The organism is Streptomyces sp. UG1 (assembly GCF_049974585.1).
Classification (GTDB): domain Bacteria; phylum Actinomycetota; class Actinomycetes; order Streptomycetales; family Streptomycetaceae; genus Streptomyces.
The window spans coordinates 1-55,512 of the sequence record NZ_JBNGGG010000046.1 but is presented as its reverse complement, the minus strand read 5'-3'; the positions used below and the strand labels follow the sequence as shown (position 1 = coordinate 55,512).

General features: G+C 71.2%; 56 protein-coding genes and 2 riboswitches (1 of these 58 only partly in view). Of the genes, 21 read left to right on the top strand and 35 right to left on the bottom strand.

The window, feature by feature from the left end:
• Positions 1-926: the 3' portion of a phytoene desaturase family protein gene (locus tag ACP4J3_RS40125; RefSeq protein WP_426541334.1), read on the top strand. The gene continues 586 nt to the left of window position 1, outside the view; 926 of the gene's 1,512 nt are visible here — the last part of the coding sequence; its start codon lies off the left edge, out of view; it ends in the stop codon at positions 924-926.
• Positions 927-946: 20 nt separating this feature from the next.
• On the opposite strand, the gene ACP4J3_RS40120 is transcribed toward ACP4J3_RS40125, so the two are convergent.
• The 6 genes from ACP4J3_RS40120 to ACP4J3_RS40095 form a co-directional block, all read right to left on the bottom strand.
• Complete coding sequence (locus tag ACP4J3_RS40120; RefSeq protein ID WP_426541332.1) at positions 947-1,909, bottom strand: hypothetical protein; 963 nt, start codon at positions 1,907-1,909, stop codon at positions 947-949.
• Between the two features lie 57 nt (positions 1,910-1,966).
• Positions 1,967-2,890 carry a methylenetetrahydrofolate reductase [NAD(P)H] gene (gene metF / locus ACP4J3_RS40115; RefSeq protein WP_426541330.1) on the bottom strand — a complete coding sequence of 308 codons (924 nt, stop codon included), beginning with the start codon at positions 2,888-2,890 and terminating at the stop codon, positions 1,967-1,969.
• Between the two features lie 139 nt (positions 2,891-3,029).
• Complete coding sequence (gene thiE / locus ACP4J3_RS40110; protein WP_426541328.1) at positions 3,030-3,692, bottom strand: thiamine phosphate synthase; 663 nt, start codon at positions 3,690-3,692, stop codon at positions 3,030-3,032.
• 261 nt (positions 3,693-3,953) lie between these two features.
• Positions 3,954-4,319, bottom strand: coding sequence for an Rv2175c family DNA-binding protein (locus ACP4J3_RS40105; RefSeq protein WP_194047175.1), 366 nt, complete (start codon positions 4,317-4,319; stop codon positions 3,954-3,956).
• Between the two features lie 68 nt (positions 4,320-4,387).
• Positions 4,388-5,602 (bottom strand): NAD(P)/FAD-dependent oxidoreductase, encoded by a 1,215-nt coding sequence (locus ACP4J3_RS40100; protein ID WP_426541326.1) that lies wholly within the window; start codon positions 5,600-5,602, stop codon positions 4,388-4,390.
• A gap of 32 nt (positions 5,603-5,634) precedes the next feature.
• Complete coding sequence (locus ACP4J3_RS40095) at positions 5,635-5,985, bottom strand: hypothetical protein (RefSeq protein ID WP_426541324.1); 351 nt, start codon at positions 5,983-5,985, stop codon at positions 5,635-5,637.
• Positions 5,986-6,037: 52 nt separating this feature from the next.
• Positions 6,038-6,149, top strand: a riboswitch (TPP riboswitch).
• On the opposite strand from ACP4J3_RS40095, the gene thiO reads away from it, so the two are divergent.
• The 5 genes from thiO to ACP4J3_RS40070 all read left to right on the top strand — a co-directional run bounded on the left by thiO (position 6,147) and on the right by ACP4J3_RS40070 (position 11,315).
• A complete protein-coding gene (thiO, locus tag ACP4J3_RS40090; RefSeq protein ID WP_426541322.1) occupies positions 6,147-7,313 on the top strand; it encodes a glycine oxidase ThiO in 1,167 nt (388 codons plus the stop codon). Its footprint overlaps the riboswitch before it by 3 nt.
• The gene (thiS, locus tag ACP4J3_RS40085; protein ID WP_194047167.1) at positions 7,310-7,510 is read left to right on the top strand and encodes a sulfur carrier protein ThiS; all 201 of its coding nucleotides are present in this window, start codon (positions 7,310-7,312) and stop codon (positions 7,508-7,510) included. The genes thiO and thiS overlap by 4 nt, the downstream gene beginning before the upstream one ends.
• Before the next feature lie 3 nt (positions 7,511-7,513).
• Positions 7,514-8,308, top strand: coding sequence for a thiazole synthase (locus ACP4J3_RS40080; protein WP_426541320.1), 795 nt, complete (start codon positions 7,514-7,516; stop codon positions 8,306-8,308).
• Between the two features lie 118 nt (positions 8,309-8,426).
• Entirely contained in the window at positions 8,427-10,364 is a 1,938-nt protein-coding gene (pknB, locus tag ACP4J3_RS40075; protein ID WP_426541318.1) for a Stk1 family PASTA domain-containing Ser/Thr kinase, read from the top strand.
• 57 nt (positions 10,365-10,421) lie between these two features.
• Positions 10,422-11,315 carry a deoxyribonuclease IV gene (locus ACP4J3_RS40070; RefSeq protein ID WP_426541316.1) on the top strand — a complete coding sequence of 298 codons (894 nt, stop codon included), beginning with the start codon at positions 10,422-10,424 and terminating at the stop codon, positions 11,313-11,315.
• A gap of 5 nt (positions 11,316-11,320) precedes the next feature.
• Here the strand turns inward: ACP4J3_RS40070 and ACP4J3_RS40065 are convergent, their stop codons facing one another.
• Positions 11,321-11,953: a sulfite oxidase-like oxidoreductase gene (locus ACP4J3_RS40065; RefSeq protein WP_426541314.1), complete on the bottom strand. Its 633-nt coding sequence runs from the start codon at positions 11,951-11,953 to the stop codon at positions 11,321-11,323.
• Positions 11,954-12,128: 175 nt separating this feature from the next.
• On the opposite strand from ACP4J3_RS40065, the gene bfr reads away from it, so the two are divergent.
• Positions 12,129-12,605 (top strand): bacterioferritin, encoded by a 477-nt coding sequence (gene bfr / locus ACP4J3_RS40060; RefSeq protein WP_426541312.1) that lies wholly within the window; start codon positions 12,129-12,131, stop codon positions 12,603-12,605.
• Here bfr and ACP4J3_RS40055 read toward each other — a convergent pair.
• The gene (locus ACP4J3_RS40055) at positions 12,602-12,835 is read right to left on the bottom strand and encodes a (2Fe-2S)-binding protein (protein ID WP_194049675.1); all 234 of its coding nucleotides are present in this window, start codon (positions 12,833-12,835) and stop codon (positions 12,602-12,604) included. The two genes, bfr and ACP4J3_RS40055, sit on opposite strands and share 4 nt — an antisense overlap.
• 154 nt (positions 12,836-12,989) lie before the next feature.
• Entirely contained in the window at positions 12,990-14,342 is a 1,353-nt protein-coding gene (locus ACP4J3_RS40050; protein ID WP_426541310.1) for a class II 3-deoxy-7-phosphoheptulonate synthase, read from the bottom strand.
• A 104-nt stretch (positions 14,343-14,446) separates the two neighbouring features.
• On the opposite strand from ACP4J3_RS40050, the gene ACP4J3_RS40045 reads away from it, so the two are divergent.
• Positions 14,447-14,503 carry a trp operon leader peptide gene (locus tag ACP4J3_RS40045; RefSeq protein ID WP_078602827.1) on the top strand — a complete coding sequence of 19 codons (57 nt, stop codon included), beginning with the start codon at positions 14,447-14,449 and terminating at the stop codon, positions 14,501-14,503.
• A gap of 106 nt (positions 14,504-14,609) precedes the next feature.
• A complete protein-coding gene (locus tag ACP4J3_RS40040) occupies positions 14,610-16,502 on the top strand; it encodes an anthranilate synthase family protein (protein WP_426541308.1) in 1,893 nt (630 codons plus the stop codon).
• A gap of 56 nt (positions 16,503-16,558) precedes the next feature.
• Here the strand turns inward: ACP4J3_RS40040 and ACP4J3_RS40035 are convergent, their stop codons facing one another.
• The 4 genes from ACP4J3_RS40035 to ACP4J3_RS40020 all read right to left on the bottom strand — a co-directional run bounded on the left by ACP4J3_RS40035 (position 16,559) and on the right by ACP4J3_RS40020 (position 20,394).
• Positions 16,559-17,587: a 6-phosphofructokinase gene (locus tag ACP4J3_RS40035; protein WP_426541306.1), complete on the bottom strand. Its 1,029-nt coding sequence runs from the start codon at positions 17,585-17,587 to the stop codon at positions 16,559-16,561.
• 138 nt (positions 17,588-17,725) lie between these two features.
• Positions 17,726-18,418 (bottom strand): response regulator, encoded by a 693-nt coding sequence (locus ACP4J3_RS40030; protein WP_426541304.1) that lies wholly within the window; start codon positions 18,416-18,418, stop codon positions 17,726-17,728.
• Positions 18,415-19,644 carry a MacS family sensor histidine kinase gene (gene macS, locus ACP4J3_RS40025; RefSeq protein ID WP_426541302.1) on the bottom strand — a complete coding sequence of 410 codons (1,230 nt, stop codon included), beginning with the start codon at positions 19,642-19,644 and terminating at the stop codon, positions 18,415-18,417. Before macS ends, ACP4J3_RS40030 begins: the two co-directional genes overlap by 4 nt.
• A gap of 21 nt (positions 19,645-19,665) precedes the next feature.
• A complete protein-coding gene (locus ACP4J3_RS40020) occupies positions 19,666-20,394 on the bottom strand; it encodes a lysophospholipid acyltransferase family protein (RefSeq protein ID WP_426541425.1) in 729 nt (242 codons plus the stop codon).
• A gap of 148 nt (positions 20,395-20,542) precedes the next feature.
• Here ACP4J3_RS40020 and ACP4J3_RS40015 point away from each other — a divergent pair, with 148 nt between their 5' ends.
• Both ACP4J3_RS40015 and ACP4J3_RS40010 read left to right on the top strand, forming a co-directional pair.
• Complete coding sequence (locus tag ACP4J3_RS40015; RefSeq protein ID WP_426541300.1) at positions 20,543-21,322, top strand: alpha/beta hydrolase; 780 nt, start codon at positions 20,543-20,545, stop codon at positions 21,320-21,322.
• A complete protein-coding gene (locus ACP4J3_RS40010; RefSeq protein ID WP_426541298.1) occupies positions 21,315-21,956 on the top strand; it encodes a hypothetical protein in 642 nt (213 codons plus the stop codon). The genes ACP4J3_RS40015 and ACP4J3_RS40010 overlap by 8 nt, the downstream gene beginning before the upstream one ends.
• Here the strand turns inward: ACP4J3_RS40010 and ACP4J3_RS40005 are convergent.
• The 6 genes from ACP4J3_RS40005 to ACP4J3_RS39980 form a co-directional block, all read right to left on the bottom strand.
• Positions 21,953-22,699, bottom strand: coding sequence for an endonuclease/exonuclease/phosphatase family protein (locus tag ACP4J3_RS40005; RefSeq protein ID WP_426541296.1), 747 nt, complete (start codon positions 22,697-22,699; stop codon positions 21,953-21,955). The two genes, ACP4J3_RS40010 and ACP4J3_RS40005, sit on opposite strands and share 4 nt — an antisense overlap.
• Before the next feature lie 127 nt (positions 22,700-22,826).
• Complete coding sequence (locus ACP4J3_RS40000) at positions 22,827-23,780, bottom strand: ROK family glucokinase (RefSeq protein WP_426541295.1); 954 nt, start codon at positions 23,778-23,780, stop codon at positions 22,827-22,829.
• A 114-nt stretch (positions 23,781-23,894) separates the two neighbouring features.
• Complete coding sequence (locus ACP4J3_RS39995) at positions 23,895-24,401, bottom strand: DUF5304 domain-containing protein (RefSeq protein ID WP_426541293.1); 507 nt, start codon at positions 24,399-24,401, stop codon at positions 23,895-23,897.
• A gap of 57 nt (positions 24,402-24,458) precedes the next feature.
• Positions 24,459-25,652, bottom strand: coding sequence for an ArsA family ATPase (locus ACP4J3_RS39990; protein WP_426541291.1), 1,194 nt, complete (start codon positions 25,650-25,652; stop codon positions 24,459-24,461).
• Positions 25,653-25,809: 157 nt separating this feature from the next.
• A complete protein-coding gene (locus ACP4J3_RS39985; RefSeq protein WP_426541289.1) occupies positions 25,810-26,250 on the bottom strand; it encodes an SRPBCC family protein in 441 nt (146 codons plus the stop codon).
• A gap of 154 nt (positions 26,251-26,404) precedes the next feature.
• The gene (locus ACP4J3_RS39980) at positions 26,405-27,202 is read right to left on the bottom strand and encodes a metallophosphoesterase family protein (RefSeq protein WP_426541287.1); all 798 of its coding nucleotides are present in this window, start codon (positions 27,200-27,202) and stop codon (positions 26,405-26,407) included.
• 296 nt (positions 27,203-27,498) lie between these two features.
• Here ACP4J3_RS39980 and ACP4J3_RS39975 point away from each other — a divergent pair, with 296 nt between their 5' ends.
• The gene (locus ACP4J3_RS39975; RefSeq protein WP_426541285.1) at positions 27,499-29,295 is read left to right on the top strand and encodes an AMP-dependent synthetase/ligase; all 1,797 of its coding nucleotides are present in this window, start codon (positions 27,499-27,501) and stop codon (positions 29,293-29,295) included.
• Positions 29,296-29,308: 13 nt separating this feature from the next.
• On the opposite strand, the gene ACP4J3_RS39970 is transcribed toward ACP4J3_RS39975, so the two are convergent.
• Entirely contained in the window at positions 29,309-30,895 is a 1,587-nt protein-coding gene (locus ACP4J3_RS39970; protein ID WP_426541283.1) for a GMC oxidoreductase, read from the bottom strand.
• 102 nt (positions 30,896-30,997) lie between these two features.
• Positions 30,998-32,140 (bottom strand): glycosyltransferase family 4 protein, encoded by a 1,143-nt coding sequence (locus tag ACP4J3_RS39965; RefSeq protein ID WP_426541281.1) that lies wholly within the window; start codon positions 32,138-32,140, stop codon positions 30,998-31,000.
• Between the two features lie 123 nt (positions 32,141-32,263).
• On the opposite strand from ACP4J3_RS39965, the gene ACP4J3_RS39960 reads away from it, so the two are divergent.
• Positions 32,264-33,499: a glycosyltransferase 87 family protein gene (locus ACP4J3_RS39960; protein WP_426541279.1), complete on the top strand. Its 1,236-nt coding sequence runs from the start codon at positions 32,264-32,266 to the stop codon at positions 33,497-33,499.
• Between the two features lie 28 nt (positions 33,500-33,527).
• Here the strand turns inward: ACP4J3_RS39960 and ACP4J3_RS39955 are convergent, their stop codons facing one another.
• The 5 genes from ACP4J3_RS39955 to ACP4J3_RS39935 form a co-directional block, all read right to left on the bottom strand.
• On the bottom strand, positions 33,528-34,721 hold the full coding sequence (locus tag ACP4J3_RS39955) for a hypothetical protein (RefSeq protein ID WP_426541277.1): 1,194 nt from the start codon (positions 34,719-34,721) through the stop codon (positions 33,528-33,530).
• Positions 34,722-34,904: 183 nt separating this feature from the next.
• On the bottom strand, positions 34,905-35,918 hold the full coding sequence (locus ACP4J3_RS39950; RefSeq protein ID WP_426541275.1) for an NlpC/P60 family protein: 1,014 nt from the start codon (positions 35,916-35,918) through the stop codon (positions 34,905-34,907).
• Positions 35,919-36,167: 249 nt separating this feature from the next.
• Positions 36,168-37,202 (bottom strand): NlpC/P60 family protein, encoded by a 1,035-nt coding sequence (locus ACP4J3_RS39945; protein ID WP_426541423.1) that lies wholly within the window; start codon positions 37,200-37,202, stop codon positions 36,168-36,170.
• A 211-nt stretch (positions 37,203-37,413) separates the two neighbouring features.
• Complete coding sequence (locus ACP4J3_RS39940) at positions 37,414-38,757, bottom strand: NYN domain-containing protein (protein WP_426541273.1); 1,344 nt, start codon at positions 38,755-38,757, stop codon at positions 37,414-37,416.
• A 36-nt stretch (positions 38,758-38,793) separates the two neighbouring features.
• Positions 38,794-39,033, bottom strand: coding sequence for a hypothetical protein (locus ACP4J3_RS39935; RefSeq protein ID WP_426541271.1), 240 nt, complete (start codon positions 39,031-39,033; stop codon positions 38,794-38,796).
• A gap of 166 nt (positions 39,034-39,199) precedes the next feature.
• Here ACP4J3_RS39935 and ACP4J3_RS39930 point away from each other — a divergent pair, with 166 nt between their 5' ends.
• The 7 genes from ACP4J3_RS39930 (at position 39,200) to ACP4J3_RS39900 (ending at position 45,544) form a co-directional block, all read left to right on the top strand.
• Entirely contained in the window at positions 39,200-39,961 is a 762-nt protein-coding gene (locus tag ACP4J3_RS39930) for a rhomboid family intramembrane serine protease (RefSeq protein WP_426541269.1), read from the top strand.
• Positions 39,958-40,239, top strand: coding sequence for an Lrp/AsnC family transcriptional regulator (locus tag ACP4J3_RS39925; RefSeq protein WP_272123209.1), 282 nt, complete (start codon positions 39,958-39,960; stop codon positions 40,237-40,239). The genes ACP4J3_RS39930 and ACP4J3_RS39925 overlap by 4 nt, the downstream gene beginning before the upstream one ends.
• Positions 40,240-40,317: 78 nt before the next feature.
• The gene (locus tag ACP4J3_RS39920; protein WP_426541266.1) at positions 40,318-40,608 is read left to right on the top strand and encodes a small secreted hydrophilic protein; all 291 of its coding nucleotides are present in this window, start codon (positions 40,318-40,320) and stop codon (positions 40,606-40,608) included.
• A gap of 113 nt (positions 40,609-40,721) precedes the next feature.
• Positions 40,722-42,089 carry an ATP-binding protein gene (locus tag ACP4J3_RS39915; protein WP_426541421.1) on the top strand — a complete coding sequence of 456 codons (1,368 nt, stop codon included), beginning with the start codon at positions 40,722-40,724 and terminating at the stop codon, positions 42,087-42,089.
• Positions 42,086-42,748: a response regulator transcription factor gene (locus ACP4J3_RS39910; RefSeq protein WP_426541264.1), complete on the top strand. Its 663-nt coding sequence runs from the start codon at positions 42,086-42,088 to the stop codon at positions 42,746-42,748. The genes ACP4J3_RS39915 and ACP4J3_RS39910 overlap by 4 nt, the downstream gene beginning before the upstream one ends.
• Positions 42,749-42,805: 57 nt before the next feature.
• Entirely contained in the window at positions 42,806-44,215 is a 1,410-nt protein-coding gene (locus tag ACP4J3_RS39905; protein ID WP_426541262.1) for an SLC13 family permease, read from the top strand.
• A 135-nt stretch (positions 44,216-44,350) separates the two neighbouring features.
• Positions 44,351-45,544: a glycerate kinase gene (locus ACP4J3_RS39900; protein WP_426541260.1), complete on the top strand. Its 1,194-nt coding sequence runs from the start codon at positions 44,351-44,353 to the stop codon at positions 45,542-45,544.
• Here ACP4J3_RS39900 and ACP4J3_RS39895 read toward each other — a convergent pair.
• The 6 genes from ACP4J3_RS39895 to ACP4J3_RS39870 all read right to left on the bottom strand — a co-directional run bounded on the left by ACP4J3_RS39895 (position 45,499) and on the right by ACP4J3_RS39870 (position 52,654).
• Positions 45,499-46,866: an aminotransferase class V-fold PLP-dependent enzyme gene (locus tag ACP4J3_RS39895; RefSeq protein ID WP_426541258.1), complete on the bottom strand. Its 1,368-nt coding sequence runs from the start codon at positions 46,864-46,866 to the stop codon at positions 45,499-45,501. The two genes, ACP4J3_RS39900 and ACP4J3_RS39895, sit on opposite strands and share 46 nt — an antisense overlap.
• A 106-nt stretch (positions 46,867-46,972) precedes the next feature.
• Positions 46,973-47,089, bottom strand: a riboswitch (SAM riboswitch).
• Positions 47,090-47,162: 73 nt separating this feature from the next.
• Complete coding sequence (gene trpD / locus ACP4J3_RS39890; protein ID WP_426541256.1) at positions 47,163-48,227, bottom strand: anthranilate phosphoribosyltransferase; 1,065 nt, start codon at positions 48,225-48,227, stop codon at positions 47,163-47,165.
• A gap of 240 nt (positions 48,228-48,467) precedes the next feature.
• Positions 48,468-50,105 carry a cytochrome b gene (locus ACP4J3_RS39885; RefSeq protein ID WP_426541254.1) on the bottom strand — a complete coding sequence of 546 codons (1,638 nt, stop codon included), beginning with the start codon at positions 50,103-50,105 and terminating at the stop codon, positions 48,468-48,470.
• Positions 50,102-51,154: a Rieske 2Fe-2S domain-containing protein gene (locus ACP4J3_RS39880; protein ID WP_426541252.1), complete on the bottom strand. Its 1,053-nt coding sequence runs from the start codon at positions 51,152-51,154 to the stop codon at positions 50,102-50,104. Before ACP4J3_RS39880 ends, ACP4J3_RS39885 begins: the two co-directional genes overlap by 4 nt.
• The gene (locus ACP4J3_RS39875) at positions 51,151-51,963 is read right to left on the bottom strand and encodes a c-type cytochrome (RefSeq protein WP_426541250.1); all 813 of its coding nucleotides are present in this window, start codon (positions 51,961-51,963) and stop codon (positions 51,151-51,153) included. Before ACP4J3_RS39875 ends, ACP4J3_RS39880 begins: the two co-directional genes overlap by 4 nt.
• 79 nt (positions 51,964-52,042) lie before the next feature.
• The gene (locus ACP4J3_RS39870) at positions 52,043-52,654 is read right to left on the bottom strand and encodes a cytochrome c oxidase subunit 3 (RefSeq protein WP_426541248.1); all 612 of its coding nucleotides are present in this window, start codon (positions 52,652-52,654) and stop codon (positions 52,043-52,045) included.
• 153 nt (positions 52,655-52,807) lie between these two features.
• Here ACP4J3_RS39870 and ACP4J3_RS39865 point away from each other — a divergent pair, with 153 nt between their 5' ends.
• The gene (locus ACP4J3_RS39865) at positions 52,808-53,209 is read left to right on the top strand and encodes a response regulator transcription factor (protein WP_194047088.1); all 402 of its coding nucleotides are present in this window, start codon (positions 52,808-52,810) and stop codon (positions 53,207-53,209) included.
• Between the two features lie 78 nt (positions 53,210-53,287).
• On the opposite strand, the gene ACP4J3_RS39860 is transcribed toward ACP4J3_RS39865, so the two are convergent.
• From ACP4J3_RS39860 to ACP4J3_RS39850, 3 genes are all read right to left on the bottom strand, one after another.
• Complete coding sequence (locus ACP4J3_RS39860; RefSeq protein ID WP_426541246.1) at positions 53,288-54,538, bottom strand: Ig-like domain-containing protein; 1,251 nt, start codon at positions 54,536-54,538, stop codon at positions 53,288-53,290.
• A gap of 130 nt (positions 54,539-54,668) precedes the next feature.
• Entirely contained in the window at positions 54,669-55,067 is a 399-nt protein-coding gene (locus ACP4J3_RS39855; protein WP_426541244.1) for a cytochrome c oxidase subunit 4, read from the bottom strand.
• Positions 55,064-55,512 (bottom strand): cbb3-type cytochrome c oxidase subunit I (locus ACP4J3_RS39850; RefSeq protein ID WP_426541242.1); only part of this gene is annotated, 449 nt, incomplete at its 5' end. The genes ACP4J3_RS39850 and ACP4J3_RS39855, both read right to left, overlap by 4 nt.

Here is a 55,512-nt window from a genome sequence, read left to right as displayed (position 1 = left end):
GCCACGCGCTCGCGTACGGCCTGGACCCCGGCGCGGCTCCGGCGAGCGCGGCGGTGCTGCCGTACCTGGAGCACGCCTTCGGGACCTGGTATGTGCGCGGCGGCATACGGGAGTTGGCGCGGGCGGTGTACGAACGGTGTCTGGCCCGCAAGGTCGAGTTCCACTTCGGTGCGGAGGTCGCCGGGATCGTGGAGAAGGACGGCCGGGCGGCGGGGCTGGAGCTGGCCGACGGGACCGTGGCGGAGGCCGAGATGGTCGTCGGCACCGGGCCGTGGCGCCTGCGCGACCTGGTGGGCGACCGTGAGCTGTACGCGCCGGAGGCGGTCGAGCCGAGCCCCGAGGGCCTGTCCTCGGGCCGGCTCGTGGTCTGCCTGGCGCTGCGCGGCCCGCGGGAGGCGGGCGCCGCTCACCGCACGGTGGTGCACGCCCCGGACCGGCAGGCCGAGCTGGACGCGTTCGGGCTCGGCGAGCCGCCCGCGCACCCGACGGTCCGGATCGATCGCCCGGACGACGCGGCGCTGCGCCCCGACGACGCCCATGAGTCGGCGGTGCTCACCGCCACGGTGCCGTCGCAGACGCGATACGACTGGAGCGCGGCGGGTGCCGCCGACGCGTTCGCGGACCGGATGGTCGCCGCCGCCGAGCGCGCCCTGCCCGGCCTGCGCGAGCGCATCCTGTGGCGCGAGGTCCGTACGCCGGTGCACACCCGGCAGGAGACCGGGGCCGAGGGCGGCGGTGTGCCCGCACCCGCGCTCGCCGCGGCGGAGGGCGCCTTCCTGCGCCCGTCCAACAGCACGTGCATACCGGGCCTGTTCACGGCCGGCGGCTGGTCCCACCCGGGCGGCGGCCTCTCGCACGCGGGCATGTCGGGTGCGCTGGTGGCGGGGCTGATCGTGGAAGGCCCGGAGTTCCGGGGCTCGCAGTGATCCGGGCCTAGGCGGTCCCGTCAGAAACGGTACTGCTCGTCGTACCCGGGCCCCTGCTGCTGGCCGTTGCCCTGGTACGGGTACTGCTGCTCCGGCGGGAGTTCGCCGCCGTAGGTCTCGTCGGTGCGCTGCTGCGGGACCCAGACGCCGCCGGGCGGGGTCTCGCCGTAGGTGCCGGTGGCGTACTGGTCCTGGGCGTAGCCCTGTTGGCCGTACTGCTGCTGGCCGTAGGCGTCATACCCGGTGCCGTCGTAGGTCTGGGTGCCGATGTACGGGTCGGAGTAGGCGGCGTACTGCTGCTGGCCGCTGGGGTCGTAGCCGTACTGCTGCTGGTCGTAGCCGGAGTAACCGTCGTACGCGTAGCCCTGGTCGGCCGTCGCGTACTGGTCCTGGGGCTGGCCGGTCGCCGCGTAGTTCTGGTCGGCGGCGGCGTAGCCGGAATCGCCGTATATGCCGTACGAGCCGGTGTCGTCCGGCATGGGCTGCGGCTCGTAGACGGAGGTCGTCTCGGCGGCCGTGGGCTGCGGCGTGCGCGTGGGCGTGAAGACGTCGTCGCGGTCGTAGTCGTCGCGGTCGTAGTCGTCCCCGTAGCCGACGCTTTCGCGGCCGTGCTCCGGGGCGCTGCCGGTGAATTCGCCCTCGCTCGCCTCCAGGCCGGAGACCTCCAGGGTCGGCTCCCGGTGCTCCGCCTCGTCGCGGCGGCGCTTGGCGCCCAGCGGGCCGAGGGCCGGTGCGGAGACGGCCCAGCCGGCCGAGAAGCCGCGGCGGAACGACAGCGTGACGTAGGTCTGGCCGACGGCGAACGCGGCCGCGCCGAGACCGATGACGATCACCTGTCCGATCAGCACACCGCTCACGACGCCGAGGAAGCCGGCGAAGGCGAGCAGCCGCCAGCGCAGGCGCGCCTTGTACTGCAGCAGCACCTCGCCCAGCAGCCACAGCGCGACGACGCCGAACGCGATGTAGAGGACCGTCCAGCCCATGTACGCCCCTCTCCCAGTGGCCGCCTACGCAGTGTGACGTATATCAGGACGGCCGGTCTAGGCCTGCGGTGGGTGGTGCAGGCCCAGGTTCTCGTAGATTTCCAGGGTCGCCGTGGAGTTGTTGAGCGTGATGAAGTGCAGTCCGGGCACTCCCTCGGCCAGCAGCCGCGCACAGAACTCCGTGGCGAACTCGATCCCGATCGAGCGTACAGCCGCCGGATCGTCCTTTGCTGTGAGGATCCGCTCTTTCAGGGCGGCCGGGAAGGCGGCGTTGGTGAGGGACGGGATCCGCTCCAGGTTCCGCACGCTGACGATCGGCATGATCTCCGGAATGATCGGCGTGTCACAGCCGGAGGCGGCGACCCGGTCGCGCAGCCGCAGGTAGTCCTCCGGCTGGAAGAACATCTGCGTGATCGCGTAGTCCGCGCCGGCCCGGCACTTGTCGACGAAGTGACGGACGTCGGTCTCCCAGTCGGCGGAGCGCGGGTGCATCGCCGGGAAGGCCGCGACGCCCACGCAGAAGTCGCCGGACGTCTTGATCAGCTCGACGAGCTCGGCGGCGTAGCTCAGGCCCTGCGGGTGCCGCACCCAGTCGCCCAGCGGGTCGCCGGGCGGGTCGCCGCGCAGCGCCAGCATGTTGCGGATCCCGGCGTCGGCGTACTGGCCGATGATGTTGCGCAGGTCGGCCACCGAGTGGTCGACAGCGGTGAGGTGGGCGATCGGCGTGAGCGTGGTGTCGGAGGCGATCGCCTCGGTCGCCTTGACCGTGCCCGCGCGAGTGGAGCCGCCCGCGCCGTAGGTCACGGAGACGAAGTCGGGCCCGACGGCCTCGACCCGGCGCAGCGCGTTCCACAGGTTCCGCTCGCCCTTCGGGGTCTTGGGGGCGTAGAACTCGAAGGAATACGTCGTCTTGCCGGTCGCGAGCATCTCGCGCACGGTACGAGCGTGGTCCGACCTGATGGATGCGGTGCCGAGGGCCATACTCGCAGGTTAGCCAGGGGCCCCCGGTCCCCCAACCAGACGCCGGAAATTTGCCCGATTTGTCGGATTGTTGTCCAACCCTTGGACAAACGGGCCAACCTCCGAGGTGCCCAGGGTGCCTGGGCTGCCCCGGGGCTCCCTACACCTGCCGCAGCCGCTTCGCGAACTCCGCCGCCGCGGCGCCCGGGTCGGCGGCCTCGGTGATCGCCCGTACGACGACGACACGGCGGGCGCCCGCCTCCAGCACCTGGTCGAGGTTGCCGAGGTCGATGCCGCCGATGGCGAACCAGGGGCGCTCGGTGCCGAGGGACGCGGTGTGGCGGACCAGGTCGAGGCCGGGGGCGTGGCGGCCGGGCTTGGTGGGGGTCGGCCAGCAGGGGCCGGTGCAGAAGTAGTCCACGCCCTGCTGGGCGGCGGCCGCGTCGGCCTCGGAGTCGGCGTGCGTGGAGCGGCCGATCAGGACGTCGTCCCCGAGAATGGCACGGGCGGCCGGCACCGGGAGGTCGCCCTGCCCCAGGTGCAGGACGTCGGCGCCGGCGGCGTGGGCCACGTCGGCGCGGTCGTTGACCGCGAGGAGCTTGCCGTGCCGGGCGCAGGCGTCGGCGAAGACCTTCAGATGCTCCAGCTCCTCGGCCGCCTCCATGCCCTTGTCCCGCAACTGCACGATGTCGACACCACCGGCCAGCACGGCATCCAGGAACTCCGCGAGGTCGCCCTGCCGCCCGCGCGCGTCGGTGCACAGGTAGAGCCGGGCGTCGGCGAGCTGAGCGCGGGCGGTGCCTGCGGTGACGGTGTCGGACATGCGGTCCCCCTGGGTCGGGTTGCCGGGCGGGTGGGGTCGGGCGGGTGCCGGACTCGGGCACGGTAGCCGGAGCGCAGTGCGCTTACGGCACCTGCCGGCGGCCCGCGGCGGTGCCGTCGTTCGGGGGCGTACGGGCCGGGTCGGGGCTCTATGGCGCTGGCGGCCGTAGCGAGCCACGACCGTGCGGCCGTACTCGACCGCGGCCGGGGCCCGCGGGCCCCGGCCCGTACGCCGGACGGTGTTCGGATCCCGGTGGTCGGCTCAGACGGCGAGCGCCTGGGCGCGGCGCTTCACCTCCGTGCCGCGGTTCTCGCCGAGGGCCTGCGCGGGGGTGCCGGGCAGGCTTTCGTCGGGGGTGAAGAGCCACTCCAGCATCTCTTCGTCCGTGAAGCCGTCGTCCCGCAGCAGCGTCAGGGTCCCGGACAGGCCCTTGACGACCTTGTCCCCGTCGATGAAGGCGGCGGGGACGTGCAGCGCGCGGTTCTCACCACGGCGCACGGCGATGAGCTGGCCCTCCTTGACCAACTGCCGGACGCGGGTCACCTCGACGCCGAGCTGTTCGGCGATGTCGGGCAGGGTGAGCCAGGCGGGGACGAGAGCATCGATCTTTGCGTCAATCTCGGTCACAGAACAAGCCTGCCATCTGCCACTGACAGTCGGAAGCCAGGCCGCTCCGGCCGGGCGGGGCCGGCGCGCTACGCCGTCGCCGCCTTCAGCGGCCGCGCCGGGTCCACCAGCAGCTCCGCGTCCATCGGCGTGCCCGACTCGATCAGCCGCCGCCCCTGCGCCAGATCCCTCGGCCGGCCCACCGCCAGGAGGGCGACGAGGCGGTCGTCCCTGAGCCAGCAGACCGTCCACGCCGGGCCGGACGGGTCGCCGCGCCACAGGGCCGTGTCGGCGCCGGCGTGGTGGCCGGCGTACTGGACGAAACGGCCGAACTGCTCGGACCAGAAGTACGGCACGGGGTCGTAGACGGCGGTGGCCTCGCCGAGGATGTTCGCGGCGACCGTGCGCGGGCCCTGCAGGGCGTTGTCCCAGTGATGGACCAGCAGACGCTCGCCGTAGCGCCCCGAGGGGAAGGACGCGCAGTCGCCGACCGCGTAGACGTCGGGCGCGGAGGTGCGCAGCCGCTCGTCGGCCACGACCTCGCCGTACGCGCCGAGCTCGATGTCCGAGCCGGCCAGCCAGGCCGTGGCGGGCCGGGCCCCGATGCCGACCACGACCGCGTCCGCGGCAATCCGCGAGCCGTCGTCGAGGAGCACCGCGCCGGCCTCGACGCGCTCCACGCGCGTGTGCGTGCGCAGCACCGCGCCGCTGTCCTCGTACCAGCCGGTCATCGCCGCGCCCACCTGCGAGGGCAGCGCCCCCGCGAGCGGCCGGTCGGCGGCCTCCACGACGGTCACCGCGCAGCCCGCCTCGCGCGCGGCGGTGGCGAACTCCGCGCCGATCCAGCCCGCGCCGACGACCACGATGTCGTGCTGCCGGGCCAGCACCGGCCGCAGCCGCTCGGCGTCGTCCAGGGTGCGCAGCAGATGCACACCGGGGACGCCCTCCGCGCCCGGCAGCCGGATCGGCTCGGCGCCGGTGGCGAGCACCAGGACGTCGTACGGGACCGGCCCGGCCTCGGTGTCCAGCTCGCGGTCGGCGGTGCGCACGCCGAGCACCTCGCGCCCGAGCCGCAGCTCGATGCCGAGCGCCTCGAAGTCGACGTCGAAGGCGGAGCCCTCGGCCTTGCCGAGCAGCACGGCCTTGGACAGGGGCGGCCGGTCGTACGGCTGATGGGGTTCGGCGCCGATGAGGGTGACAGGGCCCGTGAAGCCCTGCTCGCGCAGGGCGACCGCCGTCTGGACACCCGCCATGCCGGCGCCGGCGACGACCACTCTCCGCTGCGACTTCGTCTGCTCGCTCACCTGATCACCATAGACAACTGACAATTCGTCAGTCAGGAGCCGTGCTCAGTGACCTGCTCCACAACGCTGGTGCCGCTGCCCGGCTGCGACTCCCACGCCCAGCTCTCCTCAAGGCGCACCCGCCCGTCGGCGAGCTCGACCACGGTCGACACACAGTGGCCGGACGACGTCGACCCGTCCCGCTTGAGCTGCACATACCGGAAGTCCAGCCGGTCGCCGTCCCTGGCGCCCACCAGGTACCCGCGTACGACGTCGCCGCCCGCGTACTCGGCCCAGATCTCGCCGTCCTTCTCGTGGTAGGTGAACCGGGTGCGGGTACCCACCTGACCTGGGGCTTGGTCGGCGACAGGGGCGAGGACGAGACCGTCGAGCGAACGGGCCACGGGCTGAGGCTCCCTTACTGAGGCATGCGGGGGCGGGCTAGGGTGGCCAACGTAGAGCACTCGCGGGAGCCCGGACGCACCGGGCTGAGAGGGAGGCTGGCGGCCTCCGACCGTACGAACCTGATCCGGGTCATGCCGGCGAAGGGAGGGGCTGGACGCCCATGTCGCGTACGCGAACGTCAGACGTCCTCGTCATCGGGGGCGGAATCATCGGCCTGGTCACGGCGTGGCGGGCCGCGCAGCGGGGGTTCGCCACGGCCGTCGTGGACCCCGAGCCGGGCGGCGGCGCCGCCCAGGTGGCGGCCGGGATGCTGGCCGCCGTCTCGGAGCTGTACTACGGCGAGCAGACCCTGCTCGGCCTGAACCTGGCCTCGGCCCGCCGCTACCCGGACTTCGCGGCCGAGCTGACCGACCTCACCGGCCATGACCTCGGCTACCGCCGGTGCGGCACGCTCGCCGTCGCGCTGGACGCCGACGACCGCGCCCATCTGCGTGAACTGCACGCCCTGCAGCGCCAGTCGGGCCTGGAGTCGGAGTGGCTGTCGGGGCGGGAGTGCCGGCGCCTGGAGCCGATGCTCGCGCCGGGGGTGCGCGGGGGGCTGCGGGTGGACGGCGACCACCAGATCGACCCGCGGCGGCTGGCCGGGGCGCTGGTGGCCGCGTGCGAGCGGGCGGGGGTCGTCTTCCACCGCACCTGGGCCGAGCGCCTCGACGTGGTGCGGGACCGGGCGACCGCGGTCATCACGACGGACGGCACCGGGCTGGGCGCCGGCCAGGTGGTCCTGGCCGGCGGCAGCCTCAGCGGGCGCCTCGCGGGCGTCCCGGACGACGTGCTGCCGCCCGTGCGCCCCGTGAAGGGGCAGGTGCTGCGGCTGACCGTGCCGAAGCGGTACGCGCCGTTCCTGAGCCGGACCGTGCGGGCCGTGGTGCGCGGCGGCAGCGTGTACCTGGTGCCGCGCGAGAGCGGGGAGCTGGTCGTCGGGGCGACGAGCGAGGAGCTGGGCTGGGACACGACGGTGACCGCGGGCGGGGTGTACGAACTGCTGCGCGACGCCCATGAGCTGGTGCCGGGCATCACCGAGCTGCCGCTCACCGAGACGCGGGCCGGCCTGCGCCCCGGCTCCCCCGACAACGCGCCGCTGCTCGGCCCGACCGGGCTGGACGGGCTGTCGCTGGCGACCGGCCACTACCGCAACGGCGTGCTGTTGACGCCGGTCACCGGGGACGTCATGGCGCATGTCCTGGCCGCCGGTGAACTCCCGGACGAGGCCCGCGCGTTCACGCCCCGGCGGTTCGCCGGGGCCGCCCTCACGGAGCAGTCGGCATGAACATCTCCCTCAACGGGGAGCGGCGGGAAGTCGCTCCCGGTACGGCGCTCGACGTCGCCGTACGCATGCTCACCGCGGCGCCCTCCGGAGTGGCCGCCGCCCTCAACGAAACCGTCGTCCCGCGCGCGCAGTGGCCGTCGACGCCCCTCTCCGAGGGAGATCGCGTCGAGGTCCTCACCGCCGTCCAAGGAGGCTGACCCATGGCCGACGATCCCTTTGTCATCGGCGGTACGTCCTTCACGTCCCGCCTGATCATGGGCACGGGCTCGGCGCCCAGCCTGGAGGTGCTGGAGCGGGCGCTGGTGGCGTCCGGGACGGAGCTGACCACGGTCGCGATGCGGCGGGTGGACCCGTCGGTGCACGGCTCGGTGCTGTCCGTGCTGGACCGGCTCGGGATCCGGGTGCTGCCGAACACCGCGGGGTGTTTCACCGCGGGAGAGGCGGTGCTGACGGCCCGTCTCGCGCGCGAGGCGCTCGGTACGGATCTGATCAAGCTGGAGGTCATCGCCGACGAGCGGACCCTGCTGCCGGATCCGATCGAGCTGCTGGACGCGGCGGAGACGCTGGTGGACGACGGTTTCACGGTGCTGCCGTACACCAACGACGACCCGGTGCTGGCGCGGAAGTTGGAGGACGCCGGCTGTGCCGCGATCATGCCGCTCGGCTCGCCCATCGGGTCGGGGCTCGGCATCCGCAATCCGCACAACTTCCAGCTCATCGTGGAGCACGCACGCGTGCCGGTGATTCTGGACGCGGGCGCCGGCACGGCGTCGGACGCGGCGCTCGCGATGGAGCTGGGGTGCGCGGGCGTGATGCTCGCCTCGGCGGTGACGCGCGCTCAGGAACCGGTGCTGATGGCCGACGCGATGCGGCATGCGGTGGAGGCGGGGCGGCTCGCGTACCGGGCGGGCCGGATTCCGCGGCGCCATTTCGCTCAGGCGTCGTCGCCCGTGGACGGCATGGCGCGGCTGGATCCGGAACGGCCCGCATTCTGAACACTCGTTCGACCTAGCCCTTCGATCTATGAGGCGTCCGTCACAGGTCGGCTGCAGTACCGGCCCGATCCCGGCCGAACCGGCCGGCGTGTCGGTGTCGGCCCCTACACTCACCTGCGTGGATACGACCCTTCAGGACCCGCTGGTCGGGCAGGTGCTCGACGGCCGTTATCGCGTGGACGCGCGGATCGCGGTCGGCGGGATGGCCACGGTCTACCGGGCCCTGGACACCCGTCTGGACCGCGTGCTCGCGCTCAAGGTGATGCACCCCGCGCTGGCGGTGGACGGGGCGTTCGTCGAGCGCTTCATCCGGGAGGCGAAGTCCGTCGCCCGGCTGGCGCACCCGAACGTGGTGCAGGTCTTCGACCAGGGCACCGACGGGTCGTACGTCTATCTCGCCATGGAGTACGTCGCGGGCTGCACGCTGCGTGACGTGCTGCGCGAGCGCGGGGCGCTGCAGCCCCGGGCCGCCCTGGACATCCTGGAGCCGGTGCTCGCCGCGCTCGGCGCCGCGCACCGGGCCGGGTTCGTGCACCGGGACATGAAGCCGGAGAACGTCCTGATAGGGGACGACGGACGGGTCAAGGTCGCCGACTTCGGACTGGTGCGGTCCGTGGACACCGTGACCAGCACCACCGGGGCCGTGCTCGGCACCGTCTCGTATCTCGCGCCCGAGCAGATCGAGCAGCCCGGCGCCGCCGACGCCCGGGTCGACGTGTACGCGTGCGGGGTCGTCCTCTACGAGATGCTCACCGGCGAGAAGCCGCACGACGGGGACTCCCCCGCCGTGGTGCTCTACAAGCACCTGCACGAGGACGTCCCGCCGCCCTCGGCGATCGTGCCGGGGATGGCGTACGAGCTGGACGAGCTGGTCGCGTCGGCCACCGCGCGCTCCCCGCAGATCCGTCCGTACGACGCCGTGGCGCTGCTGGCCCTGGCCCGGGAGGCACGGTCCGGGCTGAGCGAGGAGCAGTTGGACGCGGTGCCGCCGCAGGCGCTCTCGGCGGAGCACAGCAACGCCGACGACCGCACCAGCGTGATCCCGCGCGCGCTGAACATCCAACGGCCGCTGCCGGTGGACGGGGACGAGCCCGAGGCCGTCTTCAACCGCACCAGCCGGCTCCAGGCCCCGCCGCCCGAGCCGCCCGGGCGCCGGTCGCGCACCCCGCGCCGGCCGCGCGGCCCGCTGGTCATCGTCGCCGCGGTGCTGCTGGCCCTCGGTCTCGGCGTCGGCGTCTGGTACATCAACTCCGGCCAGTTCACCCAGGTCCCGCCGCTGCTGTCCAAGACCGAGGCGCAGGCCAAGGACCGGCTGGAGGAGGCCGGGCTCGAGGTCGGCAAGGTGGAGCGGTCCTACAGCGACACCGTCGAGCGCGGCACCGTCATCAGCACGGACCCGAAGACGGGCGCCCGCATACGGCACAACGACTCCGTGTCGCTGGTCATCTCGGCCGGCCCGGAGACGGTGAAGGTGCCCGACCTCGAGGGCTACCCGCTGGCCAAGGCGAAGGCCGAGCTGAAGGAGAGCGGACTCCAGCCGGGCCGGGTGACCCGGGAGTTCAACGAGGACGTCACCAGGGGTTCCGTGCTCTCCTCGGACCCGGGCACGGGCACCGAGGTCCGCTCCGGCGCCGCGGTCGCGCTGGTCGTCAGCAAGGGCCGCCCGGTGGACGTCCCGGGTGTCACCGGCGAGAGCCTGGCCGACGCGAAGGCCGAGCTGGAGGAGGCCGGCCTGAAGGTAAAGGTCGCCTCCGAGCGGGTCAACTCCGAGTTCGACGCCGGCCAGGTCGCCCGGCAGTCGCCGGCCGAGGGCGGGCAGGCCGCCGAGGGCGACACCGTGACGCTGACGCTGTCCAAGGGCCCCGAGATGATCGAGGTGCCGGACGTGGTCGGCGACAGCGTCGACGACGCCAAGGCCGAGCTGGAGGCCGCCGGCTTCGAGGTCGACGAGGACCGCGGCCTGCTCGGGCTGTTCGGCGACACGGTCAAGAAGCAGTCCGTGAAGGGCGGGAAGACGGCGCCGAAGGGGTCGACGATCACGATCACCATCCGGTGAGGAAGCCCCTCATCGGCCGGTGAACAGGCGGGCCGGACCGCATGGCACTCTGAACGGGTGAGAAAGCAGCAGTCCGGCACCGCCCTCCCGGGCCCCTCCCGCAACCCCGTCGGCAGCCACGTCCCCGTGGCCGGCGGCCTCAGCTCCGTCGGGCTCACCTACGCCCACGACCTCAAGGCCGAGACCGTCCAGGTCTTCGTCGCCAACCCGCGCGGCTGGGCCACGCCCGCCGGGAATCCGCGGCAGGACGAGGAGTTCCGCGCGGTGTGCGAGGCCGAGTCGATCCCGGCGTATGTGCACGCGCCGTATCTGATCAACTTCGGCTCCCACACCGAGGCCACCGTCGAGAAGTCGGTTCAGTCGCTGCGGCACTCGCTGCGCCGCGGCCGGGAGATCGGGGCGCTGGGCGTGGTCGTGCACACGGGCAGCGCGACCGGCGGCCGGGAGCGGTCGGTGGCCCTGAGGCAGGTGCGCGAGCACATGCTGCCGCTGCTGGACGAGCTGACCCACGACGACGACCCGTTCCTGCTGCTGGAGTCGACGGCGGGCCAGGGCGCCTCGCTCTGCTCGCGCACCTGGGACTTCGAGCCGTACTTCGAGGCGCTGGACTCCCATCCGAAGCTGGGCGTGTGCCTGGACACCTGCCACGTCTTCGCCGCCGGTCATGACCTGACCGGCCCGTCCGGCATGCACCAGACGCTCGACCTGCTGGTGGACGCCGTCGGCGAGGGCCGGCTGAAGCTGGTCCACGCCAATGACTCCAAGGACGTCGTGGGCGCCCACAAGGACCGGCACGCGAACATCGGCGCAGGTCACATCGGCGAGGACCCGTTCCGGGCGCTGATGACGCACCCGGCCACCGAGGGCGTACCGCTGATCATCGAGACGCCGGGCGGGAAGGAAGGGCACGCGGCGGACGTGGAGCGGCTGAAAAAACTTCGGGACGGGTGAGGGGGTCAGAGCTCGGGCCCGTCCCCGGGCTCCTCCTGGTACGAGTACCGCTGCTCCTTCCACGGATCGCCGATGTTGTGATAGCCGCGCTCCTCCCAGAAGCCGCGGCGATCGGCGGTCATGTACTCCACGCCGCGGACCCACTTGGGCCCCTTCCAGGCGTACAGATGGGGGACGACCAGACGGAGGGGGAAGCCGTGCTCCGCGGTGAGCAGTTCGCCGTCCTTGTGGGTGGCGAAGATCGTGCGCTCGGCGGCGAAGTCGTCCAGGCGCAGATTGGAGCTGAAGCCGTACTCGGCCCAGACCATCACATGGGTGACGGCCGGCGCGGGCGGGGCGATCTGAAGGATCGTACGGGCCGGGATGCCGCCCCACTCCGCGCCGAGCATGCTGAACTTCGTGACGCAGTGCAGATCGGCGACGACGGTGGTGTACGGCAGGGCCGTGAACTCCTCGTGGGTCCAGCAGTGCTTCTCGCCGTCGGCGGTGGCTCCGAACACCCTGAACTCCCAGCGTTCGGGTCGGAACTTCGGAACCGGGCCGTAGTGCGTGACCGGCCAGCCGCGCTGCAGCCGCTGCCCCGGCGGAAGCTCGGAGTGTGCCGCTTCTCCAGTTTCGCGCTCCACCGGCTGACCCATGTCTCCATCCTGACAGACCCGAAGCAGTGCGCTTGACCCCACCCTCAGCAATTCACCTCAAAACGGACTAAGCATGCACTTACTTAGTAAGTGAAGACTTACTGGACGATCTTCGTCGCCGGTGCAATCATGCGGCGCAACCTGGCAGTTCCCCCGCCTGGAAGGAACCGAAGCGATGCAGGGCGACCCCGAGGTCCTCGAATTCCTCAACGAGCAGCTCACCGGCGAGCTCACCGCGATCAACCAGTACTGGCTGCACTACCGGATCCAGGACAACAAAGGCTGGACGAAGCTCGCCAAGTACACGCGCGAGGAGTCCATCGATGAGATGAAGCACGCGGACAAGCTCACCGAGCGCATCCTGATGCTCGACGGCTTGCCCAACTACCAGCGGCTGTTCCATGTGCGGGTCGGCCAGACGGTCACCGAGATGTTCCAGGCCGACCGGCAGATCGAGGTGGAGGCGATCGACCGCCTCAAGCGCGGCATCGAGGTGATGCGCACCAAGGGCGACATCACGTCGGCGAACATCTTCGAGTCGATCCTCGAGGACGAGGAGCACCACATCGACTATCTGGACACACAGCTCGAGCTGATCGACAAGCTCGGTGAGGCGCTGTACATCGCGCAGCAGATCGAGCAGCCGAGCTAGGCCGCGTCCGCCAGATCGGTGAGCATCGGCTTGCCCTGGTCGGCCAGCTCACGGCGGGGGCACGCGCCCCTGCCCAGGAGCGCCTGAATACGGCGCACACACGACCCGCAGTCCGTGCCCGCCTTGCAGGCCGAGGCTATCTGGCGGGGGGTGCAGGCACCGTCCTCCGCGTGCTTCTTGACCTGCTGCTCGGTGATGCCGAAACAACTGCAGACGTACACGCGGTTCACCTCCCGGCGGGATCGATGTGCCATCCCCTTGATCGGTGAGGCTAACCTAACCTTACCCGGCTCGTAGGAGCCGCAAAAGTGCTGTGGGGCGCGGATCGTATGTGATCCGCGCCCCACTTCATGTCACTGGAACAACCTGTAACAGGCGCCCCGCCTACTGGTCCCTGTACATCTCCGCGACGAGGAAGGCCAGGTCGAGCGACTGGCTGCGGTTCAGGCGCGGGTCGCAGGCCGTCTCGTAGCGCTGGTGCAGATCGTCGACGAAGATCTCGTCGCCGCCGCCCACGCACTCGGTGACGTCGTCACCGGTGAGCTCGACATGGATGCCGCCCGGGTGGGTGCCCAGGCCCTTGTGGACCTCGAAGAAGCCCTTGACCTCGTCGAGCACGTCGTCGAAGCGGCGGGTCTTGTGGCCGGAGGCCGCCTCGAAGGTGTTGCCGTGCATCGGGTCGGTCACCCAGGCCACCGTGGCGCCGGACGCCGTGACCTTCTCGACCAGCTCGGGAAGCCGGTCGCGGATCTTGTCGGCGCCCATGCGGACGATGAAGGTCAGCCGGCCCGGCTCGCGCTCCGGGTCCAGGCGGTCGATGTACTGCAGCGCCTCCTCGGCCGTCGTCGTCGGGCCGAGCTTGATGCCGATCGGGTTGCGGATCCGCGAGGCGAACTCGATGTGCGCGTGGTCGAGCTGCCGGGTGCGCTCACCGATCCACACCATGTGCGCCGAGACGTCGTAGAGCTGCCCGGTGCGGGAGTCGACCCTGGTCAGCGCCGACTCGTAGTCGAGCAGCAGCGCCTCGTGCGAGGAGTAGAACTCGACCGTCTTGAACTCCTCCGGGTCGGCCCCGCAGGCATGCATGAAGTTCAGCGCGTTGTCGATCTCGCGCGCGAGCTGCTCGTAGCGCTGGCCGGACGGGGACGACTTCACGAAGTCCTGGTTCCAGGCGTGCACCTGGCGCAGGTCGGCGTAGCCGCCGGTGGTGAAGGCGCGCACCAGGTTGAGCGTGGAGGCGGAGGCGTTGTACATCCGCTTCAGACGCTCGGGGTCCGGGACGCGGGCGGCCTCGGTGAAGTCGAAGCCGTTGACGGAGTCGCCGCGGTAGGTCGGCAGGGTCACGCCGTCGCGGGTCTCGGTCGGCTTGGAGCGCGGCTTGGAGTACTGGCCGGCGATCCGGCCGACCTTCACCACCGGCACCGAGGCGGCGTACGTCAGCACGGCGCCCATCTGGAGCAGGGTCTTCAGCTTGTTGCGGATCTGGTCGGCCGACACCGCGTCGAAGGCCTCGGCGCAGTCGCCGCCCTGGAGGAGGAACGCCTCTCCCTTGGCGACGGCCGCCATCCGGGCGCGCAGCTGGTCGCACTCGCCCGCGAAGACGAGCGGCGGATACGACTCGAGGTCCGCAACGACTGCGCGCAGAGCCTCGGTGTCGGGGTACTCGGGCTGCTGCGCCGCGGGCAGGTCTCGCCAGGTGTTGCCAGCGCTTGCGCTGGTCTTAGCGTTCACGGTCACGACCTCAACATTACGGGGTCGTGTCGGGCGCCCTACCCCATGCCCAGCAATTGAGACGCGAGGTACACGACCCGGACACCGGACCTTGGGGTAGGGTGCCTCGCATGTTCGCGCATTCGATCCAGACCTGGTGGTGGACCGCTCATCCGGCGGCCCGCTGACTGCGCGTACGACAGACTTCGCGAAGGCCGCCCGAGGGGCGGCCTTCGGTGTTTCCCGGGGTCCGCTCCTCTCCCACCGAATCCCACGGAGAAGGAGCACGGATCCATGAATCTGCTCGGCTTGCTGGACGATCCCCGCCCGTTCGCCCTGCTGCGCCGCCGTACCCCGGGCCACGACCACGATCTGATCGAGGTGCTGATCGGCCCGGTCGCCACCTACGACCGCCTCGCCGACCTCCCCGACCAGGGCCTGGCGCTGGTCCCCTTCCGGCAGATCCGCGAGCGCGGCTTCGACGTCCGCGACGACGGCACGCCGCTGGCGGTGCTGAGCCCCGAGGAGACCTACGAGATCCCGCTCGCCGACGCCCTGGCACAGCTCCCGGCCCACGGCGTGCGCGTCGAGGGCGGCGGCTTCGACGTCGGTGACGAGGAGTACGCGCGGATCGTCGGGCGGGTGCTGCGGGAGGAGATCGGGCGGGGCGAGGGCGCGAACTTCGTGATCCGGCGGACGTACGAGGGCTCGATCCCGGGCTTCTCCCGCGCCGACGCGCTCGCGCTGTTCCGGCGTCTCCTCGAGGGCGAGCGGGGTGCGTACTGGACGTTCGTGGTCCACACCGGGGAGCGGACGCTGGTGGGGGCGAGCCCCGAGGTGCACGTCCGGATGTCCGGCGGGACGGTCGTCATGAACCCGATCAGCGGGACGTACCGCTATCCCGCCGAGGGGCCGACGCCCGAGCATCTGCTCGGCTTCCTCGCCGACGGCAAGGAGATCGAGGAGTTGTCGATGGTCGTCGACGAGGAGCTCAAGATGATGTGCACCGTCGGCGACATGGGCGGGGTCGTCGTCGGGCCCCGGCTGAAGGAGATGGCGCATCTCGCGCACACCGAGTACGAGCTGCGCGGGAGGTCCTCGCTGGATGTGCGGGAGGTCCTGAAGGAGACGATGTTCGCGGCCACCGTGACCGGGTCGCCCGTGCAGAACGCCTGCCGGGTGATCGAGCGGCACGAGGTCGGGGGGCGCGGCTACTACGCGGGGGCGCTGGCGCTGATCGGCCGGGATTCGGGCGGGGCCCAGACCCTCGACTCCCCCATCCTCATCCGCACCGCCGACATCGGCGCCGACGGCCGGCTGCGGGTGCCGGTCGGCGCCACGCTGGTGCGTGGCTCGGACCCTCGGAGCGAGGTCGCGGAGACGCACGCGAAGGCGGCGGGTGTGCTGGCCGCCCTGGGCGTACGTCCGTCCCGGCCCCGTGCGGAGCACGCGCGCGTGCGTCTCGCCGACGACCCACGCGTGCGTGCCGCGCTCGACGGTCGCCGGGCGTCGCTGGCCCCCTTCTGGCTGCGGATGCAGGAGCGGTCCGCGGAGCTGACCGGACACGCCCTGGTCGTCGACGGCGAGGACACCTTCACGGCGATGCTCGGGCACGTGCTGCGCTCCGGCGGGCTGGAGGTGACCGTGCGGCGCTACGACGAGCCCGGGCTGCGGGAGGCGGTGCTCGGGCACGAGGGTCCGGTGGTGCTGGGCCCCGGTCCCGGTGATCCCTCGGATCTCGGCGACCCCAAGATGCGCCTCCTGCGCGACCTCACCGCCGAGGTCATCCTCCCCCACTCTCGGCTTCGCTCGAGCGGGGGGACCCCCATCCACCGGCACGGCGTTCTCGGCGTCTGCCTCGGCCATGAGCTGATCGCGGCCGAGCTGGGGCTGGAGATCGTACGGAAGGAAGTGCCGTACCAGGGCGCGCAGACCACGATCGACCTGTTCGGACGGGCCGAGACCGTCGGCTTCTACAACAGCTTCGTGGCGCGCTGCGACGACGAGGTGGCCGAGGAGCTGGGCGCGCACGGCATCGAGGTCAGCCGGGCGGACAACGGTGAGGTGCATGCCGTACGCGGCCCCGGCTTCGCGGGCGTGCAGTTCCACCCGGAGTCGATCCTGACGCTGAACGGGGCTGCCGTCGTCCGGGAGTTGGTCGGTGAGCTGCGGAACACGACCGTCTAGTCGCCGGGTCGGTCGTCCGGGGGCTGTCGCCCCCGGACTTCCGCTCCGGTACGCCGTCAGCCGAAGAAGACCCCGACCTCCTCGTACAGCTTCGGATCCACCGTCTTGAGCTTGGCCGTGGCCTCGGCGATCGGGACGCGGACGATGTCCGTGCCGCGCAGGGCGACCATCTTGCCGAAGTCGCGGTCGCGGACCGCCTCGATGGCGTGCAGTCCGAAGCGGGTGGCCAGCCACCGGTCGAAGGCGCTGGGGGTGCCGCCGCGCTGGATGTGCCCGAGGACCGTGGTGCGGGCCTCCTTGCCGGTGCGCTTCTCGATCTCCTTGGCCAGCCATTCGCCGACCCCGGACAGCCGGACGTGCCCGAAGGAGTCCAGCGACTCGTCCTTGAGCACCATGTCGCCGTCCTTGGGCATGGCGCCCTCGGCGACGACCACGATCGGGGCGTACGACGCCTTGAAGCGGGAGGTGATCCAGGCGCAGACCTGGTCGACGTCGAAGCGCTGCTCGGGGATGAGGATGACGTTGGCGCCGCCGGCCAGCCCGGAGTGGATGGCGATCCAGCCGGCGTGACGGCCCATCACCTCGCAGACCAGGACCCGCATATGGGACTCGGCGGTGGTGTGCAGCCGGTCGATGGCCTCGGTCGCGATGCCCACGGCGGTGTCGAAGCCGAAGGTGTAGTCGGTGGCGGACAGGTCGTTGTCGATCGTCTTGGGCACGCCCACGCAGGGCACGCCGTACTCGTCGGACAGGCGGGCGGCGACGCCGAGGGTGTCCTCGCCGCCGATGGCGACGAGCGCCTCGACGTCCTGCTTGGCGAGGTTCTCCTTGATGCGCCGGATGCCGTCCTCCTGCTTGAGGGGGTTGGTGCGCGAGGAGCCGAGGATGGTGCCGCCGCGGGGCAGGATGCCGCGCACGGCGGGGATGTCGAGACGGACGGTGTCGTTCTCGAGCGGACCACGCCAGCCGTCCCGGAAGCCGACGAAGTCGTAGCCGTACTCCTGTACGCCCTTGCGGACGATGGCCCGGATGACGGCGTTGAGACCGGGGCAGTCGCCGCCTCCGGTCAGTACTCCGACCCGCATGGAAATGTCCCTTCGCCGCGGTTGCCTGGTGAGGCCACGCTAATGGTGAGCCAGGTCACAGCGGGATGGGTCGGACGGGCAATTCCGGTGAACCGCCGGGTGTTCGGTTTACGCGCCGTCAAGCCGGCGACGTCCGGATCACTCGTCGTCGAGGCCGCGCTCGATCGCGTACCGCACCAGCTCCACCCGGTTGTGGAGCTGAAGCTTGCCGAGGGTGTTCTGGACGTGGTTCTGGACCGTGCGATGGGAGATGACCAGGCGTTCGGCGATCTGCTTGTAGCTCAGGCCCTTCGCGACGAGCCGCAGCACCTCGGTCTCGCGCTCGGTGAGCTGCGGGGCGCCCGGCTGGTCGGCGTCAGGGGCAGCGGGCGCCGGTTCGGAGGCGAGGCGGCGGTACTCACCGAGGACCAGGCCGGCCAGGCCCGGCGTGAACACCGGATCGCCCACGGCGGTACGGCGCACCGCGTCCAGCAGTTCCTCCGTGGACGCCGACTTCAGCAGATAGCCGGTGGCGCCCGACTTCACGGCCTCCAGCACATCCGCGTGCTCGCCGCTGGCGGACAGGACGAGGACGCGCAGTGCGGGGTTGTGGGCCACCAGTTCCTTGCAGACCTGGACGCCGGGCTTGGCGGGCAGGTTGAGGTCGAGGACGAGGACGTCGGGGGCGGCGGCCTTGGCGCGGCGCACGGCCTGGTCGCCGTCGCCCGCGGTGGCGACCACGTCGAAGCCGGACTCGGCGAGGTCGCGGGCCACCGCGTCGCGCCACATGGGGTGGTCGTCGACCACCATGACCTTGATCCGGTCCTGGGGTCCGCTGGTGGTGTCCGTCATCGCTGCTCCGCCTTCCCCCGTGATGCGCTGCTGTCCTTCGGTACCTTCAGTTCCACTTCGGTGCCCTGGCCCGGCACCGAGATCAGTTCGGCGGTGCCGCCCAGGTCGCGCAGCCGCCCCCGGATCGACAGCGCGACGCCGAGCCGTCCCTCGCCCTCGGCCTGCGCGAGCCGGCCCTCGGGGATGCCGGGTCCGTCGTCCCGCACGGTGACGATCACCTCGTCGGGCTCGTCCTCGACGAGGATCCACGCGCGCGCGTGCTCGCCGGCGTGCGCGCGGACATTGTCCAGGGCGGCCCCGACGGCCGCCGACAACTCCCGCGCGGCCGGCGGCGCCAGCGGCACGGGCGCACCAGGCTCGGCGAGGCTGACCCTCGCACCGGCGTACGGGGCGAGAAGCGTCCGCAGATCGACGGGCCCGGCGTCCTCGTCCGGCTCCTCCACGGCCCGTACGACGGCCCCTTCGGCGGCGTCCTCCGAGACCCGTGACACGGGCACAAGGCCGCCCGAGACCAGCGTGCGCAGCGCCACCTCCTGCTCGCCGGCCATCCGGCCCAGCTCGGCCGCCTCGCCGCCGATGACGGCGCCGCGCCGCTGCACCATCGCCAGCACCTGGAGCACGCTGTCGTGGATGTCCCGGGCGAGCCGCTCCCGCTCACGGGTCGCCGCCTCGATCTCCAGGGCCCGGGCGAGGGTGCGCTCGGAGGCGCGGGCGACCTCGACGACGTAGCCGATGGCGATGGAGGCGATCCAGACCAGCAGCACCATGTGAACGGTGTCACGGGTCGGCACGCCCGAGCGGTGGACCAGGTTGGCGGCGGCGACCAGCGTGGAGGCGAAGGCGGCCCAGCGCCAGCCGCCCTTGATGGCGAACGCCAGCACGGCGCCCGCCGTCCATATCGACGGCAGGGTCGGGGCGCCCGAGTCGATCCGGGCGGGTGTCTCGGCAAGCCGGGTGAGCAGGATGCCGGCCAGGGCGAGGCCGAGGTCCGCGGCGAGGAAGCGCTTGGTGCAGCTCGCGGCGTTCGCGACCCGGGGCAGGGTGGCCAGCGTCCACACGGCCAGGACGCAGAAGTAGGCGATGGCCACCCAGGGGCGGGCGACCTCGTCGTGGGCGCTGACGAAGAGCCCGACGGCATACACCATGGTCAGCACCCGGTAGCCGGCGAGCGCGCGCCACAGCGGCTGCTCGACGGACATCCTCATGACCCGCTCACGCCTGGCCATGCCCCCACCCCCCACGTCGCCCTACTGGGTCTTCTTCGCCTGTTCCTTCTCGCTCTTCGCCTGCTCCTTCTCGGCCTTCGCCGCCTGAGCGATCTGCCGCTTGGCGGCGGTCGCGTACATGTCGACGTACTCCTGGCCGGAGAGCTTCATGATTTCGTACATGACCTCGTCGGTCACCGCGCGGAGCACGAAACGGTCGTGCTCCATGCCCTGGTACCGGCTGAAGTCCAGGGGCGCGCCGATCCGGATGCCCGGCCGCATCAGCTTGGGCACGACCTTCCCCGGCGGCTGGATCTTCTCCGTGTCGATCATGGCGACCGGGATGACCGGGGCTCCGGTGGCGAGCGCCACGCGCGCGAGGCCGCCGGGCTTGCCCCGGTAGAGCCGCCCGTCGGGCGAGCGCGTGCCCTCGGGGTAGATGCCGAACAGCTCGCCGCGCTCCAGGACCTCGATGCCGCTCTTGACGGCGGCCTCACCCGCGCCGCGCGCCCCGGAGCGGTCCACGGGCAGTTGGCCGAGGCCCTTGAAGAAGGCGGCCGTCAACCTGCCCTTGACGCCAGGGGTGGTGAAGTACTCGGCCTTCGCGATGAAGGTCACCTTGCGGTCGAGGACCGCCGGCAGGAAGAACGAGTCGGAGAAGGACAGGTGGTTGCTCGCCAGGATGGCGGGGCCCTCGGCGGGAATGTTCTCCAGGCCCTCCACCCAGGGCCGGAAGGCGGCCTTCAACGGTCCCCCGATGGTCACCTTCATCGCGCCGTACAACAACCGAGTGCCTCCTGTGTCTGTCGATCAGACCTTATCCCGGAGCACTGTCAAAGAGACCGACGGCCCTGGTCGGTGTCAGTGCGGTCGCGTACGGTGAAGCACACCGTTCCTCTCACGAACAGGAGACCGTAAGGTGCCGGTCCTTCCTGGAGCCGAGCCGTACCGCCGCGAGGGCGGAGAGGTGGGGGTCCTCTTCTGCCACGGCTTCACCGGCTCCCCCCAGTCGCTGCGCCCCTGGGCAGAGCATCTCGCCGGGCACGGGCTCACCGTCTCGCTGCCCCTGCTGCCGGGGCACGGCACCCGCTGGGAGGACATGGCGATCACCAACTGGCAGGACTGGTACGCCGAGGTGGACCGCGAGCTGCGCACCCTGCGCGACCGCTGCGGGCGCGTCTTCGTGGCGGGCCTGTCCATGGGCGGCGCCCTGGCCCTGCGGCTGGCCGCGAAGCACGGGGAGGGTGTGGCCGGCGTACTGGTCGTCAACCCGGCGAACAAGGTGCACGGCCTGTCCGCGTACACCCTTCCGGTGTCGCGCCACTTCGTCCGTACGGCGCCGGGGGTCATCGGCGACATCGCCAAGGAAGGCGCCGTCGAGCTCGGGTACTCCCGGGTGCCGCTGCACGCCGCGCACTCCCTGCGGACCTTCTTCCGGCTGGTCGACGGCGAGCTGCCCCAGGTCACCCAGCCGCTGCTGCTGATGCGCAGCAGGCAGGACCACACCGTTCCGGCGGTGGATTCGGCCCGGATCCTGAGTCGGGTGTCGTCCACGGACGTAACGGAGATCGTGCTGGAACAGAGCTATCACGTGGCGACGTTGGACCATGACGCGGACCGGATCCTCGAGGAGAGCCTCGGGTTCATCGACCGGGTCGCGACCGGCGCCGGCAAGGAAGGGACGACCGCACGTGGCTGAGCACGACTCCGACCGCGAGAGGCGCGAGGACCGCGAGCCCGAGGAGCAGCACGTCCCGTTCGACGAGGACGCCGCCTGGGCCGCGATCGTCGCCGGGTACGGCGAGGAGCCGAAGGACCCGCCGGGCGCCAAGCCGTTCAAGTCGGTCGAGGACCTGGCGCTGCTGGAGTCTGCGACGAACGACGACGAGGAGCCCGAGGGCACCGAAGGCGGCCAAGAGGCGAAGTCGGAGGCGCCCAAGCCCAAGGACGAGGGCGAGGGCGAGGGCGAGGACAAGCCCGCCAAGCCGCTGGGCAGCTCCGTCTCCTTCGCGCCCGGCGTCGGCACCGGCCCGCGCGACTACAGCGCGCCCGAGCCGTCCGAGGACGACTTCGACGCCGACGACGAGGGCCACTTCGTACCGCCGGAGCCGCCGCCGCTGCCCGAGGCCGACGTCACCACGAAGTTCGGCTGGCTGGCGGTGATCGGCGGACCGGTCCTGCTGTTGCTCGCGGTCCTGCTGAACTGGGACATGACGTGGTGGCTGGCCACGCTCGGCATCGGCGGGTTCCTGGGCGGGTTCGCCACGCTGGTGATGCGGATGAAGACGGACGACGAGGGGGATGACGACCCCGGGCGGGGTGCCGTCGTCTAGGACGCCGGGACCTTGAGGGCGGCCAGCACCGGAAGGTGGTCGGTGGCCGCCCTCAGGTCTGTCTCCCGCACACCGGGGTGACCGATCGGGACGCCGCAGCCGAGCACCTCGATGCCCTTGGTGGCGAAGATCGCGTCGATGCGCTGGTGGGGGTCGGCCGGCGTCGAGGTGTACTCGCTGCCCCAGGGGGCGGTGGCCCAGCAGTCCTGGAGGCCGTCGGCGAGGCGGCGGAAGGTGCGGCCGGCGGGCCGGTCGTTGAGGTCGCCGCCCGCCACGGCGTGCTCCACGCCCAGGGCGGCGAGCCGGTCGAGCAGCATGCCGCCCTGCTCGTAGCGCTCGTCCTTCTGCAGGGAGAGGTGGCAGCTCAGGACGCCGAGGCGGGCGCCGCCGAAGCGGACCACCGCCGTGGCGAAGCCGCGGCGGTGCAGGCCCGGGGTCAGCGGCAGGAGGACGTCCTGCGTGCGCTCGACGGTGGTGCGGAGGTTGCACAGGATCGCGGGGCCGGCGGCGGTGGCGCCGCCGGTGAGGGTGACGAGGTTCGCGGCGCGGGCCAGGCGGGCGAGTTTCTTGCGCCAGCGGAAGAAACGGGGGGCCTCCTGGATCAGGACCAGGTCCGGGGTGCAGGCGCTGATGACGCGGGCGAGGGCGTTTGTGTCGTCGCGCATCGAGCGGATGTTGTAGCTCAGGACCCTGATGACCGGGGAACCGTCGGGCTCCGTGCGGGAATTGGGGAGCGACTCCATGTGGATCAATTTACGCCCAATGGCTCGGGGCGCGAGGATCGTTCGCGAGTGCCGGTTCGTCGTGGCTTGTCGCGCAGTTCCCCGCGCCCCTGGGTGGGCACAGTCGCCGCATCCCGAGAAGCAGCCGTTACATGATCGGGTCCGGCTCCCTGGCCAGGTCGGCCGCGCCGACCAATCCCGCCTCGTTGCCCAGTTGGGCCGCGATGACGTCGGCCACCGGGCGCCAGTTGCCGCCCACCAGCCAGCGCTTGTAGGACTTGCGGATGGGGTCGAGGACCAGTTCGCCCTCGTCCGAGAGGCCGCCGCCGACGATGAAGGCGGAGGGGTCGAACAGGGAGGCCAGGTCGGCGAGGCCGGCGCCCGCCCAGCGGGCGAGTTCGCGGTAGGAGTCGACGGCGACCGGGTCGCCCTGGCGGGCGGCCATGGAGATGTGCTTGCCCTCGATGCCCTCGGGGGTGCCGTCGCCCATGCCGAGCAGGATCTCGGCGTTCTCGGGGGTCGCGTTGGCGCGCTGCTTGGCGTATCTGACGAGGGCGCGGCCGGAGGCGTACTGCTCCCAGCAGCCCTGCGAGCCACAGCCGCACAGCAGGCCGTCCGGGACCATCCGGATGTGGCCGAACTCCGCGGCGACGCCGTAGTGCCCGCGGCGCAGCTTGTTGCCGATGATGATGCCGCCGCCGAGGCCGGTGCCCAGGGTGATGCAGATGACGTTGCGGTGGCCCTTGCCGGCGCCGAACTTGTACTCGCCCCACGCGGCCGCGTTGGCGTCGTTCTCGACGACGACGGGGAGGCCGACGCGGGTCTCGACCTTCTCCTTCAGCGGCTCGTTGCGCCAGTGGATGTTGGGGGCGAAGTAAACCTCGGAGCGCTGACGGTTGACGTAACCGGCCGCTCCGATGCCCACGCCGACGATCTCGTGCCCGGCGCGCGCTCCCTCGACGGCGGAGGCGATGGCGTCCACGATCCCGTCGGGGGTGCCCGGGGTGGGCACCTTGTGGGTCGAGAGGATGTTGCCTTCCTCGTCGACCACACCGGCCGCGATCTTGGTACCGCCGATGTCGACGCCGATGGTGAGTCCCATGAATCCCTCAGTTTCGGTCGAGCCCCGCTACGGCCAACCGTACCCGAGGCCCCGGCGCCGGGCTCGCGTCGTCCACCCGGCGGACAGGGGCCCGGGGGAGGGAGTCGTGCTCCGTCAGTCCAGGTCGATGCGCTGGCCGGGGCCGGTGCCCTCGCCCGGGTCGCGCTTGTCGTCGTCGAGCTCGTCCAGCTCCTGGGCGTCGTTCGTACCGCTCGTCCAGCGCTGTTCCTGGTTCTGGACCGCGGAGCGGTAGGCGGCGAGGAGTTCGCTGCCGGCCGCGGCGAGGTGGTCGAAGACGTCCGGGTTGCGGTCGATGACCGGCTCGACGGCGGCCTTGGCCTGCTGGACGACCTGCTTGACCACCTGCTGGGCGGCGGGTCCGGCGACCGCGCCGAGCAGCGGGGACTGCAGGGTCGACAGCTTGTCCGCGACGGCGTCGACGAGCTTGTGCAGCTCCTCGGCGGCCGACCCGGGCGGCGGGCCGTACTGGGCGCGGCGGCGGACCTTCTCCGCCGCGAGATCCTCGGCGCACGCCGTCGCCCAGGCGTCGGCGTCGCTCGCCCGTACCTCGTCGACGGCCTCGTGCCCGGTGGCCTCGGACGGGGGGAGCTCTTCGCTCATGACGGACTCCTGACTACGGTTCGTCTCTACGACGTTACCCGAACGGGCGTACCTGCTTCACCGGGTCCGCGGCCAGAGATCCGGATCCGGCGTGAACCGGATCAGCAGCTCGCCGTCGCGCAGCGCGGCCCCGTCCACGGCGCACCGGCGCAGGGCGGACGGCAGCGGCACGATGCGCCGGAACTGCCCGGCGGTGACGACGATTTCGTCGGCGCGCCGGATGAGGTCGAGGTCGTCGCGTACGGCGCCGGGCAGCGGGATGTGCCATACGAGGACCCGGCCGCCGCCGTCGTCGCAGGTCCGGTCGGTGACGGGCCACTCGACGGTGGACGTCGTGGTGTTGACGGCGGGGACGTGGAGCGCGGCGAGGTCGTCGGCGCCGCGGGGGTCGTGCCCGAGGTGTGCGACGCCGCGGACGTCGTACGTCTCCTTCCACTCCTCCAGGACCTTGCGCTGCTGGGCGACGGGCCCGGCGAGCCAGCTTCCGGCCGCCGCCGCCGGCTCCGGCAGGACGCGGTTGGCGATCAGCAGGTCGGGGCGCAGTCCGCGCAGGGCGAGGGCGAGGCAGGCGGCGCGTACGGCGTCGGCGCCGCTCGGGCCGGGTTCGGCGACGAGCCGTACGACGGTGGCGCGGTCGGCGAGGACGGCCTCGACGGCGGCGAGCTCGATGTCCCAGCGGGCGGTGGTCTCGTACAGCCACTCCGCGGGCATCGGCACCCCGGCCAGCTTGCCCAGGACCGGCCGCAGCGCACGGGCCGCCTGCCGCTCGGGCGGGAGCAGCCGGCGCAGATAGCGGCGCAGTTCCTCGGGGAGGGAGAGCAGGGCGAGGGCGTGCGGGGTGGCCGGGAGGTCGACGACGAGGAGTTCGTGGAGATCACCGCCCTCGGCGAGTGCGGCGTCCCGCAGCGCGCGCAGCAGCGCGAGTTCCTCGGCGCCGGGGAGGGGGGTGACCTCCTCCGGGTCGAGCCGGGAGGCACCGAGGAGGTCGAGGGCGGCGGTGGCGCGCTCCTGGAAGGCGGCGAGGTCGTCCCGGAAGCCGTCGGCGGCGTCGGGGCGCCAGGCGGTGAGGTTCTCGGCGGCCCGGGTGGGGGCCGGTCCGGTGCGCACGCCGAGTGCCGCGCCCAGGGTGTCGGTGCGGTCGGCGCTGAGGACGAGGGTGCGGGTGCCCTCGCGGGCGGCGGCGAGCGCGGTGGCGGCGGCGACGGTGGTACGGCCGCTGCCGCCGGGGCCGGTGATCAGGATGGTGCGCATGGGGGTGAACGGTAACGGACGTTGTGGTTCAGGTCCGTTGCGCGGTGCCCGGCGTCGGGGCGAGCGGGGGGACGCGCAACCCGGCGCTGGCGGGGTGCCGCCCGCGCCCACCCGTGCCGCCCCAGCGGCACGACTGCCCGCGGCTGGGCGAACCCGCCTACTTCTCCGACTCCACCCGCTTCTTCAGCCCCGCCAGCGCCCGGTCGATGATGACCTTCTCGGCCTTGCGCTTGATCATCCCCAGCATCGGGATCTTGACGTCGACCGTGAGCTGGTAGGTGACCTCGGTCGAGCCCGCTCCGGCCGGCTTGAGGATGTAGGAGCCGTCGAGCGAGCGCAGCATCTGGGACTTGACCAGGGTCCAGGAGACCTCGTGCTCGCCGGTCCAGGTGTACCCCAGCACCTGGTCGTCCTTGATCGCGCCGGCGTCCATGACGAGACGCACCTGCTCGGCACGGCCCTGGTCGTCGGTCTTGAGGACCTCCGCCTCCTTCACCTCGCCGGTCCAGTCCGGGTAGCGGGCGAAGTCGGCGATCACCCCCATCACGTCGGCCGGTGCCGCCTCGATCGTGATGCTCGAGCTGGTGTGTTCCGCCATCGCCGTGGCTCCTCCAGATGCGGGCCGGTAGGAAGTCGTGGTGCAGTCATGGTGCGCACGCGTGTGCAGCGTGAAGGCTACCGCGCGTCCGACCGGCCGACTTCACCCCCACCTGCGCCATCGCGGCGAAAACGCCCACCGCACCCGAATTCGCTCACCATTCCAGCGCCCACGGCTTCCCGGACGCCGCGAAGTGCCCCACGTTCACGCACTCCGTCGCCCCGATCCGCATCCGCCGGACCAGCGGCTGATGGACGTGTCCGAAGAGGGAGTAGCGGGGGCGGGTGCGGCGGATCGCCGCCAGCAGCGCCTTGCTCCCGCGCTCGAAGCGCCGCGCCACCGTGTCGTAGACGAGTTCCGGCACCTCCGGCGGGATGTGGGTGCACAGCACGTCGACCTCGCCCACGGCCTCGATCTTCGCCGCGTACTCCTCGTCGCTGATCTCGTAGGGGGTCCTCATCGGGGTGCGCAGTCCGCCGCCGACGAAGCCGAAGACCCGTCCGCCGATCTCCACCCGCTCCCCGTCCAGCACCGTCGTGCCCGGCCCGGCGTACTCCGGCCACAGGGGCGGCATGTCGACATTGCCGTAGGTGGCGTACGTCGGTGTCGGGAACGCCGCGAACATCTCGGCGTACTGCCCCCGCACCGCCTTCTCGATGGCCGCCCACCGGTCCGAGCCGATCCCGGCCCACAGCCGCGCCCCGAGCTCCCGCGCCTCCTCGAAGCGCCGGGCGGTGCGCAGTTCCACGATGCGGTCGGCGTTCTCCACGCCGAACAGGTCGGGGAAGATGCCGCGCGAGTGGTCGGCGTAGTCCAGGAACAGCACCAGGTCGCCCAGGCAGATCAGGGCGTCCGCGCCCTCGCCGGCCCGGGCCAGGTCGCGGGCGTTGCCGTGCACATCGCTGACCACGTGGACGCGCGTCCTGCGGTTTCCCGTCGGTGTCGGTGACATGGCGATCAAGGGTAGGCGTGTGCGGCAAACGTGAACAGTGGCGGCCGAAGCGATGGTTACTGGCCAGTCGTCAGACCGCTCGACTACTGTGCGCGCAGAAGCACCAAACCGTGTGACGCAGCGAACATCTCGCCGGGACCCCCTGTCGAAGAAGCCATACCGGCGGGTAACGTCCGGTCGGTCCAGTCGTGCTCTGGATTTCAACATGTGAATCCATGAGCACTTGCCCGAGCCTTGGACCGCACCGTCGCATCGCACAACGTCGTGGCGCCGGCGCCCTATGAGGAGCAGCAGTCTTGCGCGAGTTCAGCCTTCCGGCTTTGTACGAGGTCCCTGCGGACGGGAATCTGACCGACATCGTCCGCAGAAACGCCGCGCAGCACCCGGACGTGGCCGTCATCGCCCGCAAGGTGGGCGGTGCCTGGCAGGACGTCTCGGCCACCACGTTCCTCGCGGAGGTGCGCGCGGCCGCGAAGGGGCTCATCGCCGCCGGCATCCAGCCGGGCGACCGGGTCGGCCTGATGTCCCGCACCCGCTACGAGTGGACCCTGCTCGACTTCGCGATCTGGTCGGCCGGCGCGGTCACCGTGCCGGTGTACGAGACCAGCTCGCCGGAGCAGGTGCAGTGGATCCTCAGTGACTCGGGCGCGACCGCCTGCATCACCGAGATGGACAACCACACGGCCGCCGTCGAGTCGGTGCGCGACCGACTGCCCGCGCTCAAGCACGTCTGGCAGATCGAGGCCGGCGCGGTCGAGGAGCTGGGGCGCCTCGGGCAGGACATCAGCGACGAGACGGTCGAGGAGCGCAGCTCGCTCGCCAAGGCCGACGACCCGGCGACCATCGTGTACACGAGCGGGACGACCGGCCGGCCCAAGGGCTGTGTGCTCACCCACCGCAACTTCTTCGCGGACTGCGGGAACGTCGTCGAGCGGCTGCGCCCGCTGTTCCGCACCGGCGAGTGCTCGGTGCTGCTCTTCCTGCCGCTCGCGCATGTCTTCGGGCGGCTGGTGCAGGTCGCGCCGATGATGGCGCCGATCAAGCTCGGCTGTGTCCCGGACATCAAGAACCTCACCGACGAGCTGGCCGCCTTCCGGCCGACGCTGATCCTCGGCGTGCCGCGCGTCTTCGAGAAGGTCTACAACAGCGCACGCGCCAAGGCGCAGGCCGACGGCAAGGGCAAGATCTTCGACAAGGCGTCGGACACGGCGATCGCCTACAGCAAGGCGCTGGACACCCCGTCCGGCCCGTCCGTCGGCCTGAAGATCAAGCACAAGGTCTTCGACCGGCTCGTCTACAGCAAGCTGCGCGCGGTCCTCGGCGGCAAGGGCGAGTACGCCATCTCCGGCGGCGCCCCGCTGGGCGAGCGCCTCGGCCATTTCTTCCGCGGCATCGGCTTCACGGTCCTGGAGGGCTACGGCCTGACCGAGACCTGCGCGCCGACCGCGTTCAACCCCTGGGACCGCCAGAAGATCGGCACGGTCGGCCAGCCGCTGCCCGGCTCGGTGGTGCGGATCGCCGACGACGGCGAGGTGCTGCTGCACGGCGAGCACATCTTCAAGGAGTACTGGAACAACCCGGAGGCCACCGCCGAGGCCCTGGCCGACGGCTGGTTCCACTCCGGGGACATCGGCACCCTCGACGAGGACGGCTACCTCAGGATCACCGGCCGCAAGAAGGAGATCATCGTCACCGCGGGCGGCAAGAACGTCGCCCCGGCCGTGATCGAGGACCGCATCCGGTCGCATGCGCTGGTGGCCGAGTGCATGGTGGTCGGCGACGGGCGGCCGTTCGTGGGCGCGCTGGTCACCATCGACGAGGAGTTCCTGGGCCGCTGGGCCGCCGAGCACGGCAAGCCCGCGGGCTCCACCGCGGCGTCGCTGCGCGAGGACACGGACCTGCTGGCCACGATCCAGTCGGCGGTCGACGACGGCAACGCCGCGGTGTCGAAGGCGGAATCGGTGCGGAAGTTCCGCATTCTGCCCTCCCAGTTCACGGAGGATTCGGGCCATCTGACGCCGTCGCTGAAGCTCAAGCGCAACGTCGTGGCGAAGGACTTCGCGGACGAGATCGAGTCGATCTACGCCAAGTAGCCGACCGGTTGCCTCATGGCGCGGTGTCCTCCACGAGGACCCGCGCCATCGTGCGTTCGGCGAGCGCGGTGATCGTCACGAACGGGTTCACCCCGATCGACCCGGGCACGAGCGAGCCGTCGGTGACGTACAGCCGTGAATACCCCTTCACCCGGCCGTAGGCGTCGGTCGCCCGCCCCAGCACGCAGCCGCCCAGCGGGTGGTAGGTGAAGTCGTCGGCGAAGACCTTGTTGCCCGAGCCGAACAGGTCGTACCGGTAGATCGTGGCGTTCGCCCGGTTGATCCGGTCGAACAGCTTCTTCGCCATGCCCACCGACACGGCACTCTGCGCCGCGCTCCACCCGAGCCGCACCGCGCCGCTTGCCGAGTCGTACGAGAACGAAGCGCGCTCGGGGTTCTTGGTGATCGCCAGATAGAGGCTGACCCAGTGCTCAAGGCCCGTCGGCAGGGGTGCGATCTCGGCGAAGACGGGATTGGCGGCGTTGGCCCAGTCGTCGATGCCCATGACCGGCATGGTCGACTGGTTCGCCCCGACCGTGTCCCACAGGTGGTTGGCCCGCCCGAGCATCACGTTGCCGTTGGTCCCCCACCCCGTGCCCACGCTCGGGTCCAGCGCCGGCAGCGTGCCCGACTCCCGGGCGCGGACGAGGAGTTCGGTGGTGCCGACGCTGCCGCCGCCGAGGAAGAGGTACGTGCAGCCGTACTCCTTGGTCTCGACGACGGTGCCGGTGTCGTCGATCCGCTCGGCGGTCAGGACGTACGTCCCGTCGGCCGCCCTGCTGATCGACGTCACCCGCTCCAGGGTGTGGATGGTGACGTTCCCGGTGCCGAGCGCGGCGGCCAGGTACGTCTTGTCGAGGCTGCGCTTGCCGTGGTTGTTGCCGTAGATGACCTCCTGCGCGAGCGCGGACCCGGTCGCCGTGCCGGCCGCCTCGCGCTGCATGTGGCCGAAGTCGTAGACGCTGGGCACGAAGGTGGTCCTCAGGCCGGTGTTGGTCGCGTGCTTGCGGGAGATCCGGGTGAAGCGGTACCACTCGGTCGACTCGAACCACGCGGGGTCGACGGTGTTGACGCCGAGCATGGAGCGGGCGCGCGGGAAGTACGTGCGGTACATCTCGGCGGTGTCCACGGTCGGGAACTGCTCGGCGAAGTAGGACTGGCGCGGGGTGACGGCCATGCCGCCGTTGACCAGGGAACCGCCGCCGACGCCCCGGCCGACGTACACGGACATGTGGTCGTAGCGCACGCGGTCCAGGACCCCCGGGTACGGGCTGATGTTCTTGTTGACCACGTCCAGCCACAGGAACGTGGCGAGCGGGGCCTCGGTGCGGGTGCGGAACCACATGGAGCGGCGGTCGGGGGCGGCGGTGGAGCAGAAGACCTTGCCGTCGGGGCCGGCGGTGTTCCACAGCCTGCCCATCTCCAGGACGACCGTGCGGATGCCGGCCTCACCGAGGCGCAGGGCGGCCACGGCGCCGCCGTAGCCGGAGCCGACGACAATGGCGGGGACGGTCTCGGCCGCGTCGGGCTCGGCGGCGTGGGCCGATGCGAGGGAGACACGGTTGAAGCCGAGGGCGGCGGCGGTCTGGAGGGCCGCCATACCAAGGATTTGACGTCTAGTCAGCTGACGCTGCATCAGTTTTGCTGCCATGCGCGCAGCATGTGCGGATTTTCACGTTCCGCCTAGAGTGCGCGCTTCCGCTCACAGCAAAGCTTTGAGCTTCTCCGCCAGCAGGTCCCAGCGCCACTTCTCCTCGACCCACCGCCTGCCCCGCTCCCCCATCCGGCGGCGCAGTTTGGCGTCGCCGAGGAGGGTGAGGACGCGCTCGGCGGTGTCCTCCACGGAGCCGCCGCGCACGACCCAGCCGGTCTCCCCGTCGAGCACCGCGTCCGGCGCCCCGCCGGAGTCGCCGGCGACGACCGGCAGCCCGGTCGCCGACGCCTCCAGGTACACGATGCCCAGGCCCTCGACGTCGAGGCCGCCCCTCCTGGTCCGGCACGGCATCGCGAAGACGTCGCCGGCGCCGAAGTGGGCGGGCAGTTGGGACCAGGGCACAGCGCCGGTGAAGTGGACGGAGTCGCTCACCCGGGTCTCGGCCGCGAGTTTGCGCAGCTCCTTCTCGTACGGCCCGCCGCCGACGATCAGCAGCACGGCCTCCGGCTCCTTGGCCAGGATCCGGGGCAGCGCCAGGATCAGGGTGTCCTGCCCCTTGCGCGGCACCAGCCGGGACACGCACACGATCACCGGCCGCTCGGTCAGCCCGAGCCGCGCCCGCACCTCGTCCCCGCCCGACGCCGGATGGAAGGTCTTCTCGTCGACCCCTGGCGGCAACTGCGCCATCCGTGAGACCGCGTCCGGCGTCAGCGCGGTCGCGATGCGCGAGCGCGTGTACTCGCCGAGGTAGGTGATCGTGTCCGTCGACTCCCCGATCCGGCGCAGCAGCTGCCGGGCCGCGGGAAGCTGGGCCCACCCCGCCTCGTGGCCGTGGGTGGTGGCCACCAGCCGCTCGGCGCCCGCCTTGCGCAGGGCCGGCGCCATCAGGCCGAGCGGGGCCGCCGCCCCGAACCACACCGACGTACAGCCGTGCTCGCGCAGCAGCCCGACCGCCCGCCGGGTCGCCCCGGGCGTCGGCAGCAGCATCGTCGTACGGTCCCGTACGACCGTGAAGGGCTGCTCGGCGTCGAACGCGGCGGTGGCCTCGGCTCCCTCGCGGCCGCGCTTCCAGGTGGAGGCGTAGACGACCAGCCGCTCCGGGTCCAGGCGTAGCGCCATGTTGTGCAGGAACGCCTGGATACCGCCGGGGCGGGGCGGGAAGTCGTTGGTCACGATCAGCGTCTTGTGCATCGCCGCCGACCCTATCGAAGCCCCCGTTCACAGCCGGGCCCGGCCACGTTTATGGCCCGCCGACAGCCCGACACGACATCATGGTCACTCAGGTGGGAAGCGAACGGCAGGGGAACGGAACCGGTGGAGACGACGGGCACGTGGCGGTCCCTGGCGTGGCTTCTCGGGATCTGGGCCCTGACCAGGGTGATCCTGCTGCTCTTCGTGTTCAAGGTGTATGTCTTCCCGGGTCCGGACGTCACCAGCGATGTGTCGGAGATCTACCAGGGCTGGTACGAGGTGCTGCGCACCGGCACCTTCCCGCTGGACGACGTCACCTGGCAGTACCCGCCCGCCGCGGCCCTCGCGATCCTCTCCCCCGCCCTCGTCTTCTGGCTGGACTACCCGTCCGCCTTCTTCGTCCTGGCCTTCACCGCCGACCTGGTGGTGCTGCTGCTCCTGCTGTACGCCGGCCTGCGCCCGGGCCGCTCCCTGCGCGGGGTGTGGGTGTGGGTGGCGGGCGTACCGCTGCTCGGGCCGACCGTGTACGCGCGCTACGACGTGATGGTCACCGCCGTCGCCGTGGCCGCGCTGCTCGCGGGGACCCGGCATCCCCGGGTGCTGGGCGCGCTGGCGGGCTTCGGCGCGATGCTCAAGGTGTGGCCGGCACTGCTGCTGCTCGCCGCCCGCAGACGCGCCGCCTGGGGCTGGGCCGTGCTGACCGCCGGCGTCCTGTCGGCGGTGTTCGCCCTCGCCATGCCCGGCGCCTTCGCCTTCCTTGGCTTCCAGCGCGACCGCGGCACCGAGGTGGAGTCGCTGGGCGCGCTGGTCTTCCATGTGGCCCGGCAGTACGGCTGGGACGGCCAGGTGCTGCTGAACTACGGCTCGGTGGAGTTCCTCGGCCCGTATGTCGACGTCGTCAGCACGGGCGCCCTCGCCCTGACCGGGCTGTCCTTCGGCTGGCTGCTGCTGTGGCGGCTGCGGGCGAGGCGCTTTGACCCGCACACGCTCGCGGACGCGGCCTTCGTGGCGGTGCTGATGTTCACGACGACGAGCCGGGTGATCAGCCCGCAGTACCTGGTGTGGCTGGTGGGCCTCGCGGCCGTGTGCCTGTGCTTCAGCGACAGCCGCATGAGGCTTCCCGTCGCCCTGGTCCTGGCGGCGGCCTTCGTCACGGTCCTGGAGTTCCCGATCTGGTTCGCCCACGTCGTGGCCAGCGACGCCCTGGGCGTCACCCTGCTGTTCCTGCGCAACGGCCTGCTGGTCCTGGCCACGGTCCTGGCGGCCCGCACCCTGTGGCGCTCGACGACCCAGCGGCCCGCCCCCGCCTGCGTACCGGCTCAGGCCACCCGCGCCAAGGAGACGTCCCTGCCTTCCTGAGCCCGGCGGCAGCCGTCGCGGCGCCCGGTCAGCCGAGCTGGGCCCGCAGATACTCCCGCCACTGTGCCGTGAACTCCTCCAACGAGGTGCCCAGGACGTCCTTCAACGCGCCCTCGACCGCTCCCGCGCGCTCCTTGTGGGCGCCGACCGCGCGGTAGAAGTCGGCGAGTCTGACCTCGCCCCAGCGGTCGGCGATCAGCCGGCAGGCCATCCAGCCGCCCTCGTAGGCCTGGGCCAGCCTGGTCTCGTCGCCGCCGAAGCCGAAGTCCGCGTCGGCGGGCAGGCTCCGTGGGGTGCGGCCCTCGGCCACCGCGTCGCGCAGTTCGGCTGCCGCCTGGGACGGGGAGCGGCCGGCGCCGAGGTAGCCGACCCAGTCGGCGTAGCCCTCGGAGAGCCACAGCGGGGTGGCGGGCGTGGTGTGGGCGCGGGTGGCGACGTGCGTGGTCTCGTGGGTGAGGACGACCTGCTGGCCGGTGCCGCCGAGGACGCCGTACGCGTCGGGGTTGAGGATGATCCGGTCCGCGGGGGCGCTCGCCGGGGCGCCGGTCTCGCCGGTGGTGACCGCGGCTATCCCCCGGTAGGACGACTCGGGCGCGCCGAGCAGCCCCGCCATGCCGGCCAGCGACTTCGGCACCAGGACGACGACGTGCCGGGCCCAGTCGGTGCCCCACGCCTGGGACACGGCCGGCACCGCGCGGTCGGCCAGCTCTGCGTACGCCCGCAGCCGTGCCCCGGACTGTCCGACGCCCAGGACGAGGCTGTCCTCGCCGCGTACGGCGCGCACCGCGCCCTGGTCCCAGAGCTGCTGCGCGGAGCCCTTGGCGGGGCGCTCGGACTCGACGTACCAGCCGCCCTGCGCGTCCTGCGCCAGGCTCAGGGTGCGGCCGGCCCGGACGGGCGCCCGGTCGTAGCCCTGGACGCGATAGCGCAGCTCGGCGTCGGCGCGGGCGGTGTCCCCGGTGCGGTGCAGGCCGGTCAGGCGGTAGGACCAGTCGGCGAGGGGAACCGCGCGCAGGTTGTCGAACCAGCCCCGCGCGCCGGTGCGCAGATACGCGGCCTCGTCGTGGCCGACGATCGCGGCGGCCCGCCGGTCGAGCAGGCGCTGCACCTCGGCCTTGGCGCTGTCGGTGCCGGCCCGTCCGCCGCAGCCCACCAGGGACACGAGCAGCAGACAGAGCGCCACGACGACCCGTGCTCCCGACACCCGCCCACGACCAGCCACTTCCCGATCGTACGGCGGCTAAGCGCTCCGCTGCAGGTGCGGTGATGGGTCGTCGTTCGGCTGCGGCGCCGTCGTGGCTGGTCGCGCCCACGCGGCGGAGCCGCCTATCGATGCTGCCCCGCGCCCCTTGAGGGCGTTGCCGAACCGCAGTGGACTTCACCAGGTCCGCTTAGGGCGCGGGGGTCAGACCCTCGTGACCGTCGCCCCCGGCAGCATGCCCACCGGGTCGTAGCGCACGGGTGCGCCGGGATAGGGCGCGTGGATCACCTGGCCGTTGCCCATGTACATCCCGACATGGCTGGCGTCGGAGCGGTAGGTGACGACGTCGCCGGGCTGGGCCTCGGAGAGCGGGACCTGCCGGCCGGCGTAGCGCTGACCCTGCGAGGTGCGCGGCAGGGAGACGCCGGCCTGGCTGTACGACCACTGGATCAGGCCCGAACAGTCGAAGCCGGAGGGCCCGTTGGCGCCCCAGACGTACGGCCGGCCCAGCGCGGACCGGGCGGCGGCGACGGCGGCCGCGGCCCGGCCCGAGGGCGCGACGGCAGCGCCGAAGTCGGGCAGGTCCATACGGCCGGAGCGGGAGGCGCGGTCGTAGGCGGCGCGGTCGCTCGCCGTCAGGGAGTTCAGGACCCTGCGGGCCTCGGCGAGCTTGCGCTCCACGGTCCGCTTGTGGACGGCGACGGCCTGGCGGCTCTTCTCCAGCTCGGCGAGGGTCCCGGTCGCCTCGGAGCGCTCCTGGGCGAGCAGGCGCATGGCGTCCTGGAGCTTCTTGAGCTCGCCGGCCTGGTGGGCGGTGATCCGGGCGAGCGCGGCGGCCTTGTCGAGGTAGTCCTCCGGGTCGTCGGAGAGCAGCAGGGCGAGGGAGGGGTCGAGTCCGCCGGCGCGGTACTGGGCGCCGGCCAGCGAACCGAGCACGTCCCGCATGGAGTTGATGTCCTGCTGCTGCCGGGCGATCCGGTCCTGGGCCCTGCCCACCTGCTCACGGAGCCGGTCGGCGCGCTCGTCGGCCCGGTTGTAGGCCTCGGTGGCCTTCTCGGCCTCCGCGTAGAGGCGGTCCACCTTGGCCCGGGTGTCGTCCTGTGGCGCGGCCGTGGCCGGCGTGACTCCGAGGGCCGCGGCGGCGGCCGACATGACGCAGAGCGCTGCGTTGGCGCCCCGGTCGAAACCGGGGGCTGCAATGCGACGATGGGACCCCACGGAAAGCCGCTCTCCTCTCAGATGCCGGACGCCACCCGTCTCCCCCCACGGGTTCCTTCCACAGGCCGTCCGACGGACGCGGCGATGCTAGCCATGCGAGCGGACGACGACCAACGGCCTTGGCGGGCACACAAAGTGACGCCCCGCCTCTGACGCAGGTCATCGGCGGGGCGTGGGGTCAGTCGGCGGTGCGGTGATTCGCTCGTTCGGGCGGCACGCTGTGTTGATCTTGCAGGCGGTCGGCCGGGCTCAGATGCGGACGCCGAACTGGAACGGCATGTTGTTGATCGACTCGTAGCGGACGACCGTGCCGGTGCGCGGGGCGTGCAGGATCTGGCCGTTGCCGGCGTAGAAGCCGACGTGGTGCAGGTCGCCGTAGAAGAAGACCAGGTCGCCGACCTTGAGGGCGGACTGGCTGTAGATGCGCGGACCGGCGCTGGCCTGGGCCTGCGAGGTGCGCGGGATGGAGACGCCGGCCTGGGCGAAGGCCCAGGAGGTCAGGCCCGAGCAGTCGAAGGAGGACGGGCCGGAGGCGCCGTAGACGTAGGGCGAGCCGATCTTGCTCTGGGCGGCCTGGAAGGCGGCCATGGCACGGCCCGAGCCGGGGGCGGCGTTGCCGAGGTCCACGCGCTCGGCCGAGGAACGGCTGGCGCGCTCCTCCGCGGCGGCGAGGGCGGCCTTCTCCGCGGCCGTGAGGGTGTTGAGCAGCTTCTGCGCCTCGGCGAGCTTGGCCTGGACCTGCTTCTTCTTCTTGCCCAGTTCGGCGCGGGTGGAGGAGAGGTCCTTCAGCTTCTCGGCGGCCTCGGCGCGCTGCTGGGCGAGTGAGCGCTGCTTCTCCTGGACCTTCTTCAGCGACTCGACCTGCTGAGCGCTGAGCTGGTCCATGGTGGACGCCTTGTCCAGGTAGTCGTCCGGGTCGGACGACAGGAAGAGCTGGACGGAGGAGTCGATGCTGCCCGTGCGGTACTGGGCGGCGGCCGCCAGGCCCATGGAGTCGCGCAGCTCGTTCAGGTCCTCCTGACCGCGCGCGACGTTGTCCTGGATGGTGGAGATCTCCTTCTGGAGCTTCCCCTGCTTCTCCTTGGCCCCGTTGTACTCCTCGGTGGCGTGCTCGGCCTCTTCGTAGAGCTTGTCGACCTTGGCCTTGACCTCATCCTTGCTCGGCTTCTCGCTGGGGGCCGCGTTGGCCGCCTGCGAGGTGATGGCCACGGCTGCAGCGGCCGCGGTGGTGAGCACGGTCACGCGCGCTCGGCTCGGCTGCTTGGGTCGACGGTGGGACGCCACGGAGGTGAACTCCTTCTTCTGAGTGATCACCCGCTCGGAGGTTCGACGCCAGACCCTAGTGACCCTCTTGTGATCAGATCAAATCCTCAGAAGAAAATTCTCGTCACACCCTGCATTCTTTACACACAACTCACAAGCCGTGACCCTGGCTTGACGCTACGTTGCGCACCGGTCGGGTCAATTCGGGCATTGCGCCCGTACGTTGGCCGATTCAGGACAGTCGCTTCAGAAGCACCGCAGAAGCCACCGGCCGGGCCCCGGCCCGGGCCACCCCGTCGGCCACCTCGCGGTCGGTCGAGGCGACGATGACCGGACGGCCCGGCGGCTCGGCGCGCACCAGCTGGCGGATCAGCTCGTCGGCGGTCACGCCCGGCTTGGAGAACAGCACCCGCACCCCGCGCGGCGGCGCGAGCAGCACCGGCGCGGCCAGCTCGGCCCCGTCGAAGACACAGGTCACCTCGGCGCCGGTCTGCGCGGCGAGCTGCGAGAGCTGGCCGAGGAGCCTCAGGCGCTGCTTCTCCAGGGGCATCTGGGGATAGCCGGTCTTGGTGACGTTGTAGCCGTCGACCACCAAGTGGGCCTGCGGCAGGGCGAGAAGCTGGTCGAGGATCGCCGGGTCGTTCTCGGACAGCGCCCGGGCCGCGATGTCCTTCGGGGTCATACGTCCCGGTTCGACCGCGTCCACGGTCTCGGCGGGCCGTACGGAGACCGGCGGCAACGCCAGTTCCCTGCGCAGCCCTTGGGTGGCGTCCAGGAGGGTGTCCAGGAGCAGCCGTACGCGCATGTCCTCGACGCTGCGCCCCTCGCGTGCCGCTTTGCGCGTGGCCTCCAGGGCGGCCTCGGCCTCCCCGAGCCGCGCCTTGAGCCGCCGGGTCTCGCTCTCGGCCACGGAGACCTGGGCCTGCGCCTCGGCGCGCACGGCCTCGATCTCGCCCTGGACCTTGCGCACGGCGGCCTCGCCGCGCTTGACGTCGCTGAGCGCGGAGCGCAGTTTCCGGTGAAGCGATTCCGCTTCCTTCTTGGCCGCGTCCAGCTCGGTGCGCAGCCGCTCGGTCTCGTGCCGGGTGTGCTCCCGGGCGTGGTCGAGCTCCTCGCGCAGCCGCTCCAGCTCGGCGCGGGTCTCCTCGTCGGCGCGCTCGGCGTCGGCCCGCTGGGCCTCCTCACCGGCCGCGGTGACCAGCTTCACCCAGTCAGTGGGCCGCAGAACATAGGCCGCGGCCGCCACGTCGAGCGGGTCCGCGGCCGGGGGGGCAGAGCCGGAGTCGAGGGCGCCGGTGAGTTCCGGCTGTGCCTCTCTGAGCTTCTCGCCGATGCGCTGGCGGAACAGCGGATCGGTCTCCAGCGCGGCGGCCATCGCGTTGCCGGCGAACTTGGCTCGGCGGTTCGGCGCGAATCTGGCGTACTGCCGAAGCTGTGCGGGCAGTTCGCCGACGGTCAGGCTGCCGAAACCGTCGGACACGATCTGCACGACCTTGCGCCGTACGCCGTCGGGCAGCGGACGGTCGAGCACCTCGGCGGCGCCGTCGCCCGGCCCCCCGCCTTGTGTCTCCACCATCCGTCACACCCCAAGTCTGTACGGGGCCCGCTCCCGTCAGGAGCCGGCGCCCGGCCTGTCCACGAGTTCCACCTTGTCCACGGCATTGCACCAGCGGCAGCGCACCGACTCGATCGTCTCACTGAGCACCTCGCGCTCCTCGACCTTGGGCTCGCCGGCCAGATCGAGGTGCACGTACTCCACGACCCTGGACGAGCGCGTCACGTCGAAACGCGTGAGGTTGCCGCAGAGGGTGCAGCGCCACCGCGTGGTGTCGGTGGGCAGAGGAACCGTCATCGTGACTGTGCTCTTTCCTTGCGTGGTCTTCTATTGTCCGCGACGCTCCGGCACCCCGGTGCGTGTGGCTCGTAACCCTACGGCCTGGCGGGTACTCGTCGCCCGTCCGTCCCGGGCGGCGAGGCGGTCTGTGCGGCTGCGTCCTGTTACGTCATGCTCTGTAGCCATGATCGGCAACTGGAGCGTGGCGCGTTTTCGGGCCCGGTTCGCCAGGGCGGCGAGCCGGTCGGCCCCGCGGTCGTCGGCGCCGGTGACGCACGGGCTGATCGCCCTGTGCTGCCTGCTCTTCCTGCTCGGCCCGGCGGCGGGGCTCAATCCGGCGTACGGCTCCGGCGAGGGGCTGATCGCCGCGCAGCGGGCCTACTTCCACCGCTGGGGCGTGGTTCCCGCGGAACTTTTCGAGGGCGCGCCCCGGGCCGCCCTCACTCCCGCGACGGCCCTCTTCGTGCACGGAAGCTGGGTGCACCTGCTCGGCAACATGCTCTTCCTCTACGTCTTCGGCACGATGACCGAGGAACGGATGGGCCGCGTCCAGTTCACGCTCTTCTATATCGGCTGCGGCTATCTGGCCCTGCTGGGCTACGCCGCCGCGAACGACGACTCCACCCGGTCCCTGGTCGGCGCGTCCGGGGCGATCTCGGCGGTCCTCGGCGCGTTCCTGTTCCTCTTCCCCGCAGCGCGGGTGACAAGCCTGCTGCCGTTCCTGCTCTTCCTGCCGCTGCGCTTCCCGGCGTGGGTGGTGCTGCCCTTCTGGGTGGCGCTGCAGTGGGTGGCGGCGGAGCGCGCGGGCCAGGGGCCGGGGGTGGCGTATCTGGCGCACGTGGTGGGCTTCGGGCTGGGCTTCGGCTTCGCGTGGGCCCGCTTCGGACGTCCGACTAGAGTGAAGCCCGCCCCAGCTCCGGCCCCCGAGGGAGAGAACCAGCCGTGATCACCGCGATCGTCCTGATCAAGACCAGCGTGGACCGGATCCCCGAGATCGCGGAGCGGATCGCTTCGCTGGAGAACGTGACCGAGGTCTTCTCCGTCACCGGCACCTACGACCTGATCGCCATGGTGCGGGTGAAGGAGCACGAGGAGCTGGCCGAGGTCATCCCCGGGCGGATCAGCAAGATCCCCGGCGTCGAGGGCACGGACACGCACGTGGCGTTCCGCACCTACTCGCAGCACGACATCGAGGCCGCCTTCGCGATCGGCCTGGACAACTGACGGACCGGCCCCGCGGATGAAGAGTTCTTCATCCTGGGCTCATCCGCACCGCCGGGTGCCGGGGGCAGGATCGGCCGCATGGTCTTCTCGCACCGGATCGCGGCCCTGGCCGCCGTAGTGGCGATTCCGCTGGGCATCGCCGCGACCAGCTTCGCCCTCACCGATCGGCCGGAGTCGCCGGAGGTGCCGCCCAGGGTGGAACTGGACAGCGGCTCCCCCACGCCGTCCCCCGCCCGGCCCACACCCACACCGAGCGACGAGGTCGTGTCCAGGCCTCCGGTGACCGGCGGCTCCCCCGGCGACGACGATGACACCGCCGACCGGGACCCCTCGGACGACGACAGCGGCGAGCCCGGGGACGACGGCTAGGGGGTGTTTTGAACGTCCCGTGCGGTGCCGGCATGGCCGAGAAGACACCCCCGCCTCCCGTGCGCCGACGGATCTCCGCGCGGGTCCGCATCCTGCTCTGGCTGCTGCTGGTGATGGCCGTGGGGCTGGTGTCCGTGGCGACCACGACGCGCTCGATCCTGCTGCGGGACGTCGACCACCGGGTGAACGGGCTGCTCGCCCAGGAGGCCGGCGAGTTCGCCAACTTCCAGGAGCAGGGCGTCGACCCCCGCACCGGCCGCCCGTTCACCGACCCCTCCCGGCTGCTGCGCGAGTTCCTGGTGCGGCAGTACGCCGACCCGGACGAGGAGCTGATCGGGCTGGTGGGCCGAGGGGCGGGCCGCACTCCGGCCCAGTTCGTCCAGCAGCGCGACATCCCCGTCGCCGTACCCCTGCACAAGGACGACGACGCCGTCCGCCGCATCTACGACTCGCCCGACTCCACCGGCACCGTGGACCGCCCCTCCGGTGAGATCCGCTGGGCCAAGGTCGCCATCGCGCGGGCGGGCGGCGAGGCGGAGGCCGCGTTCGTGGTCGCCTTCCACCCCGGTCGTGAACAGGCCGCGGTGAACGAGGAGTTCCGCATCCTGCTCGCCATCTCCGGGGTCGCCCTGCTGCTGACGACCGGCATCGGCTGGGCCGTCGCCGGGCGGATCCTCAAGCCCGTACGGCTGGTGCGCACCGCCGCCGCACAACTCACCGAGCAGGACCTCACCCGCCGTATCCCGGTGCACGGCCGGGACGACATCGCCGCGCTCGCGGAGACGTTCAACGCCATGCTGGACCGGCTGGAGCGCGCCTTCGCCGCCCAGCGCGAGTTCGTCGACGACGCCGGACACGAGCTGCGCACACCGATCACCATCGTGCGCGGCCACCTGGAGCTGATGGGCGACGATCCGGCCGAGCGCGAGGAGACGATACGGCTGGTCACCGACGAGCTGGACCGCATGAGCCGCATCGTCGAGGACCTGCTCCTGCTCGCCAAGGCCGAGCGCCCCGACTTCGTCACCCCCGAGCCGGTCCAGCTGGCCGAGCTCACCGCCGACGTCTACGTCAAGGCCCGCACCCTCGGCGAACGCGACTGGCAGTTGGCCGAGGTGGCCGACGTCGAGACCGAGCTGGACCCGCAGCGGATCACCCAGGCCATGGTCCAGCTCGCCCAGAACGCCGTGCAGCACACCGCGCCCGGGCAGCCGGTCCGGATCGGCTCCCGCGCCGACGCGACGGGCGTCGAGCTGTACGTCGCCGACTCCGGGTGCGGTGTGCAGCCGCAGGACGCCGAGGTGATCTTCGAGCGGTTCCGGCGCGGCACCTCCCGGCGCGGCACCCGCGGCTCCGGCGCCGGGCTCGGCCTGGCGATCGTGCGGGCGATCGCCGAGGCGCACGGCGGCCGGGTGCGGCTGAGCGACACGGCGGGCGGCGGCGCCACCTTCGTACTGGCACTCGGAGAGGGACGGACATGAACCGGATTCTCATCGTCGAGGACGAGGACAGGATCGCCTCCTTCGTGGAGAAGGGCCTGCGCTCCAACGGCTTCACCACGACCGTCGTGGGCGACGGCGACGCGGCGTACGAGTACGCGGTCACCGGCGGCTTCGACCTGGTCGTCCTCGACATCGGCCTGCCCGGCCGGGACGGCTTCACGGTGCTGCGCGAGATGCGCGAGGCCCGGGTGACGGTCCCGGTGATCGTGCTGACCGCGCGGGACTCCGTACGGGACACGGTGGCCGGTCTGGAGGGCGGCGCCGACGACTGGATGACCAAGCCGTTCCGCTTCGAGGAACTGCTCGCCCGGGTGCGGCTGCGACTGCGTACGGCCGCCAGGGCGCCCGAGGTGACGGTGCTGCGGTCCGGCTCGCTCACGCTGGACCTGCGCACCCGGCGGGCGCGGGCCGGGGAGCGGACGGTCGATCTGACGGCCCGTGAGTTCGTGCTCCTGGAGCTGTTCCTGAGGCATCCCGGGCAGGTACTGTCCCGCGAGCAGATCCTGTCGCACGTGTGGGGCTACGACTTCGACCCGGGCTCCAACATCGTGGACGTGTACGTCCGGGCGTTGCGCAAGAAGCTGGGCGCCGAACGGGTCGAGACGGTACGCGGCGTGGGGTACCGCCTCCCCGCGTGAAGTCCCTTTCATGTATGGCTCATCGAAGGCTCACGGCTCAGGTGAACCCTCGATGACGTGACCCTGAACCTCCGTCCGCTCGCGGCCCTGTGCGCAGCGCTCTCCCTGTGCGCACTGCTCGCGGTGCCCGGCAACTTCCCCGGCCTCGGCGCCGACGCCCGCCTCACCCTCGCCGTGTTCGCGCTGGCGACCTGCGCCTGGATCGCCACACCGGTCGACGACACGTACATCGCGCTGGGCGCCGGGCTCGCGCTCACGGTGACCGGGGTGATCAGCAGCGACGCCCTCTTCGGCACCCTCGGCGACTCGACGGTGTGGCTGCTGATCTGCGCCTTCGTGCTGGCGGCTGCGGTGACCCGGACGGGGCTCGCGGGTCGGGCGGCGGCGTTCCTGGTCGGCGGGGCGCGCACGGTACGGCAGCTCGTGCACCTGACCACGGCCGCCCTGGTCGTCACGGCGTTCGCGGTGCCGGCCACCTCGGGACGGGCCGCGCTCGCGCTGCCGGTGTTCCTCGCGCTGGCCAAGGCGCTGGCCGACCGGAGGCGACTGGTGGTGATGCTGGCGCTGCTGTTCCCGACCGTGATCCTGCTGTCGGCGGTGGCGACCCTGATCGGGGCGGGCGCGCATCTGATCACCGTGTCGGTGCTGTGGCAGGCGACCGGTGACCGGATCGGCTTCACCGAGTGGCTGCTGCTGGGCCTGCCGCTCGCGGTGGTCTCGTCCCACCTGGCCGCCGAGGCCGTGCTGCTGACGTCCACCCGGCGCGCGGACCGCAAGGGTCCTGTGCACATCACCCCCGAGCAGATCCAGGAGCACAGCGAGCACCCGGTCACCGGCCCCTGGTCGCAGGCGGAGAAGCGGTGCGCGCTGCTGCTCGGCACCGTCGTCGTGCTGTGGTGCAGCGAGCCGCTGCACCGGGTGCCGCCCGCGGTCGTGGCGCTGATCGGCGCGGTGGTGGCGGCCTCGCCGGCGCTCGGCACCGTGCGTCTGAAGGACGCGCTCAGGACGGTGCCGTGGTCGCTGCTGCTGTTCATGGCGGCGACGATGGCGATGGGGGTGGCGCTTGCCGACTCGGGGGCGGCGAAGTGGCTGGTGGAGGGGCTTCCGGCGGGTGTCAGTCCGGTGTGGTTCCTGGCTGTGGTGATCGTGGTCAGTACTGCGGCCCACCTGGTACTTCAGTCCCGGTCGGCCCGTTCGTCGGTGCTGGTGCCGCTGGTGGTCTCGGCGGCGGTGGGGGCCGGGGTCAATCCGGTGGCTGCGGCGCTTGCGTCCACTGCGGCGGCCGGTTTCTGCCACACGCTTCCGGCATCGGCGAAGCCGGTCGCGCTCTTCTCCGACCTTCCCGGGACGCCGACCTTCACTTCGCGCGACCTGCTGCGTTTGTCGGCGGTCCTGGCGCCGCTGACCGCCGCGCTCGTACTGCTGTTCGCCGTTGTGGTGTGGCCGTTGCTTGGCATTCCACTGTGAGTGCCGGGTCATGCCGTCCGTCGTCTGCCGCGCCGTCGTGGCTGGTCGCGCCCACGCGGCGGAGCCGCATATGTCACAGCCCCGCGCCCCTGAAAGCAGGGCGTTGCCCTCCCCGATCTACATAGGAGCCCTCTGATGCTGACCCGCGTCGTCGTAGCCCCCAGCGGCTTCAAGGAGTCCCTGTCCGCCCAGACCGCCGCCGATGCCATTGCCGACGGGGTGCGGCGGGTGCTGCCGGATGCCGTGCTGGATCTGATTCCGCTGGTCGACGGCGGTGAGGGTACGGCCGCCGCCCTGGCCGGGGCGACCGGTGGTCGGCTTGTCGCGCTGCCCGCCACGGGGCCGGTCGGCGAAACCGTCGGCACGCACTTCGCGCTGCTCGGCTCCCGGGACACGGCGGTCGTGGAGATGGCCGCGGTGGCCGGGCTGTCCCTGGTGCCCCGCGCCCTGCGCGACCCGGGCGCCACGACGACGTACGGCGTCGGCGAGCTGATCCGCGCCGCGCTCGACACGGGCGTACGGCGCGTCCTGATCGGCTGCGGCGATTCGGGTACGTCCGACGGGGGCGCCGGCGCTCTCCAGGCCCTCGGCGCCCGGCTGCTGGACGCCGACGGATTCGAACTCCCGCATGGAGGGCGGGAGTTGCCACGACTCACCCGGATCGACCCGGCCGGCCTGGACCCGCGTCTGCGGGACGTGGAGCTGCTGGTCGCCTGCAACCCGTACAACGTGCTGTGCGGCGAGCGCGGCGTGGCCCGGGTCTTCGGTCCGCAGAAGGGGGCGACGCCCGCGCAGGTCGAGCAGTTGTCGGCGGGGCTGGAGAACTGGGCGCGCGTCCTCACCCGTGATCTGGGCGTCGTGGGCGCCGACCTGCACCACGGCCCCGGCACCGGAGCCTCCGGCGGCCTGGGTGCCGGACTCGCGGCGCTGGGCGCCCGTCTCCTGCCCCGCTTCGACGTGCTCCTGGACCACCTCGACCTGGACGCCCGTCTCGCCCGCGCCGACCTGGTCGTCACCGCCGAGGGCGCCCTGGACCACCAGACGCCCCGCGGCAAGGTCCCGGCCGAGGTGGCCCGCCGGGCCAAGCGGTACGGCCGCCCGGTACTCGTGCTCGCGGGCACGCTCGGCGAGGGCGCGGACGACGTACCGGGGGTGGACGCGTGCAGCGGGATCCTGCCGGCGCCGATGGCCCTGGCCGAGGCCCTGGTGCGGGCCTCGGAACTGCTCACGGACGCCACTGAGCGGGCCCTGCGGATGATCCTGCTGGGCGCCCGGCTACCGGCTCACGCGGAGGTGTCCGGGACGCAGCGGCCGTCCTCGGTGCGGTAGCTCCAGCGGGCGCCGTCCGTCACCAGCTCCCGCACGGCGTTCACGAACCGCTCGACGTGCTCGTCCGGCGTACCGGCCCCGAAGCTCACCCGGATCGCGTTGAGGGACTTCTCGCCCGGCGCCGCCTCCGGGGCACCGCACTCGCCCTGGGTCTGCGGGTCGCTGCCCAGCAGCGTGCGGACCAGCGGGTGGGCGCAGAACAGCCCGTCGCGCACCCCGATGCCGTACTCGGCGGAGAGGGCGGCGGCGAAGTGGGAGCTGTTCCAGCCGTCGACGACGAAGGAGATGACGCCGACGCGGGGGGCGTCGTCGCCGAAGAGGGACAGGACGCGGACCTCGGGGACGTCGGCGAGGCCTTCGCGCACCTTCCGGACCAGGTGCTGCTCACGGGCGACGAGCGTGTCGAAGCCCGCCTCCGTCAGGGCCTTGCAGGCGGAGGCGATGGAGTAGGCGCCGATGACGTTGGGCGACCCGGCCTCGTGCCGCGCGGCGCTGTCGTGCCACTCGACGTCCACTCCCCCGTCCTCGCGCCGCGAGACCTTGCGGCTGGCGCCGCCGCCCGCGAGGTACGGCTCGGCAGCGCGCAGCCAGTCGGCGCGCCCGGCGAGGACGCCGGAGCCGAAGGGGGCGTACAGCTTGTGGCCGGAGAAGGCGACCCAGTCGACGTCGAGGTCACGGACGCTCACCGGGTGGTGCGGGGCCAACTGGGCGGCGTCGAGCACGATGCGGGCGCCGTGCGCATGGGCGGCGGCCGCGAGTTCCCGTACGGGCCACAGCTCGCCGGTGACGTTCGAGGCGCCGGTGACGCAGACCAGGGCCGGGCCGTGGGGGGCGCGGTCGGCGAGGGCGCGCTCCAGGGTCTCGACCGCCTGGCGGGGGGTGCGGGGCGCGTCGAGGTAGGTGACCTGCGCGTTCCGCCACGGCAGCAGGGAGGCGTGGTGCTCGGTCTCGAAGACGAAGACCTGGCAGTCGGCCGGGAGGGCGGCGGCGAGGAGGCCCAGCGAGTCGGTGGTGGACCGGGTGAAGACGAGCTGGTCGTCGGCCCGGCAGTCCAGGAACTCGGCGACGGTCCCGCGGGCGTTCTCGAACAGGTCGGTGGAGAGCTGAGAGAGGTAGCCGGCACCGCGGTGGACACTGCCGTAGTACGGCGCGTAGGCGGCCACGTCGTCCCAGACGCGCTGGAGGGCGGGGGCGCTGGCGGCGTAGTCGAGCGCGGCGTAGGTGACCTCGCCGCCGGTGACGAGCGGGACGGTGACATCACTGCCCAGAACGGGCAGCGGGGCGCAAATGCTCTGGACGGAGGCAGCGGTGGAGACGGACATGGCGGACTCCCGTGAGAGGAAGGAAGAAAAGTGCAGGGTGAAGGTGGGTGTGCGGAGGCGGGGCTCGGCGGCCCTATCGCATTCGATTGCTCACGGAAGACTCCTCGTCACGCGCTTGCCGTAGACCTCGCTGCCTACGGCCTGGTCTTCACCCGGGGCACCCCGCCACGGACGGAGGGTTGCCGGACAGTCGGCCGGGGCCGTGTGACTGTCACTCATGACCTGTTCGAGAACGTACGCGAAGTGTTCGTGGTCCCGCAACTCATGTCCGCATCACGGGACCACGTGCGCGTCGGCTACGCGTTGCTGGCGGCCACCCACCGATCCAGCGTCCGCTTCGCCGCGCCGGAGTCGATGGCCTGCGCCGCCTTCGCCATCCCGGCCCGGATCTGCTCGGCGAGCGGGGCGTCGGTCGGGTTCAGCGCCACCAGTGCGGCGGCCGAGTTGAGCAGTACGGCGTCCCGTACGGGTCCCGTCTCCCCGTTCAGCAGGCGCAGCGCCACGTCGGCGTTGTAGGACGCGTCGGCGCCGCGCAGCGCCTCCACCGGCACCAGCTCGATGCCGACGTCGCGCGGGTCGAAGGTCTCCTCGGTCACCTTGCCGTCGCGTACGACCCACACCCGGGAGGTGGCCGTGGTGGTGAGCTCGTCGAGGCCGTCGTCGCCGCGGAACACCAGAGAGGAGTTGCCGCGCTCGGCGAAGACGCCCGCGACGATCGGCGCCATGCGCGGGTCCGCCACGCCGACCGCCTGCGCCCTGACCTTGGCCGGGTTGGTCAGCGGACCGAGCACGTTGAAGGTGGTGCGGATGCCCAACTGGCCTCGCGCGGCGGCCACATGGCGCAGCGCCGGATGGAACTTCACCGCGAAGCAGAAGGTGATGCCGGCCTCCTCGGCGACCTCGGCCACCCGTCCGACCGGCAGTTCCAGATTGACGCCGAGCTTCTCCAGCACGTCGGAGGCGCCCGACGCCGAGGACGCCGCCCGGTTGCCGTGCTTGACGACCTTCGCGCCGGTGCCGGCGATGACGATGGCCGACATGGTGGAGATGTTGACGGTCTTCGCACCGTCGCCGCCCGTGCCGACGATGTCCACGGTGGGCCCGGGCACCTCGATCACGTTCGCGTGCTCGTACATCGTCCGCACGAGCCCGGTGATCTCCTGCACCGTCTCGCCCTTGGCCCGCAGTGCCACCACGAACCCGGCGATCTGCGCGTCCGTCGCCTCACCGCGCATGATCAGGTCCATCGCCCACGCGGTGTCGTCGGCGGACAGGTCCCGGCCGTCCAGCAGACCGTTCAGCAGCAGGGGCCAGGAACGGCCCGCCGCGGTGTCGCCTCCAGCGGGGGTCACAGCGCTCATAAGCCGCTCCAGGGTCAGGCGTCCCGCACTACGGGACGCGAGTCTCAACGAGGTCCACCCTATCCAGCCCCGGGGCACGGAGAAGGGCCCCGTCCGAAGACCGGACGGAGCCCGCACCTCACCCCGTTCAGAGAGCCATCCCTCGAATCCCACCGACCCGACAGAAAGCTCCGCGCACGGCCGAGGGCCCCGTCCGTACAACCGGACGGGGCCCTCAACCGTGGCGTAGACAGCGCGGCGTCAGTGGTGGCCGTGGCCGCTCGTGATCTCCTTGTACTCCTCGACCGTCGGCTTGGCGATCTGGCCGTCCTCGCCGTAGTAGGACCTGCTGAGCTTGGCGCGCAGCTTCTCGGAGCCCTTCACCTTGCGCTCGACGCCGTTCTCGTCGACCGTCGGGCCGATCTCGGCCGGCTGGTACTGCTCGTGCGCGGTGAGCGTGTACAGCGCGTCCTGGCTGAGCGGCTCGTGGACCTCGATGAACTCACCGTGCGGCAGGCGCTTGATGATGCCCGACTCGCGGCCGTGCAGCACCTTGTCCTTGTCCCGGCGCTGCAGGCCGAGGCAGACCCGCTTGGTGATGATGAACGCGAGGACCGGTCCGACGAAGAAGCCGATCCGGACGAACCAGGTGACGGCGTTGATCGACAGGTGGAAGTGGGTGGCCCACAGGTCGTTGCCACCGCCGACCAGGCCGATCATGTACACCGTGATCCAGGCGACGCCGAAGGCGGTACGCGTCGGGGCGTTGCGCGGGCGGTCCAGGATGTGGTGCTCGCGCTTGTCGCCGGTGACCCAGGACTCGATGAACGGGTAGACCGCGATCGCGCCCAGGACCAGGCCGAAGAGCACCAGCGGGATGAACACGCCGAGGACCAGCGTGTGACCCCAGAAGTTGACCTCCCAGCCCGGGAAGTAGCGAACCAGGCCCTCCGCGAAGCCCATGTACCAGTCGGGCTGGGCGCCGGTGGACACCTGGTCCGGACGGTAGGGGCCGATGGCCCAGACGGGGTTGATCTGCGCGATCGCCGCGATGGCCGCGATGACACCGAAGACCAGGAAGAAGAAGCCTCCGGCCTTGGCCATGTAGACCGGCAGCAGCGGCATGCCGACCACGTTCTTGTTGGTCTTTCCGGGGCCCGCGAACTGCGTGTGCTTGTGGTAGAAGACCAGGATCAGGTGCGCCACCACGAGGCCGAGCATGATGCCCGGCAGCAGCAGGATGTGGATCGAGTAGAACCGGGCCACGAAGTCGTCGCCGGGGAACTCGCCGCCGAACAGGAACATGGAGATGTACGTGCCGACGATCGGCATGGACAGGATCGCGCCCTGCGTGAAGCGGACACCGGTGCCGGAGAGCAGGTCGTCCGGGAGCGAGTAGCCGGTGAAACCGGTGAACATGCCCAGCACGAACAGCAGGAAGCCGAACAGCCAGTTGATCTCACGCGGCTTGCGGAACGCGCCGGTGAAGAACACGCGCATCATGTGCACGAACATGGCCGCGAGGAAGATCAGCGCCGCCCAGTGGTGGATCTGCCGGATCAGCAGACCGCCGCGCACGTCGAAGCTGATGTCCAGCGTCGACTTGAAGGCCTCGCTCATCAGCTGTCCCTGCATCGGGACATAGCTGCCGTGGTACTCCACCTCGTTCATCGACGGGTGGAAGAACAGCGTCAGCCACACACCCGTGAGGATGATGATGAGGAAGCTGTAGAGCGCGACCTCACCCAGCATGAACGACCAGTGGTCGGGGAAGATCTTGCGCATGTTGGCCTTGGCCAGGGAGTAGATCCCCAGCCGGCCGTCGGCCCAGTCGGCGACGCGCTCGCCGGCCGGTGCCTTCCCGCGTGCGCGGGACTCGGTGGACGTCGTAGTGCTCATCCGCGCTCCCAGAAAGCAGGACCGACGGGCTCTTCGAAGTCGCCGAGCGCCTCGAGGTAGCCCTCGTCGTTCACGCCGATGCGCAGCTGCGGCAGGGCGTGGCCGGCCGGGCCGAAGATCACTCGGGCACCGTCGGAGAGGTCGAAGGTGGACTGGTGGCAGGGGCAGAGCACGTGGTGCGTCTGCTGCTCGTACAGGGAGATCGGGCAACCGACGTGGGTGCAGATCTTCGAGTACGCGACGATGCCCTCGTGCGACCAGGCGAGCTCCTGCGGGTCCTTGATGTCGTTGGGCTGGAGCCGGACGATCATCAGGGCCGCCTTGGCGATCTCGGTCTGGAAGTCGTGGTCGTGCTCCTCCAGGCCCTCCGGCTTGGCGAAGGTGAGGGAGCCGACCGCGACGTCCGAGGGACGCAGCGGCTCGTTGGTGTTCATGTTGACGAGCAGCTTGCCCTTGGACCACAGGGTGTGGCGCAGCTTGGTGCCGGGCAGCGGACCGAGGTCACGCAGCAGGACGACACCGGAGAGCGGGAACAGGGCGAGCGCGCCGAACATCGTGTTGCGGATCAGCTTGCGGCGACCCAGCGCGGACTCCTTGGCGCCCTGCTTGAAGTCGGCCATGACCTTGGCCTTGACCTCGGGGGTCGCCTCGATCGCGTGCCGCTCGTCGGCGATCTCCACGTCCGACATCAGGGTGCGGGCCCAGTGGACCGCGCCCGCGCCGATGCAGAACAGCGCCGCGCCGAGGGTCAGGCCCAGCGCGAAGTTCAGCGCGTTGAGGTGACCGATCGGGAAGATGAAGACCGACTTGTCGTGCGGGATCGCGACGTACGAGGCGATGAAGCCGACGGTGGCCAGCATCGAGACCGTGAACAGCAGGGCGACCGTGCGCTCGGACCGCTTGGCGGCCCGCTCGTCGATGTCCTGGATCCGGTGCTCGTGGGGCGGCAGGCCCGGGTCGGCGAACGGGTGCTTCTCGTCCGCGACCGCTACCTGGGTGGCGTCCTGCTCAGCGGGCAGGTTCTCTTCTGGAATGTCTTGGCTACTCATGACTTCTTGGCCTTTGCGGTCCGAGCGGCGACCCAGACGGCGACCGCGATCAATGCGCCGAGCCCGAAGATCCAGGCGAACAGGCCCTCACTGACCGGGCCGAGGCCGCCCAGCTCCAGACCACCCGGGTTGACCGTCTCGTCGCTGTTGACCGCGTGCAGGTACGCGATGATGTCCTTCTTGTTCTGCTCCGACAGCGTGGTGTCGGGGAACGACGGCATGTTCTGCGGGCCGGTCTGCATGGCCTCGTAGATGTGCTTGGGGTCCACATTCTCGAGGCTCGGGGCGTACTTGCCCTTCGTCAGCGCGCCGCCCTTGCCGGTGAAGTTGTGGCACTGGGCGCAGTTGTTGCGGAAGAGCTCGCCGCCCTTGGCGATGTCCGCTCCCTCGGGGCCGTACTGCGCCTCGGTCGGGATGGACGGACCGGCGCCCAGCGAGGCGATGTACGCCGCGAGCTGGTCGATCTGGGCCTGCGAGTAGATGTTCCTCTTCTTCGGGACCTGCGCGCCCTGGGAGGTGGCGGCCGGCATACGGCCCGTCGAGACCTGGAAGTCGACGGCGGCGGCGCCGACGCCCACCAGGCTAGGACCGTCGGAGGTGCCCTGACCGCCGGTTCCGTGGCAACTGGCGCAGCCGACGGTGTAGAGCTTCTTGCCCTCCTCGATGGTGAGGGACTGGGCGGTTTCCTCGGCCTGCGCCTTGTCCGCGGGCGCAAACACGGCGTACAGCCCCCCCGTGCACGCCAGCGCGAGGAGTAGGACGACGACCGCCGCCAGCGGATGGCGTCGTCGTGCGGAGAGCTTTTTCACGGATTACCCCGGTGTCAGGATCTTCTGCGTCGATGCTTCTGGTAGGTGCGTTGTGGAACGCGCGCGGGATCGGGCCCGGCTACTTGATCATGTAGATCGTGGCGAAGAGGCCGATCCAGACGACATCGACGAAGTGCCAGTAGTAGGACACCACGATCGCGGCGGTCGCCTGCTCGTGCGTGAACCTCCGGGCCGCGTAGGTGCGGCCGAGGACCAGCAGGAAGGCGATGAGACCGCCCGTCACATGCAGTCCGTGGAAGCCGGTGGTCAGGTAGAAGACCGAGCCGTACGGGTCGGACGAGAGCGAGAGGCCCTCGTGCTTGACCAGCTCGGTGTACTCGTACACCTGACCGCCGATGAAGATCGCACCCATGATGAAGGTGACGATGAACCAGCCCCGGAGCTTCTTGACGTCACCGCGCTCGGCGGCGAAGACGCCGAGCTGGCAGGTGAGGGAGGAGAGCACCAGGATCGTGGTGTTCGTCGCCGAGAACGGGAAGTTCAGGAAGTCGGCCTTCTCCTTCCAGAACTCGGGACCCGTCACCGATCGCAAGGTGAAGTACATCGCGAAGAGGGCCGCGAAGAACATCAGCTCGGAACTCAGCCAGATGATGGTTCCGACGCTGGTGAGGTTCGGTCGATTGACCGACGGGTGCGCGTGACCCTTGTCTACTGTCGTTGCTGTCGCCACGCCGACATTATGTCGGTCGCTTATCCCGCCCTCACTCCGGGGGGTGCCGTTCGGAGTGTCTTGGCCGTTCATACCGGTGTTGACGTGGTGTTCAAGGGAGTAGCATCCGGACCGACAGGCCTGTCCTTACGACGCTGACGTCACGGAGGAACAATGCAGCCGACCGCCACGGTGCTGGTCTACAGCGACGACTCCAACACCCGCGAGCAGGTGAGGTTGGCCACCGGTCGCCGGCCCGCTCCGGACGTGCCCGTGGTGCAGTTCGTGGAGTGCGCGACGCCTGCCGCCGTCATCAAGGAGTTGGACAAGGGGGGCATCGACGTCTGTGTGCTGGACGGTGAGGCCGTGCCCATGGGGGGCATGGGGGTCTGCCGGCAGATCAAGGACGAGGTGTTCAACTGTCCGCCGGTGCTGGTGCTGATCGCACGGCCGCAGGATGCGTGGCTGGCCACCTGGAGCCGGGCCGAGGCGGCGGTGACGTTGCCTGTGGAGCCGGTGGAGTTCGCGGAGGCGCTGGCTTCTTTGTTGCGGACGGAGAGGCTGCAGAGCGCCTAGGAGCTCGGGTTCTGAGGTTGTGGGGCGGCTGCGGGTGCGTTGTGGCTGGTCGCGCAGTTCCCCGCGCCCCTTAGGGCGTCACACTGCCCTTGGCCTGAGACGTGCCGCCTCTTCAGGACCGGGACCGTCCGGCTTGCCGGCCACCAGGGCGCTGCCGCCCCGCCACTTCTTCCAGTTCAGGTTCCAGTCGCCGAAGCCGTTGCCGAAGGGGGCCATCGTGGCGCCGTTGGAGTTGACGACCTGGACGATGTCGCCTTCGCTGATGGTGTCGTAGAACCACGCGGCGTTGCCGGGGCTCATCCCGGTGCAGCCGTGGCTGACGTTGGCGTACCCCTGGGAGCCGGTCGACCAGGGGGCCGCGTGGACGTACTCGCCGCTGTTGGTGACCCTGACGGAGTGGTGGACGATCAGGTCGTAGAAGTCCGAGGCACCTATGCTGGCGCTGGTCATCCGAACGGTGCCCTCCTTGGCCAGTACGACCTTGACGCCGTTGCGGGTCTCGTAGCCGGGCTTGCCCGTGGTGACCGGGATCTCGTTGATGACCTCGCCGTTCTTGTAGACGGTCATCCGGTGCGCCGAGGCATCCGTGACGGCGATGACCTTGTCGCCGATGGTGATCTTCAGGGGCTTGGCCCTGCCGCCCCACAGGCGGTCGCTGATCTTGATGCCGTGGAGGTTGCTGCGGGCCCGGACGGTGGCGCCGGTGGGCCAGTACTCCTTGGGCCGGTAGTGGAGTTCCTTGTCGTCCACCCAGTGCCAGGCGCCGTCCACGTCGGGCACCGAGTCGACCCTGAGGGCCCGCTCGACGACGGCCCGCTGGCTCTTGTCCTTGACGGGCCGGCTCAGTTCCGCCGTGATGGGCTGGCCGACGCCGTACTTGCCCGGCTTGGGGCCGAACTTCACCGTCAGGTGCTTCTTGCTCGTCGGCTTGCTCGTGTCGAAGGTGAGGACCCTGCGGCCGGGGGCGCCGTCCTCGTCCTCGGTGCTCACGCGCACCGTGTAGCGGGCGTTGGCGGCCAGCGGGGAGGTGCTGTGCCACCGGGTGCCGTCGGCGGAGAGTTCGCCCGTGACATAGCGCCCTGTGGCGTCCCTGGCGGTGACGTCCGTGATACGGGCGTCGGAGTCCTCCGCGGTGATCTCCAGGGGCTTGTCGGGGTCGGCCTTGCGGCCGTCGCCCGTGGGGCCGTTGAAGGCGATCTGGTCGGCCGCGTCGTAGGGCTCGGCGGACAGCGGGTTGCCGTCGCTGCCGCAGCCGGTGGCGCTCGCGCCGAGCGCGACCAGCAGGAGCGTGCAGCCTATGACGGTGCTCGTGCGCGGTGTTTCGCTCATGGCTTCACGCTAGGAAGCGGCGTCAGCGGCGGCGCGCCCAGTAATGCGTACGGGTGACGCCGATTGCGGCAAACGAGGGAGCCCGGACCTCCTGACGGAGTGTCCGGGCTCCCATCCGGCCGAGCTCGTGCTACTGGGTGCGGTTCTCACCGCGGTAGTACTCGAAGACCCAGCCCCAGATGCCGACCAGGATCAGCGGCGCCGAGAAGTACATCAGCCACCAGCCGATCGCGATCGACAGGAATGCGAGGGCGCCTCCGATCGCGAGGGAGAGCGGCTGCCAGCTGTGCGGGCTGAAGAACCCGACCTCGCCGGCGTCGTCGGCGACGTCCGCTTCCTTGTTGTCCTGGGCGCCCGTGTCGACCCGCCGGGCGGTGAAGCCCAGGTAGAAGCCGACCATGATGGCCAGACCGAAGGCCAGGAAGAGGGCCGTGGTACCGGCCGGCTCCTTCGACCAGATGCCGTAGACAATCGCCATGGCCAGGATGAAGACACCCAGCCAGGCGAACATCGTGCCCTGAGTCTTCACTTGCCGGCCTCCTTGCCGCCGTTGCCGACCAGAGCCTTCTCGCCGTGAGGGGCGTTCTCGAGCTCGTCGAGCGCGGCGATCTCAGGGTGGTGCAGGTCGAACGCCGGGGATTCGGAACGGATCCGCGGCAGGGTGAGGAAGTTGTGGCGCGGCGGCGGGCAGGACGTGGCCCACTCCAGGGAGCGGCCGTAGCCCCACGGGTCGTCGACGCCGACCGGCTTGCCGTACTTCGCGGTCTTCCACACGTTGTAGAAGAAGGGCAGGAGCGACGCGCCGAGCACGAACGAGCTGATCGTCGAGATGGTGTTCAGGGCGGTGAAGCCGTCGGCCGCGAGGTAGTCGGCGTAACGACGCGGCATGCCCTCGGCGCCCAGCCAGTGCTGGACCAGGAAGGTGCCGTGGAAGCCGATGAACAGCGTCCAGAACGTGATCTTGCCGAGGCGCT

Bases quoted from the DNA above. Each gene is read 5' to 3' on its own strand.
- ACP4J3_RS40120 (WP_426541332.1), bottom strand. From the start codon at position 1,909: ATGGGCTGGACGGTCCTCTACATCGCGTTCGGCGTCGTCGCGCTGTGG.
- metF (WP_426541330.1), bottom strand. From the start codon at position 2,890: ATGGCCCTCGGCACCGCATCCATCAGGTCGGACCACGCTCGTACCGTG.
- thiE (WP_426541328.1), bottom strand. From the start codon at position 3,692: ATGTCCGACACCGTCACCGCAGGCACCGCCCGCGCTCAGCTCGCCGAC.
- thiO (WP_426541322.1), top strand. From the start codon at position 6,147: ATGTCGCGTACGCGAACGTCAGACGTCCTCGTCATCGGGGGCGGAATC.
- thiS (WP_194047167.1), top strand. From the start codon at position 7,310: ATGAACATCTCCCTCAACGGGGAGCGGCGGGAAGTCGCTCCCGGTACG.
- ACP4J3_RS40080 (WP_426541320.1), top strand. From the start codon at position 7,514: ATGGCCGACGATCCCTTTGTCATCGGCGGTACGTCCTTCACGTCCCGC.
- ACP4J3_RS40065 (WP_426541314.1), bottom strand. From the start codon at position 11,953: ATGGGTCAGCCGGTGGAGCGCGAAACTGGAGAAGCGGCACACTCCGAG.
- bfr (WP_426541312.1), top strand. From the start codon at position 12,129: ATGCAGGGCGACCCCGAGGTCCTCGAATTCCTCAACGAGCAGCTCACC.
- ACP4J3_RS40040 (WP_426541308.1), top strand. From the start codon at position 14,610: ATGAATCTGCTCGGCTTGCTGGACGATCCCCGCCCGTTCGCCCTGCTG.
- ACP4J3_RS40035 (WP_426541306.1), bottom strand. From the start codon at position 17,587: ATGCGGGTCGGAGTACTGACCGGAGGCGGCGACTGCCCCGGTCTCAAC.
- ACP4J3_RS40030 (WP_426541304.1), bottom strand. From the start codon at position 18,418: ATGACGGACACCACCAGCGGACCCCAGGACCGGATCAAGGTCATGGTG.
- macS (WP_426541302.1), bottom strand. From the start codon at position 19,644: ATGGCCAGGCGTGAGCGGGTCATGAGGATGTCCGTCGAGCAGCCGCTG.
- ACP4J3_RS40020 (WP_426541425.1), bottom strand. From the start codon at position 20,394: ATGAAGGTGACCATCGGGGGACCGTTGAAGGCCGCCTTCCGGCCCTGG.
- ACP4J3_RS40005 (WP_426541296.1), bottom strand. From the start codon at position 22,699: ATGGAGTCGCTCCCCAATTCCCGCACGGAGCCCGACGGTTCCCCGGTC.
- ACP4J3_RS40000 (WP_426541295.1), bottom strand. From the start codon at position 23,780: ATGGGACTCACCATCGGCGTCGACATCGGCGGTACCAAGATCGCGGCC.
- ACP4J3_RS39995 (WP_426541293.1), bottom strand. From the start codon at position 24,401: ATGAGCGAAGAGCTCCCCCCGTCCGAGGCCACCGGGCACGAGGCCGTC.
- ACP4J3_RS39990 (WP_426541291.1), bottom strand. From the start codon at position 25,652: ATGCGCACCATCCTGATCACCGGCCCCGGCGGCAGCGGCCGTACCACC.
- ACP4J3_RS39985 (WP_426541289.1), bottom strand. From the start codon at position 26,250: ATGGCGGAACACACCAGCTCGAGCATCACGATCGAGGCGGCACCGGCC.
- ACP4J3_RS39980 (WP_426541287.1), bottom strand. From the start codon at position 27,202: ATGTCACCGACACCGACGGGAAACCGCAGGACGCGCGTCCACGTGGTC.
- ACP4J3_RS39970 (WP_426541283.1), bottom strand. From the start codon at position 30,895: ATGGCGGCCCTCCAGACCGCCGCCGCCCTCGGCTTCAACCGTGTCTCC.
- ACP4J3_RS39965 (WP_426541281.1), bottom strand. From the start codon at position 32,140: ATGCACAAGACGCTGATCGTGACCAACGACTTCCCGCCCCGCCCCGGC.
- ACP4J3_RS39940 (WP_426541273.1), bottom strand. From the start codon at position 38,757: ATGGTGGAGACACAAGGCGGGGGGCCGGGCGACGGCGCCGCCGAGGTG.
- ACP4J3_RS39935 (WP_426541271.1), bottom strand. From the start codon at position 39,033: ATGACGGTTCCTCTGCCCACCGACACCACGCGGTGGCGCTGCACCCTC.
- ACP4J3_RS39930 (WP_426541269.1), top strand. From the start codon at position 39,200: ATGATCGGCAACTGGAGCGTGGCGCGTTTTCGGGCCCGGTTCGCCAGG.
- ACP4J3_RS39920 (WP_426541266.1), top strand. From the start codon at position 40,318: ATGGTCTTCTCGCACCGGATCGCGGCCCTGGCCGCCGTAGTGGCGATT.
- ACP4J3_RS39915 (WP_426541421.1), top strand. From the start codon at position 40,722: ATGGCCGTGGGGCTGGTGTCCGTGGCGACCACGACGCGCTCGATCCTG.
- ACP4J3_RS39910 (WP_426541264.1), top strand. From the start codon at position 42,086: ATGAACCGGATTCTCATCGTCGAGGACGAGGACAGGATCGCCTCCTTC.
- ACP4J3_RS39900 (WP_426541260.1), top strand. From the start codon at position 44,351: ATGCTGACCCGCGTCGTCGTAGCCCCCAGCGGCTTCAAGGAGTCCCTG.
- ACP4J3_RS39895 (WP_426541258.1), bottom strand. From the start codon at position 46,866: ATGTCCGTCTCCACCGCTGCCTCCGTCCAGAGCATTTGCGCCCCGCTG.
- trpD (WP_426541256.1), bottom strand. From the start codon at position 48,227: ATGAGCGCTGTGACCCCCGCTGGAGGCGACACCGCGGCGGGCCGTTCC.
- ACP4J3_RS39885 (WP_426541254.1), bottom strand. From the start codon at position 50,105: ATGAGCACTACGACGTCCACCGAGTCCCGCGCACGCGGGAAGGCACCG.
- ACP4J3_RS39880 (WP_426541252.1), bottom strand. From the start codon at position 51,154: ATGAGTAGCCAAGACATTCCAGAAGAGAACCTGCCCGCTGAGCAGGAC.
- ACP4J3_RS39865 (WP_194047088.1), top strand. From the start codon at position 52,808: ATGCAGCCGACCGCCACGGTGCTGGTCTACAGCGACGACTCCAACACC.
- ACP4J3_RS39860 (WP_426541246.1), bottom strand. From the start codon at position 54,538: ATGAGCGAAACACCGCGCACGAGCACCGTCATAGGCTGCACGCTCCTG.